Source organism: Dietzia sp. IBK-p2-15D (assembly GCF_057773105.1).
The window spans coordinates 1-57,671 of sequence record NZ_JBYMTK010000001.1 but is presented as its reverse complement, the minus strand read 5'-3'; the positions used below and the strand labels follow the sequence as shown (position 1 = coordinate 57,671).

Here is a 57,671-nt window from a genome sequence, read left to right as displayed (position 1 = left end):
CTGGAAGAGCGGGTTCTCGCCGCGGTCGACGCGCTCCTGGGAGATCTCGATGAGCGGCCGCACGAAGCCGTCGAGCTTGTCCTCGGGGCAGTGGTCGGTGTGCAGCGCGACGAGGATGTCGTACTTCGCCGCCACCACGTGCGCGAACTCGGCGAGCGCGACCGCGCCGGTGACCATGTCCTTGACGTTCAGGCCGGAGCCGAACTCGGAACCGCCGGTGGAGAACTGGATGATGCCATCGGACCCGGCATCGGCGAAGCCCTTGATGGCCGCGTTGATGGTCTCCGAGGACGTGCAGTTGATCGCCGGGTAGGCGAAGCCCTCGTTACGGGCCCGGTCGAGCATGTCCTTGTACTGTTCGGGAGTTGCGATGGGCATGTGGTCTCCTCCAGGGTTCTCGGCTGTGCGACGTGCGCATCTCGGGGCGCCGCACCCCTGTGGAGGTGGGCGCACACCCTCCAGCCTAGGCCAGCGTGACGACGCGCACCCGCGAGCCGTGCGGTACCGGTCAGCCGGGGAGCAGTTCGGCGAGCGCCGCGTCGGCCCGGGCGAGGTCGTCGCGGTCGAAAGTGGAGGTGGACGCCATGATCTCGTCGGCCCCGGTCCGCTCGACGAGCGCGGCGAGTTCGCGTGCGACCTTCTCCGCGTCCCCCTGGACGGCCCCCGCCATCCAGTCCTCCACCCGACGCAGCTGCTGCGGACGGAACCTCCGTTCCAGGATCTCCGCCGGCGACCGCAGCGGGCCGAACTCCCCGGTCTCCCGGGATTCTGCCATCGCCCACGCCTCCGGGAGGAGCAGCTGCCGCGCGGTCCCGACCGAGTCGGCGACCATCACCTCCAGGCTCACCACCACATAGGGTTCCGGCGTGGCCTCGCTCGGCCGGAACATCTCGCGGTAGCGATCCAGGGGCGACGGGTCGGCGAGCAGCCTCGGCCCCCCGACCACGACGGGCAGTCCGGCCCGTGCGGCGACCTCCAGGCCCCGACCGGTCGCGAGCACGAACAACGGGGGCGGGACCTCGAGGACCGGCAGCGCGGTGACGGGCCCCCGACCGTGGAGGAAGTCCTGCACCGCGGTGATGTCGCGGGCGAACGCGTCGGTGTCGTACTCGGCGACGCCGAGCGCCGCACGGACCGGTGCGGTGAACCCGAGCGAACGTCCCACCCCGAGGTCGATACGGCCCGGGTGCATCGCCTCGAGCATGGCGAACTGCTCGGCGACGATCAGCGGTCGATGGTTGGGCAGCATCACGCCCCCGGATCCGAGGCGGATGCGGTCGGTGCGCGCGGCGGCGGCCGCGATCAACAGCGGCGGGCTCCCGCTCGCGATCCCGGGCACGGCGTGGTGCTCGGCCGTCCAGTAGCGGTGGAAGCCCAGGGCGTCGGCCCGCTCCGCGCGGGCCAGGGTGCCCTCGATCGCGGCGGCGTGGGACTCGCCGACGCGGGACCGGGACCTGTCCAGGAGACTGAGGCGGAGGGTGTCCGGCAGGTCGGTGGGGGCCACGACCACACCGTAGCGCCGGGGCCGGCGCCGGAGCCGGGCATGCGCCGATCAGTGCGGCCCGCGCCAGCGCAGCGCGACGACCGCGGCACCGATCACCACGAGCACCCCGATCCCCTGCAGACCCGGGGAGTCGTCGGCCTCACCGAGGACGACCGCCGTCGCCCCCAGCGCGATCATGGCCAGCACTGCGGCCAGGACCAGCAGGAAGTGCACCCGGCGCTTCATTCCTCGACCCATTCGAGCAGGTCACCGGGCTGGCAGTCGAGCACCCGGCACATCGCCTCGAGCGTGCTGAACCGCACGGCCTTGGCCCGACCGTTCTTCAGCACCGAGACATTGGCGGGCGTCAATCCCACCCGCTCCGCGAACTCTCCGACGCTCATCTTGCGCTTGGCGAGTTCGACGTCGATCCGCACGATGATCGGCATCAAACCACCGTGTCCATCTCGGAGCGCAGGGAGGTCGCCTGCCGGAGGAGCGCGCGCATGACGACCATGAGCAGCGCGGCGACCGTGATGATGACGACGACGAGGAAGAGCAGTAGCGGCAGGCCGGGATCAGTCGCGTTGATGCCGACCAGCACGAGCACCACCACGAGCATCGCCCAGGCGGCGACGATCGCCCCCAGGATCACATCGACCCAGACCAGGGACCCGTCCGTGAAGATGCGGTCGGCCCTGACCATCGAGAGCAGCTTCCAGGTGGCCACCACCACGACCTGGATGCACACCACCCAGTAGATCGATACGGCCGTCAACGGCCACCGCAGGTGCGCGTCGCCCGGTGACGTCTCGGCCATGTGCGCGAACTGCCCGGGTAGGGACATGGTCTGCAGCAGGACCAGTATCGCGAACAGCACCACCAGGCACACCCGCAACGGCAGCACCGCTCGTTTCTCGATGTTCATACACCGACTATGAACCTATACCTATCGAAAATCAATAGGTGCGGGAAACGGCGGGCGGGCGTGGTGTGCGCGCGAGTCAGGCGGGCGAGATGGCGATCAGGCCGGGGCGGCGTGTTCGCGGATCCAGGCGTGCATGGCGATCCCGGCGGCCACGCCGGCGTTGATCGATCGGGTCGAGCCGAACTGTGCGATCGAGACGGTCTTCGCGGCCCGCAGTCGCGCGTCCTCGCTCACCCCGGGCCCCTCCTGTCCGAAGAGCAGGACGCAGTCGCGCGGCAGGCTCGCGGTCTCGAGCGGCTCGGCACCGGGGAGGTTGTCGACGGCGACGACCGGCAGCCCCTCGGCGCGGGCCCAGTCCATGAGGGCGCCGACGTCGGCGTGGTGACGCAGGTGTTGGTAGCGGTCGGTGACCATGGCCCCGCGCCTGTTCCAGCGGCGGCGGCCCACGATGTGCACCTCGGCGGCCAGGAAGGCGTTGGCGGTGCGCACGACGGTGCCGATGTTGGCGTCGTGGCCGAAGTTCTCGATGGCCACGTGGAAGGGGTGCCGACGGGTGTCGAGGTCGGCGACGATCGCCTCGCGGCGCCAGTATCGGTAGCGGTCGACCACGTTGCGGCGGTCGCCGGCGTCCAGGAGGTCGGGATCCCACCGGTCGCCGACCGGGCGCGGCTCCCCGGGATGCTCGGTCTCCCATGGGCCGACGCCGACCGCGCCCTCGCCCCACTCGGTCGGGCCCGCCGCCGTCACGAGGTCAGGCGCTGATTGGACAGCTTGACGAGTCGGCTGGGGGCGACCTGCGAGGCCAGGTACATGGCGGTGGCCTGCTTCCCGACCGGCCGGTGGACCTCGCGGCCCAGCGCCCGGCGGATCCTGCCGAACACCCCGGAGGGCTCACGCGCCGTCTGCTCGGCCAGGTCGAGGATCTCGCCGGCGACGTCGCCCTCCGTGAGGCGCACGCCCATCGTGCGCATCCCGGTGGTGTTCACGCCCTCGAGCATTCCGGTGCCCACGTACAGCGGCCACACCGAGCACACCCGGATGCCGTGGCGGGCCCACTCCAGGTCCAGGGCCTCGGTGATCCCCCGGATCGCGAACTTGGTCGCCGAGTACGTCGCCATCTCGGCCTGGCCGTAGATCGCGGAGGCCGAACAGAGGTTCACCACGGTCGGGGTGGCGGACTTCTCCAGGAACGGGAACGCGGCGCGACAACCGTAGAGCACGCCCTTGACGTTGACGTCCACCAGCGCGGAGTCCTTCTCGAAACTCGCGTCCATGAACGGAGTGCCGTAGAGCAGGCCGGCGTTGTTGACCAGCACGTCCAGCGCGCCACCGCTACGGGCGGTGAGCTCGGTGAGAGCGGCCTCCCACGCGGCCGGATCGGTGACGTCGAGCGAGCCGGTGACGATCCGCTCGTCTCCCTCGGCCCACGCACAGGGCTGGAGGTCGTACGCACCCACGAGGTAGCCGGCGTCGGCGAACCGACGCGCGGTGGCCTCGCCGATCCCGCGGGCGGCGCCGGTGACCAGAACCGTTCGGACCGTGCCGGTGGACGGCGTGCCGGGACCAGGTGCGCCCGCGGCGGTCACGACGCGCTCCCGGCGGTACGCGCCGCGGCGGCGGTACCGGTGAGCAGCAGAAGCGCCGCGGTGGCGTAGGTGTCGATCACTCCGACGTCCAGCGCCCGGGCGAGTGCGGTCCCGCCCTCGGTCTTGCGCCGGGCCAGGATCAACGCGTCGCTGAGCAGGAAGACCGGCCCGGCGACCGCCAGGACCGAGGCCGCCGGTCCGTGCGACCGGTCGACGGAGGTGGCCAACGCGGACAGCGTGGCGAGCAGCCCGCCGTACGCGGCGAGCGGGGCGTTGGCGCGATCCTCCGTGAGCAGCACCGCGCCCGCGACGCCGGCGACGACACCGTGCACGGCGGACTGCACCGGCTTGAACCGCAGCCCCGACCGGAGCATGAGTCCGCCCAGGGCCAGGTGCCCCGCCCCGAACGCCGCCGCACCCGCGACGAGCCTCGACTTCGACCGGCTCGCGTGGCCGCCACCGAGCATGAGGATCACGTCGCCGGTGGTGTACGCCGCCCCGGTGGCAGACAGCAGTGCGGTGTCGACCGCGGAGAGCCGACCGTCGCGCAGCGCGATCGCCAGCGCCGCCGGCACGATCACCGGCTTGCACAGCTTCTCCAGCGCGCCGACCCCGGTGGCCTTGGCGATCTCCGTCCCCGCGGCGGCCGCGAGGAACGCGGGCCCCTCCGGGCGGGACGTGTCGCCGAGTGCGCCCACCCGCTCCGTCAGCGCCTGCACCAGGCGATCGCGGAATGCCCTCGTCGTCGTCGTTGTTGTCGTCGTATCCATGCCGGTCACTCCAGTCCCAGGTCGGTCAGACCCAGCAACGCGCGGTACTCCACGCCCTCGGCCCTGATCACGTCGTCGGCACCGGTCGCGCGGTCCACCACGGTGGCCACGCCCACGACCTCGGCGCCCGCCTCGCGCAGGGCGGCCACGGCCGTGAGCGGCGAGTTCCCGGTGGTCGTGGTGTCCTCGACGACCAGGACGCGGCGACCGACGATGTCGGGGCCCTCGATGCGGCGCTGCATCCCGTGCTTCTTGGCCTCCTTGCGCACCACGAACGCGTTGATCGGCCGGCCCGGCGCGTGCATGATCGCCGTGGCCACCGGATCGGCGCCCAGCGTCAACCCACCGACGGCGTCGAAGTCCCAGTCCGCGGTGAGTTCGCGCAGCAGCCGCCCGATCAAGGGCGAGGCCTCGTGGTGCAGCGTGGCGCGGCGCAGGTCGACGTAGTAGTCGGCCTCGCGCCCCGAGGAGAGGGTGACGCGACCGTGGACGACGGCCAGCTCGGCGACCAGCTCGGACAGTCGCGTGCGGGCCTGGGCGTCGACGGTGACGGGATCGGTCATGGGACTCCTCGCGGGGACACGGTGTTCATTGACACGGTGTGTGGTGACACGGTGGGCGGAACGGCTTCCCCCGACTCTAGTCCGCCCCCCGAACGCCCCGACCCGCTGCGGCGTCGGGTCAGTCCCTGATGTCGGGCGGGAGTCGCAGCTTCGCGGTCTGCTCCACGTCCGGGTCGATGCCGGGACGCTCACGGCCGGAGGCATCGTCCGCCTGCTCGCCGGCCTGGTCGCTGGGTTGCCCGTCGGCCTGCTCATCGGACTCCGCGTTCGACTCCGCGTTCGGCTCCGCGTCCGGCTCCGCGTCCGGCTCCGCGTCCGGCTCCGCGCGCCGATGATGACGTCGCCCGCTCGACGGCGTCGCCCCCACCTTGGCCGCGAGGTCCGCGACCGTCAGCCGGCCCGACTCGCCCTCCGGATCCTCCTCGGTGGTCTCGGCCCCGTGCCGGCCGCCCGACGTGCGGTCGAGGTCGGACCCGCCGTCGATGCGGGCAGCGTCGAACCGCTCGACCTCGTCGCGGATCTCGTCCTCGTCGTCCTCCGAGCCCAGGGGCTTGATACCGGCGGCGCCGGTCGTCGCACCCGCGGCCAGCGGAGGGACCGACGCGTCCTCGGGGTAGGCCTGCCCGACACCGCGAGTCGGACGCGACAGCGGGGGCCTGGGCGCCAGGTGGTCGGCGGCGACGTCGCCGCGGGCCGGGACCGGCCCCGACGGCTCCATGATCTCGGCGAACGGGTCGGATTCCTCGGCGGCGGGTTCCACGGTCTGTGCCGACTCTCCGGCGACAGCGGAGGCGGGTTCGTCTGCGGCCCGGTCCCCCGCAGCGCCGTCCTCGGTGTCGTCCGCGGTGTCGTCGGCGGGGTCCCCCCGGTCGGCCACGACGGGCACGTCGGTCAGATCGCGCGCCCCCCTGCGGTCGGGCACCAGGCGGAGGTGGCCGGCCCGCCGTGGCTCGGGCGCCGGAGGCGACGTGCCCTCATCGGGGGGGACGGCGGTGGCCACGCCGGCGACCCGGCCGGTGTCCGTGTCCGTGTCCGTGTCGGTGTCCTCGTCGTCGACGACGGCGAAGTCCTCCGGGTCGGGCAGCGCCGCCGTCGCCGGGGCGCCGTTCGTGCCGGTGCCGACCTCGCCGTCCATCCCGACGGTGGGGTCGGCCTCGGGGCCCGCCGCCGCGCCGGGCGCTCCGGGATCGATCTCGGAGGGCAACGCGCGGGCCCGCCCCCCGATCGGCGGGAACGGAGCCAGCACATCGGCAGCCCCGTGCAGTGCCATCACCACGTCATCCCAGGTGGAGGGGTCGTCGACGCCGTCGACCGTCGCCGCCACCCACTCGCCCTCGGCCCAGATGCGGCGCACCCCGGCGGGTACCTCCCGAACGGCGTCGACCAGCCGATCGCGGTCGATGAGATCGAGACGGCCGTAGTCCGAGGTCCGGGCCTCCAGGACGCCGACCTCGCCGGCGTCGTGGAAGCCGGGCTCGGCCTCGACGTCCGGGCGGCTCAGGTCGAGGACCACATCGGAGGCGGTGCCGCGGCGCAGCGCGAGGACGGTGCGTCCGCCGGTGACGCCCATGATCGCCCGGCGACCACGGAAGATCCCGTGGGACACGGTGCCCAGTGCGCTGAGTCCACCAGAGAAGTCCCCGTGCATGAACTCCGGCGCCGGAGTGGGGGTCGGGGCGAACTCCCGGTCCTCCAGCCAGCGCACGACCGGCGAATCCGCCAGCGGATCGGCGGGCGACTCCTCGACCGGCTCGAGCGCGGACGTATGCTGCCGACGCGCCGGCAGCAGTGCCCGGACCCGGTCCAGCAGCCGCGGCGACGACTCCGCCGTGGGCTCGGCCGGATCGAGCGGGGCGGGCTCGGCGAGACCGTCGTCTGCGACCGGGCCCCTCGTGGCGACGGCGTCCGCGCTCGCGTGCGTGTCCGCGTCCGTGTCCGCGTCGGAGCGGTCACCGAAATCGGCCACCGCGTCCGGCCCTGCCTCGGCGTCGGCGTCCGAACCGTCGGCGCCATACGCCGCCGCGGTTGTCTCCACGACATCGCGCGGCGCGTCCCCCGTCGCCGGCTGCGCGCCCACCTCCGGCTCCGGGCCGCCCTCGGCCACCTCGCGCTCGATGTCGGACGCCTCGGACCGCTGGAACGGCGCGAGACGGGGCTCGCCCGCACGCTCGGCCGAGCCGGGATCCTGTCCCACCTCATCCGCCGGCGCGTCGAGGAGCGGGACCTCGTCGTCGTCGTCCTCCTCGTCCGGGGACTCCCCCACCGGCGGCGAGCCGACAGCCGTCCGCCTCTCGCGACGGGCGCCGCCACCCGCGCCGCCTCCCCGCTGCTTGGCGTCCAGGCGCAGCAGGACGAGCGCCGCGGCGAGCAGCACGAGGGCTACGAGGAACCAGATCCAGACCATGCCCCCAAGGGTAGTCAGGGGCGGCGGTGTGCCCGGCCAGGCGCAGCGGCGCGTGGGGGCGCGGCCGGATGAGAGACGGGCGTGGGCGAGGCGCCGAGGGCGGTCAGCGGGGCTGCTCGCCGATCGAGACCGGCCGCTTCCGGTCCGCCGACCACGCTGACCACGAGCCCGGGAACAACCGACCCGCCTCGATCCCGGCGACCTCCATCGCCGCCAACGCGTGGCAGGCGTGGATGCCCGAACCGCAGTACACGACCGCGTCGGACCCACTGGTCACGCCCACCTCGGCGAACATGCGGCGGATCTGGTCGGCCGGCAGGAAGCGGCCGCGCTCGTCGAGGAAGTCCCCGGTGGGCATGTTCACCGCGCCCGGGATGTGTCCGGCGCGCGAGTCCATCGGCTCGGTGCGGCCCTCGTAGCGCTCCGGGGTGCGGGCGTCGATGAGCACGCCCCGCTCGGGCCACGTCGCGGTGTCCTCGATGCCGACGGTGAGCATGTGGTCCAGATCGAAGGTGAAGTCGCCGCGCGAGACCGGGTTCCCGGGCCCCACGGCGAGGTCCTCACCCTCCGCGATCCACGCCTTGAGCCCACCGTCGAGCAGGTAGACGTCCTTCTTGCCGGCCCAGCGCATGAGCCACCAGGCGCGGGCGGCCGACGTGTTGCCGCAGTCGTCGTAGATCACCACGCGACTGTCGTCGTCGATCCCGACCCGGCGCATCGCGTCCTCGAAGTCCTCGGGCGACGGGAGCGGATGACGCCCCTCGCGGACATTGCGTTGCCCCGCGAGGTCGCCGGGCAGGTCCAGGTACTGCGCGCCGGGGATGTGGCCGGACCAGTAGTGCTCCCGACCGTTCGCGTCCCCGAGCTGCCAGCGCACATCGAGGATCACCGGGGGCGGCAGCGTGACGACGTCCTCGATCAGCTCACGAGCCGTGACGAGGAGGGGGCTGACCTGGGTATCGGTGGCGGGGGCGGGTTCTCTGGTCACGTGCCCAGGATAGTCCTTTCGACGACGAGGTGACCCCTCCCGACCGCGCTGCGGTGACAAGGTTCACGCGACCGCGGGGATGCCGTCCGCGCGAGACGGGCCCGGAGGCGGACCCGCCGCCACCTGGGACCGCGGTTCAGGCTGCCGCAGGCCCGTCGCTGCGCGGGGCGAACACCTCCAGCGGCCCCGGCGACAGCTGCCACATCATGTCTGCGGCCTCCTGACCCGTGTCGGCGAGACGCTCCAGCTCGCGCTGGCCGGCCGCGCGACCTCGCTCGCGGAGGAGCTCCGAGGCCTCGTCGAGCACCCTGGCCACATAGGTCCCGTACGCCATCCGGTCCACGAGTGCCCGGGGGGCCGGATCGTCGATCACCGATCCGCGCTGCATGGCGCTCGCGGAGAGCAGCTGCAGCGGGATCATCTCGAGCGGGGTCAGGGGCCGCGGGTCGGGGATCACTCCGACGCCGTCACCCATGTCCAGGAACTCTTCCGCGTGGTCCGGATGGGGGTCTAGATCCCGCTCGAGGAGGAACTCCACGGCGTCGCCGACCATCGTCGTCTCGTCGCCGGGCAGCGATTGGTCGGAGAGGGCGTCGTCCGTCGGGCCGGCGTCGGCATCGGCCGGGCCGGCGTCGGCATCGGCCGGGCCGGCGGCGGCATCGGCCGGGCCGGCGGCGATGTCCCCCTCCGCCCCGGCGATCGACCGGGCGAGAGCCCCGGCGGTTCGGGCCGCCCAGCCGAGCTGCTGGCGGGCCTGCTCGAGCAGGACCCAGGCGGTGGTGGGGTCACCCAGCTCGCGGCGCTGGCGCAGGGACAGCTCGACCAGGGTGCTCATGGTGCAGAGCTGGTCCACCATCCTGCCCAGGTGGCGGGCCCGCTCAGAGGCCTCCTGACCGCGGCCGGAACCGTCCGGGGCGATGTCCGAGAGCCAGGTGGCCAGGTCCACGGTGAGGTACTCCACCACTTCGAGGGCGTAGTCCATGCCCCGATCCTGCTCCTCGCACAGATGGGACACCGTGACCAGGACCGGGGTGCCTCCCGTCAGGTCACCGTCCGTCGGTCCCCCCAGGATGGGAGGCGCGGGGCTCCGCGGGGTGGGCGGCAGGCCCTCGGGGGCGGGGTCGGACGGGATGGGGTCGGACGGGATGGGGTCGGACGGGATGGGGTCGGACGGGATGGGGTCGCGTGGGTCGGTCATCTCAGGCCGCCTTTCGGGGGTCGCGGTAAGTGGTGACGGAGTCGAGGAGGTCGGGAGCCAGGTGGTGCACCCAGAGGCCGGGTTGCCACAGCGTGGAGGCTTGCCACTCCCAGCGTGCGACCTCCACGTGTGTCCGTCGTCTCCTGCGGATATCGGCTACGCACCCGGCGTGGTCCGCGTCGGCGCTGAGGAGGATCGCGGCATCGGTGAGACCGTCATCCGTCCACTGCGTCAGCAACTGTTGGACCGCCGCGTCCCCGTACTCCTCGCGATGTCGGCGGATCGGGACCACGGTGTTGTGGGTCGTCCGGTCTCCCGCGGTGGCAACTTCGGCCGCGGCCCGGCCGACCGGGACCATCCCCGGGTCGATCAGGGTGACCCGGGAGTCACGGGCCCACTGTCGCGTGGCGGCGTCCTGGGCGGCACGGGCCGCCGGGTTGGCGGCCCTCTCATGCCTCCCCAGGATGATCCCGATCCGCACCACCCTGCCCGCCCGTCGGCGCCGGGCGACGACGCCGTCCGCGAGGCGGGGCATGTCGAGCGTGAAAGTCGAGAGTGGGCGTCGCGAGTAGCCGAATCCGTCTGCGGCTCCGAGTAGGACGTTCCATCCGTCCACGATCACCGAGACGGATTCGGTGCGGGCATGGGGGAAGGGCACGATGTTCGAATGGTGGTAGTTGTTCACGAGGGCTCCTGTGGTCTCCGGATGGGCGGGCCGGGCGCCCGCCGACCACAAGAGGACCACACCCTTCAACGCAGGTCAAGCGCCATTTTGCCCGGTAAAGACCCAGGAAAATCCCGGATTGGAACAGAGTCGATTTCCCAGGGATCTCCCCACTTTCCCGGACTGGAAAGGCCCTGGAATGTTCGAATAAATGGCGCGGGGCGAAAGTCTGGACGAATCGATAAATCGGCACATTTTCTACCAGCGGCGATGTGCCTGGCCCGCCTCCGCCACCACGGCCCGCGGCAGATACTCAGACCTCGGCCACCCGCCCCGGAAGCCCGTCCCCGGACCACGATCACCGTCCTCGACCGAGCGTGAGCGCCGCCCCCGGGGCACCCCGGCCGCCGCCGCCCACCCCTGGGATCGGTGATGTGATATGCGTCACATAAGCGCGGCGACACCGTGCGGACGCCCTGACACGACGAGAGACGGGCCCGACCACCAATCCCCGGTGGTCGGGCCCGTCCGCGGCGAGCGCGTTAGCCGCGTCAGTTGAGGCTGAGCGACTCGCCGTCCTCCGCCAGCGAGACCGTGACGGTGTCGCCGTCGCGGATGTCGCCGCCCAGCAGGGCGCGGGCGAGCTTGTCGCCGATCGCCTGCTGCACCAGCCTGCGCAGCGGGCGGGCGCCGTAGGCCGGGTCGTAGCCCCGGCGGGCGAGCCAGCCCTTGGCGGCGTCGTCGACCTCCAGGACCAGTCGCCGGCCCTTGAGGCGCCGTGCGAGCTCGTCGATCTGGATGTCGACGATCGACTCGAGCTGCTCCTCGCTGAGCGGGTCGAACATCACCACGTCGTCGAGTCGATTGATGAACTCCGGCTTGAACGCGCGCTTGACCGCGTCCATCATCTGCTCCCGCGATCCGCCCGCGCCCAGGTTGGAGGTGAGCACGAGGATCGTGTTGCGGAAGTCGACCGTGCGCCCCTGCCCGTCGGTGAGGCGACCGTCGTCGAGCACCTGCAGGAGGATGTCGAAGACGTCCGGGTGGGCCTTCTCGACCTCGTCGAGCAGGACGATCGTGTACGGCCGGCGCCGCACCGCCTCGGTGAGCTGCCCGCCGGACTCGTAACCGACGTAGCCCGGAGGGGCACCGACGAGCCGCGAGACACTGTGCTTCTCGGAGTACTCGCTCATGTCGATGCGGACCATGGCCCGCTCGTCGTCGAACAGGAACTCCGCGAGCGCCTTGGCCAGCTCGGTCTTGCCCACGCCCGTCGGGCCGAGGAACAGGAACGACCCGGTCGGCCGGTTGGGATCGGCGACCCCGGCGCGCGCCCGGCGGACGGCGTCGGACACGGCCCGGACGGCCTCGCCCTGGCCGACGACCCGGCGGCCGATCTCGTCCTCCATGCGGAGCAGCTTCTCGGTCTCGCCCTCGAGCATCTTGCCCACGGGGATACCGGTCCAGGCGGAGACGACCTCGGCGATGTCCTCCGGACCGACCTCCTCCTTGAGCATCGCGCCGGCCGCAGCCTCGCTCTCCTCGGCGTCGGCGAGCTGCTTCTCCAGCTCCGGCAGCCTGCCGTAGCGGATCTCGGCCACCCGGGCGTAGTCGCCGTCGCGCTCGGCCTTCTCGGACTCGGTGCGCAGAGCGTCCAACTCCTCCTTGATGAGCTGCACGCCCTGGATGGCGGTCTTCTCGTTCTGCCAGCGGGCGGTGAGCTCGGCGAGCTTCTCCTTGGCGTCGGCCAACTCGGCCTGGAGGGCCACCAGCCGATCCTTGGACGCTGCGTCGGTCTCCTTCTGCAGCGCCACCTCCTCGATCTCGAGTCGGCGGACGATCCGCTCGGCGGCGTCGATCTCCTCGGGCCGCGAGTCGATCTCCATCTTGAGGCGGCTGGCGGCCTCGTCGACGAGGTCGATCGCCTTGTCAGGCAGGAACCGCTGCGTGATGTAGCGATCCGACAGCGCGGCGGCGGAGACCAGGGCGGAGTCGGTGATGCGCACACCGTGGTGCACCTCGTACCGCTCCTTGAGGCCGCGGAGGATCCCCACGGTATCCTCGACGCTCGGCTCGCCCACGTACACCTGCTGGAAGCGGCGCTCCAGGGCCGCATCCTTCTCGATGTACTTGCGGTACTCGTCGAGGGTCGTGGCGCCGACCAGCCGCAGCTCACCGCGGGCGAGCATCGGCTTGATCATGTTGCCGGCGTCCATCGAACCCTCGCCGGTCGCTCCCGCGCCGACGATCGTGTGGATCTCGTCGATGAACGTGATGATCTGCCCCTCGGCGGCCGTGATCTCGTCGAGCACCGCCTTGAGGCGCTCCTCGAACTCGCCGCGGTACTTCGCGCCGGCGACCATCGAGCCCAGGTCGAGCGAGAGCAGAGTCTTGCCCTTGAGGGACTCGGGGACGTCACCCGCGATGATGCGGCGGGCCAGCCCCTCGACGATCGCGGTCTTGCCGACGCCGGGCTCCCCGATGAGCACCGGGTTGTTCTTCGTGCGTCGCGAGAGGACCTGGACGACGCGCCGGATCTCGGAATCACGCCCGATCACCGGGTCGATCTTGCCCTCGCGGGCACGGGCGGTGAGGTCCGTGGCGTACTTCTCGAGAGCCTGGTACTGGTCCTCGGGGTTCTCCGTGGTCACGCGCGTGTTCCCGCGGACCGCCGTGAACGCCGCCTTGAGGGCGTCCTCGGTGGCACCGAGCTCGGAGAGGAGCTTGGCCGCGTCGCCACCGGTGTGACCGGCCGCGATCCCGACGAGGACGTGCTCGGTCGAGACGTAGTCGTCGCCCATCTCCGCCGCGAGGGTCTGGGAGTAGTTGATGACGGCGAGGGCGTCCCGGTTGAAGTTGGGGGCGGCGAGCCCCGAGCCGGACGCCTTGGGGTAGCCGCCGACGAGGCCCTTCGCCTGGGTCAGGGCGAGCTGCGGGTCCACCCCGCAGGCCTGGAGGAGGGGACCCGCGATCCCGTCCTGTTGTTCGAGCAGGGCCACGAGCAGGTGTCCCGGACGCACATCCGGGCTACCCGCCGCGGAGGCGGCTTGGACTGCGGCCGACAGAGCCGCCTGGGTCTTGGTCGTGGGGTTGAACTGGCTCATCGACCGGTCCTTTCTTCGACGTATGGTTGAGCGTACTGGAATCAATGCCGGATCCGTTCCGGCCTGACGTCTCGTACAACCCCCACCTCCTTGAGTCTATTCCGCTCAAGTCGGGCGGCCTAATGTGAACGCCGTCATGATATGAGTACACTCTTAGACCTCCGGCGGCTCCGCCTCGTCCGTCGCCCCTCGACCCCCCCCAGGTAGATCTCGTGACCGACGTGCCCTCCCCCTCCCCTGTCCCGCCGATTGCGGAAAGCAGCCGGTAGAGCCGTGGAGTACTACAGTCCCCTGGCCCGCGCGACCAGGATCGCCATCTACGTCCTGGCGGTCACCGTCCCGGTGGTGATCGCCCTCGCGGTGGTCGGCACGACCCCGTACCTACTGGACAAGGTCCCAGAACGGCACCGCGACACGGTCGCGGCGATCGGAGAGGGCGCGGTCCGGCTCTCCGGTGGCAACGGCGGGATCTTCCGCGCCGGCGACGCCCGCGCCGTGGACACCACGATCCCCGGTGCCCCGGTGCCGCTGCGCGGGGAATGGTCGCCGCGACGCCCGGAGGATTTCCCGCCGCCGGCCGGGCTCGTCGAGGGCGTCGACTACGCCGTCGAGACCACCGACGACGGGTACCTGGCCCACTGGCCGTGTGAGCACGAGATCCCGGTGCGGTCCTTCGATGCCCCACCGGGGAGCGAGACCGATCTGGCCTGGGCGGTGGATACGCTCGCCTTCTCCAGCGGGCTACCGCTGCGCTACACCGGACCGGGCGCTCCCGACCAGAAGGACGTGGAGGGTGCCCTGTCGGTGACGTACGGCGACCATCCGATGTTCCACACCCACGGCGCGGCGGGGGTCGGCGGCGGCGCGGTCTGGCCCCGGGGCCTCATCCTGCAGGGGACCGTCGTGATCCAACCCGGCCAGGTCAGTCCCGTCCCCGGAGACCCCTGGTCCCGAAGTCTGACCCTGCACGAACTGATGCACGCCGTCGGGATCGACCACGCCGGACCCCACCGTCCTGAGATCATGACGGAGGAGCGGATCGGCGAGATCCAGACGATCCTCGGCTACGGCGACCGGTTCGCGCTGCACATGGTCGGGTGCCACTGAGCCCGGGCATCGCCCGAATGAGGAATGCCGCCGACCCGGCGGGCCTACGCTCGCCTCATCTGACGACACCATCCCCGGAGGTTCCCATGTCCACCCGTACCCGCCCCGCGGCACTGGCCGCCGCCACTGCTCTCGCCCTCGCCGCGCTGACCGGCTGCGGTGCGATGGACCCGAACAAGGGAGGAGACACCACCTGTGGCGACTACATGGAGATGGCGCCCGAGGACCAGCGCGAGGTGATCACCACCTTCCTCGATGAGAAGGGGCAGTCCGATCCCGCCGGCATGGAGGTCACGCTCAACCAGGAGGCGGCCAAGCTGTACTGCAGCACCGTGGGGCAGACCAGCGATCCGATCCGCAACGCCGAGACCGGGTGACCCCTGAGCATCTCACCCCGTACCCCCACCCGACCGGAGTCGCCACCCAGCCCGCTGCGCGACCGCTACGAATAAGTGGTGAGAATGACGGTGGGAGAACCGGAGGTGCAGCGATGAGGAACGGCGTCGTCGTCGACATCGGTGGCAGCGGTACGCGGATCGGCGCCGTGGTCGACGGCCACGTGGTGGGCGTCCACGGGGCCGAGGTCGCCACGGCCGAGGACCTCGCCGCAGCGGTCCTCGCCGTCGATGACTCCCCCGCCGGTGTGGGCCTATCCCTCCACGGCCACGTCGACGCGGACCGGGGACGAGTGGTGTCCTCGCGCGCCGCCGCCTGGGCGGAGGGCGACCTGCGTACCGAACTCGTGTCACTGATCGACGCGCCCGTCTCCGTCATCGGCGACGGTGACGCCCATGCCCTGGCACTGACGCGACTGCCCGACGTGGAGTTCGGCGGGATCGCCATCTCGCTCGGCTCCTCCCTGGCGTTCGGTGCGCTCAACCACCACGGTGCGCTCATCCACCCGTGCGGCCACACCGGATGGGACCTCGGGCACTGGCGCATCGTCGGCGACGGCACCAACACCGAGGCCTGGTGGGGGCTCGGCGGTCACGGGCTGTACGACCTCGAACGCGAGCACGGTGACGGCGCCGCCGAGATCTACGCCTACCGGCTCGGCTCGTTCCTCGTGGACGCGGTCCAGCTCTTCCGCCCGCAGACAGTCCTGCTCACGGGGGGCATCGTGGTCGGGCTGGGCAAGGCCCTGCACGGCCCGGTCGCCGAACAACTCCAGTCCCTGCCGATCTCGGTACCCACCCCGCGGGTGGTCTTCTCGCCGTCGCGGGACACCGCGCTGTTCGGGGCGGCCGTGGCCGCTGGGTTGGCCTTCCCCGAGCGACGCTGAGGCGACGCTCGGGGCCTGGCCCCGACACCCGGCCCGCACGTTCTAGTCGAGCAGCCCCCGCAGGTCGTCGGCGGTGAGCGCGGCCGAGAAGTGCTCACCGCTGTCCAGGACGGACGCGAACAGCTCGGCCTTGCGCCGCTGCAGCTCGACCACCCGTTCCTCGATCGTGTCCCGGGCGACCATCCGGTACACCAGCACCGGTCGGGTCTGGCCGATGCGGTGCGCGCGGTCGACGGCCTGGGCCTCGGTCGCCGGGTTCCACCACGGGTCCAGCAGGAAGACGTAGTCGGCGCCCACGAGGTTCAGCCCGACGCCGCCGGCCTTGAGGCTGAGGCAGAACACCTGCGCGCCGCCCTCGGTGAACTCACCCACGGCCCCCGCCCGGTCGGTGGTCCGGCCGTCGAGGTGCGCCACCGTGATCCCCTCTGCGCGCAGGCGGTCCACGACCGTGTCGAGGTACGTGGTGAACTGGCTGAACACCAGCGCGCGGTGCCCCTCGGCCACCACCTCCCGCAGTGCGGCGATGAGCTCGTCGGTCTTGGCCGAGGAGACCCCGGCGTGGGCCGGGTCGATCAGCGAGGCGTCCAGGCAGAGGCGCCGGAGCACGGTCAGCCCGGCGAGGATGCTGATGCGGTTGGCCTCGAAGTCGTCGAGCAGTGCCAGCAGGGACGCCCGTTGCCGGGCCAGTTCCCGCTCGTAGAGCCTGCGGTGCGTGGCCGAGAGCTCGATCTCCATCACCGCGTCCGTGCGCGGGGGCAGCTCGCCGGCCACGAGCTCCTTGCGCCGCCGGAGCAGGAAGGGCCGCAGTCGCCGACGCAGCCGTTCCAGCGCGGCCGTGTCCCCGTTCTTCTCGATGGGCGTGCGGTACTGGGCACGGAAGTCCTTGGCGTCGGGCAGGACACCGCGGCACGACAGTGCTGCCACCGCCCACAGCTCGGTGAGGTTGTTCTCCATCGGCGTGCCGGTGACCGCCAGTAGGAAGTCGGCCCGCACCCCGGCCAGCGCGGCGAAGAGCTTGGAGGTGGGATTCTTGGCCTGCTGCGCCTCGTCGAGGATCACCCCGGCCCACTCCACGCCCGCGTAGGACTCGGCGTCCAGCCGCAGGACCGTCGCCGAGGTCACCACGATGTCGTGCGCGCGGGCGTCCTCGGCGACCGTGGAGGCGGACTTGGCCTCGGTCGCCGACCGCCGCGCCACGCGCAGCGAGGGCACGAATTTGCGGGCCTCCGCCTCCCAGTTGGGGACCACCGACGACGGTGCCACCACCAGGAACGGGCCGGGCGCCCCGGCGCCGGCCCCGGCGCCCGGCGCGTCGCCCCCCGGCCCGGCCTCCCCGGTGTCGGCCGTCTCGTGGGCGTGGGCGATCAGGGCGAGCGCCTGCACGGTCTTGCCGAGGCCCATGTCGTCGGCGAGGATGCCGCCGATCCGGTGGCGCCACAGCATGGCCAGCCAGTCCAACCCGTGCTGCTGGTAGGGCCGCAGGTCGGCGTCGAGCATGGCGGGGACGGGCACGGGTGTGGGCGTGTCGGAGGCCAGTTCGAGTAGCGCCTTGGCGCGGCCCGAGGGCGGGGCCAGGTCGTCGGCCAACTCGGCCAGGTCGGCGAGCAGACCCGCCTGCCCGAGGCCGATCCGGACGCCCGTGGAGTTCGGCTCCCTGCCCACACGGTCGGCGGAGGCCGCGATCGCCTCGTCGAGCAGCACGCGCAGCTCCCCGAAGCGCTCGAGGTCCACGGGGACCAGCAGTCCGTCGGCGGTGATGAACTCCTCCTGGCCGGTGACCACGGCCCGGAACACCTCCGCGAACGGGACGGGACGGCCCTCCACGGTCACCGAGACCGTCAGTCCCAGCCAGTCGATGCCGGACCTGTCGTCCTCAGTGGCCACGTGGATCCGCGGCCCCTCGGTGGCCCGCCGGATCTGCGGCACGCCCTCGAGGACCGTCACGCGGACGCCGTCGAGGGCGCCGAGCTGCTCGATCCCGTCGGTGAGCAGCAGGCCGGCGTCGCGGCCGGCGATCCGGACCGGGCCGTCCGCGATCGTCCAGGCCCAGCCCGCTTCCGCGACGGCCGCCGCCAGCACCACCGCATCGAGGTCCGACGGGTCACCGCCGCGTGAGGCGACCACATCCGCCGTCAGGGGGCGGCGGCGCTCGGCCTCGGTGCCGTCGGACATGCGCATCACGTCGATGCGGTACCACTGCAGGACCAACTCCAGGCCCTGCCCGGCAGCGGGCCCCACAGCAGACCCCGCACCCGAGCCGCCGCGTGCACCGGCTCCCGCCCCCGCCCCCATCCCCGCGAGGGGGCGGATCGTCAGTTCGAGCTCGACGCGGTCCCACTCGGGCAGTTCGAGCCGCCCGACGCGGTCGACCACCGGGAACCGGTCGGCCAGGTCGGGCAGGAAGTCGGCGCAGAACTCCGCGACCGCCTCGTCCGGGACGCTGAGCGCCCGCCAGTCGCGCAGTCGCCGGGCCACGCCGGGGTCGAGCCGCCCGACCGGGGAGAGCTCCAGCACCCGGCCCCTGACCAGCGCGACCATGTCCCCGTGCTCCCCCACGAGGGCGCCGGGCAGGGGGCGGTCGAATTCCTCGTCGTCGTCGGATAGTGGCCGGGTACCGTCCGGTTCCGGTTCCACCTCGGCGGCGGCGACCAGCACCACCTCGGAACCGTCGGGACTCCACGCGGTCAATCCCACTCGGCGGGGTGGCCCGGGCACGACCTCGCGCAGGCCGTCGCCGGGGACGATCTCGATCTCCGCCTCAGCCGCGGTCGCGATGAGCGGCCACAGCGCGGGGACCTCGGCGTCGCACAGGTCCAGCCACACGCGTGCCTGCCGGTGGCTGCGGGCGAGGGCGTCCACGGCGCGCAGCCACCCGGCCTGGGCCATCGACAGCGCGCCGTCCCAGCCGTAGCGGAGGCGGTCCCACTCCACCCCGGCCGACTTCCACCGTCCGCCACTGCCGGGGACGACGATCCGGGCCTTGAGGCGGTTGCCCAATCCGGGACGCAGGCCGCCCGAGCCGTCGTCCGGCGCCAGTTCGTCCGGGACCACCGAGAATTGCAGTCCCACCACCGGGGCCTCGGGCTGCCACCGCGGGGTGTCGAGCGCGCGCAGGGAGTCCTCGGCCTGCCGCCGCCAGTCGGGGATCGAGTCGTCATCGCTCGCCTGCGCGCTGACGAACAGCATGAGGGCGGCGGCGTGTTTGCAGTTCAGCCCGACGGGGCACGAGCACATGCTGCGCAGCGGGCGGCTGGACCCGTCCGCGGCCGGCACGGTGAGGTGGACGGCCGTGGAGTACCAGCGCCCGCTCCCCGCGGCGCCGCTGCCCTTGATGTTCGCGGTGAGCCGACGGGTGGCGGCGTCGTACGCCACGTCGCGGATCCGCGTCGCGTTGGCGTAGCCGCGGGCGCGCCCCAGCGCCGCCGAGCCCACGAAGGACTCGACGTCGGACTCGGGAACCCGGACGGTCGATGTCAGCACGCCGCCAGGCTAGAGGACGACGACGACGAGGTGCCCGGACACTGGAGTCGGTGAGCCCACTCCTGTGGAGGCGGAACGGGCTGTGGAGAACCGGGTGCCGAGAACCGGATGGAGGTTCGAAACCGACTCTTGACCGGCCTCGCCCACCGGCCTATCGTGATACCACATGGTTTCATATCGGGCACTCGAGGTGGACCCCGGCGGTCCGGACTACAGCGACGACGAGGTGGACCGGATCTTCCGGGCCCTGGCCGACGCGACCAGGCGGGACATCCTCCGGCGCACCCTGGCCGGCGAATCCACCGTCTCCGAGCTCGCGGACCGCTACGACATGTCGTTCGCGGCCGTCCGCAAGCACGTCAACGTACTGGAGGAGGCAGGACTGATCACCGACCACCGGATCGGCCGAGAACGCAGGATCCGGGGAGACCTCCGGGCGATCCGGGGAGCCCAGCGCCTCCTCGACGCCTTCGAGGACATCTGGCGGGCACGCGTCGGCAGACTCGACGCCCTCCTCGCCGAGGACTGACCCGTCACCGCAGGACACACACGAGGAAAGAGGCAGGCCATGCCTGTGACATCAGTGGACAGAGACCTCGACCGGCTGACCCTGACCATCACCGCGGAGTTCCCGGTGCCGGTCCGTCGACTGTGGGACGCGTACGTCGACCCGCGCCAGCTCGAGAAGTTCTGGGGACCGCCCACGTGGCCGGCCACCTTCACCCGGCACGACGTGTTCCCCGGCGGCCGCTCGGACTACTACATGACCGGACCGGACGGCAGCCGCGCGTGCGGGTACTGGGAGTATCTGTCGGTGGACGAGTGCCGGTCGTTCGAGGTGCTCGACGGCTTCAGCCACGACGACGGCCGGCCCAACACCGACCTGCCCACCATGCGAGCGGTGTTCACGTTCGGCGAGACGGACACCGGCTCCCGCCTCGAGACCACCACCTACTTCACCAGCCTGGCCGAGCTCGAGCAACTCATCGAGATGGGCATGGAGGAAGGGACCCGCGAGGCGATGGGCCAGATCGAGGCCGTGGTCACCGACGACTCCACCTTCGCCGCCGACACCGGCACGCAGTCGCAACTCCTCGACGAGCGGACCGTGCGCGTCACCCGGATCCTGCACGGCACGCCCCGGCAGGTCTGGGACGCCCACCACGAGCCGGAGCTGCTGAACCGGTGGTTCCACGGACCCGACGGCTGGGCGCTGGTCGACTGCCGGGTCGCCCCGGCGCCCGGCGAGACCACCCGCTTCGAGTGGGCCCCCGACGACGGGGTCGAGGGCGAGGCGTTCGCCCTCACCGGGCAGCTCCTGGAGACCGACCCACCCCACCGGGAGGTCTTCACCGAGACGATGGAGGGCGTCGACGCACCGCCGACGCGCAACGAGCAGACCCTCACGGCCGTCGAGGACGGGACCCTCATGACGCTCGTCATCACCTACGACAGCGCCGACCTGCGCGAGACGATCCTCGGCACCGGCATGGTCGACGGGATGGAGGCCGGCTACCGCCGGCTGGAGGCGGAGGTGCTGACCAGCCCCTGACCACGGCTGCGCAGATCACGGCCGTGCCGCCCGCCGCCCGACCGGCTACGGCCTACCCGCGGTCCTCGAGTGCGGAGGTCCGCGGGTCGGGGTCGGTGGTGGCGGTCTTGTCCGCGAACACCCGCTCGACGGCCAGCACGATCAGCACCACGACGATGCCGGCGGCCACGGCGGCCAGGACCGTCGGCCAGTCGGCGCCGGGGGCCAGGACCTCGGCCTCCTCGGTCTGCCACGGCCACAGCGCTCGGAGCGATCCCAGCATGAGTCCGGCCATCGCCACGAGCGTGGGCTTGCGGAAGTCCTCGAGCAGGCGGTCGAGGACCTTGACGAACAGGGAGATCCCGACGAGCGCGCCGAGGGCGAACACGCCGAGGTAGGCGAAGTTCCGGTCGTCGACGGCGCCGAGGGTCGGGGCGTAGAGCCCCATCGCCAGCAACAGGTAGGACCCCGAGACGCCGGGCAGGACCAGGGCACAGATCGCCACCGCCGCCGCGACGAACACCAACAGGTAGGAGGGGTCGCTGATCGAGCCGCTCGGCAGGCCGGACAGGACGAACGCGAACGCGGCACCGAGGACGAAGATCAGGCCCAGCACCCAGGTGCGCCCGCCCGGGGTGGCGCGCGCCATCCCCAGCGGCACGGCGATGCTGGCGGCGACCATGCCGAGGAACAGCCCGCGGGCGATCTCGGGGCTGCCCTCGACGAAGCCCTTGAGCACACCGGCCATGGTGAAGACCATGACGAGCATGCCCAGCGCCAGCGGCAGCAGCAGCCACCAGTCGACGTGGCGGAACGCCGCGCGGGTGCGGGCCCGACGCTCCGGCCCGAGGGCGGCCGAGCGCAGGCCGTCCACGACGTGCGCCCCGGAGTCCAACAGGCGCGGATAGACGCCGGTCACCAGTGCCACCGTTCCGCCGGAGACGCCGGGCACGAGCTCGGCCATCCCGATGAGCGCGCCGCGGACGACGTTGCCTGCCATCCCCAGCGGTCCGGGCCGGACCGGCACCGGCGTGCCGGGGTCGAGATCGGCGTCGTCGACCGGGTCGTGGACGGACCGGACCGGGTCGTGGACGGACCCGGCCGGGCCGTGGGGGTCGTGAGCGGGCCTCGACGAATCGGCAGTCATCGTTACAGCTTCCCCGAACCACGCCCCTCGATCCAAGCGACGCACCCGGGGCGCGGGGGGATGACTAGGCTCGACAGTCCAGCGGCGCGTCATCCGGCGACGTGCCCCCGGGCCGGCGTGGGAGGTCGGGACATGCCGATGCACTACCCCCCGCTGCCCGACGGCACCTACCGGTACGGCGACCCGCCGCAGCCGCTGCCCTCCCCCGTCCCCGGGCCGGATCCGAGCTCTGGTGCCCCTGATCCGGGATCCGCGTACCCGCCCCCGGCCCCGGCCCCCGATGGCCGCCCCGGCGACGGCCCACCGCCCGCCTGGGCCCCCGCGGAGGGCCGCCCTCCCGGCACCGCGGCGGCCGCGGCGATCATCGGGGTGGCGGCCCTCGTCGTCGTGGTCCTGGGCGTGGTCTTCCTCGGCCCCGGATCCGACCCCGGCCGCGGTACCGACCCGTCGCGCGGCCCCTTCCCGCAGGTCCTCCCCCCGGCCGAGCGGGCACCGGGGTCCGGATCGTTCACGGTCGACGGCACGTTCACCGTCGTCTCGACCCCCGCGGAACCGGTCTCCGGCGACCGCACCGGCTGCGACCTGCCCATCACCCTGTCCGACATCGGCGAGGGCACCACCATCACGCTCATCGACAGCGGCGCCGCGCAGATCGGCACCGCCATGCTCGTCTACTCCGGCGGCGACCTGTCCTCGTGCACCTTCACCTTCGAGTTCCCCGACGTCCCCGCCGGCGGCTCGTTCTACATGGTCGAGCTGCCCGGCCGCGGCCAGCTGACCTACACCGAGGGCGAACTGCGCGCGGGTGTCGACATCACCCTCGGTCGGTGAGCCGGGCCGGTCGGTGAGCAGCCCCGGTCGGTGAGCAGCGTCGGGCGGGGAGGGCGCCCAGCGCGAAGGCGGGCCGGGGTCGAAGGCGGGCCGGGGTCGCGCGCACTCCCGGCGGGGGTGCCGGGCGCGCGGATAGGGTGGGGGCAGCGACGACGACGAGACGGGAGGCGTGCAACGGTGAGCAACGGCCCCGGACCGGACCATGGTGACGAACCGTTCCGCGCCTCCGAGGTGGAGCGCCTCGTGGAGGACATCGACCTCGACCCGTTCCTCGGTACGCCTGTCGACCCGTTGGCTGAGCCGCTCGAGCAGCCTGTGCCCGTCGAGGCGCAGACCCCGCCGCTGCTGGTCCTGAGGGACCTCTTGGTCGACGAGCGGTTCCCGGAGCTGTTCGCCCGGGCGCTGCGCGCGGCCGACCCCGACTTCCGTGAACTGTTCCCCCGCGACGCCACGCCGGTACTCCGGGACTTCGCGCGGGCGATGCGGTGGGCGTTCGAGACCACCGAGTACGCGCGCGGCGACCGCGCCAAGGTCGATGAGGTCGTCGAGTTCGCCCGCCACCTGGGCGCCGATCACCGCAAACTCGAACTGACGCCCGGGCATCACCGGCGCTTCGGGGAAGCGCTGGCCCACACCCTGCGGCACCTCGCCGGCCGCGCCTGGGACGACCGGCTGGAGACCACCCTGGGCACCGCCTACCGGGTGCTCTCGACCGCCCTGCAACAGGGCGCGGCCGTCGACGAGGGCCCCGCACGCGTAGGCGCGACCGTGGTGGAGATCCTGCGACCCACCCGCGATGTGGTGGTGGTACGGCTCATCAGCGACGTGATGGTCGACTACCACCCGGGGCAGTACCTCAGTGTGCTCACGCCCTACTCGCCCGGCGTGTGGCGGCGGCTCAGCCCGTCGATCCCGTCGAACCCGGCCGGGCAGATCGAGTTCCACGTCCGCGACGTGCCCGGCGGCGTGCTCAGCAGCTCACTGGTCCGCAGCGTCGGCGTCGGTGACCGCTGGGTGCTCGCCCGCCCGCTGGGGATGCTCGAGGTCGACCGGTCCGAGCCGACCCGGGACGTGCTCATGATCGCCGGCGGCACCGGGATCGCGCCCCTGCGGTGCCTGCTGCTGGACATGATGCGCCACGCCGACAACCCGCGCGTCCACCTGTTCTACGGGGCCCGCTTCCCCGGCGACCTCTACGATCTGCCGACGTTGGTCGACCTCGCCGCCACCGCCCCGTGGTTGACGATCCAGCCCGTCGCCGAGGAGGACGAGGATCCCTGGTGGGCCGGCCCCCGGCAGGACCTGCCCCGCACCCTGCACCGTCGGCAGACCGGGACCCTGGTCCGGGCGGTCACGCAGTGGGGGTCGTGGGCCGACCGGCAGGTCATCGTCTCGGGCTCACCCGAGATGCTGCGCGCGACGGTCCGCGGTCTCGTCGCGGCGGGCACCCCGCGGGAGAACATCAGCTTCGACCGCCCCTGACAATCCCGCCGCGCGGCGCGGCCACCCACGTCGCCATCGTCGCCTGACCGGCGCGGCCACCAACGTCGCCATCGTCGCCATCGTCGCCATCGAGAAGACAGTTCCGCACACGACGGCCGAGAGCGGGTGTGCGGAACTGTCTTCTCGATGCGGGAACGCGCCGCGGCGGCCGGATCAGCGCGCCGCCGCGACGGTGTCCGCGTCCTCGCCGGCGCCGGGCGCGCCCTCGTCGGGGTCGTCGGTCGTGTCACCGCCGTAGCCGGCTGCGGTACCGCCGTCCGCGCCGCCCCCACCCTCGTCGTCGTCGCCGTCGCCGCCGTCGCCGACGCCGCCGTCGTCGTCGCCGGCCTGGGGCTCACCCGCCGGCGGGACGGGGGTCTCGGTGCTGGTCTGCGGAGTGGAGGTGGTCGCCCCCGTCGTGGTGGTGGGACTGGTCTGCGAGGTGGTGGTGCTGGTGGGCGCCTCGCACGGCTGGAACACGCGGCGGAACCGGTCGGGGACGCCCAGCTGCTCGAGTTGCTCGCGGCACACGTCCGAGGTGGGCTCGGCCAGGAACTCCCAGTCGTCGTCGCGCCACGAGAGCAGCTCGATCTCCCCGTCGTCGCGGGTGACCAGCAGGAACCGCTCGTCGCATTCCCGCACGGTGGTGCCGCTGCCCAGCTCGTCGGCCACGAAACCCGGGCTACAGCGTTCGGCCGGACTCGGCGGGCCGGTCGTCGTGGGCTGCGTCGTCGGCGGCGTGGTCCGGGTGGTCTGCGAGGTGGTGGTCTGCGTCGTCGTGGTGGGGGTGGCGACCGGGTCCTCGTCGCCGCCGGTCGCGGAGACCAGCCACACCACCAGCGCCGCCACCAATGCGACCGCGAGCAGGATGGCGGCGATCATCCACGGCGTGGACCCGCCGTCACCGCCACCGTCGTCCCAGGCACCACCGTCGTCCGGGGGCGGGACATCCCCCGGGGGCGGGACGTCCCCGGCGGGGTGGCCGGGGTCGGGGACGCCCGCGGCGGTCGGATAGTCGGACGTACCGGGACCAACCCCGGACGCCCCGGAACCGGCGGCCGCGCCGAACGCCCCCGCACCACCGGCCGCGCCGGCAGCCCCACCCGCGGCCGCGGCTCCGCCGTCCGCCGGGTACTGCGACCACGCCGTGCTGCCCTCCCCCGCGCCGACCGGCGGGAGGTGCTCGGTCGGCGGATCGGCGGGCGGCAGTTGCTGCGTCGGCGGGTCGGCACCCGGCTCGACCGCCAGATTCGGCTCGGTGACGGCGTCGTCGCCCGGGTGATCCGGATCAGCGGGTCGGCCGCCCCGGTCCGGGCCGTCCGGCCCGGTCACCGCGGAACCTGCCCGCCGGAGGGCTCCGTGACCCGTCCGTTGGCGAGCACCGGGATCACCTTCCGGATACCGGTGACCTCGTCGTCGTCGACATCCACCACCAGTAGCTCCGATCCGGCGCCGGCCTCGGCGCGCACGGTCCCGTCCGGTCCGACGAGCAGCGAGTGACCGACGCCGGTGGGGGCGCCGGGCTTGACCTCCACGCCCTCGGCCTCGGGATCGGCCTGCCCGACGGCGAACAGGAACGTGGTCGAGTCGAGCGCGCGGGCGCGGGCGAGCAGCCGCCACTGGTCGACCTTCCCCTCGCCCGCCCCCCACGAGGCGCTGCACAGGGTGATCCGGGCGCCGGCGGTGGCGAGCGCCGTGTACTGGCCCGGGAAGCGGATGTCGTAGCAGACGCTCAGACCCACCCCCACGCCGTCGACCGTCACCACGTGCGTGGCGTCGCCCGGCTCGACGGTGTCGGACTCGGCGAACCCGAACGCGTCGAACAGGTGGATCTTGTCGTAGCCCAGGTGGAGGTCCCCGCCCTGCCCTTTTCCGGCCTGTCCTGCACCGGCGGAGCCGCCGTCGGCGTCCCCGGCCGGCCCGGTGACCAGGAGGGTGTTGCGCACGCGGCCGCCCTGCCCGGGCGTGAACATGCCGACGACGACGAGGACACCGTGCTCCCGGGCGCTCTCGGCCACCGCGGTCGCCCACGGGCCGTCGAGGGGTTCGGCGATCTCGTCCAGCCGGCCCGCGCCGAACGCCCGCATGGTGGCCTCGGGAAACACCACGACCCGCGCACCCTGTGCTGCGGCCTCGGCCACCGACTCGCGGACCAGTCGCAGGTTGTCCTGCGGGTCGCGTCCGGTCAGGATCTGGGCGGCGGCGATGCGCACGGGTGGTCCTCCTCGTCGGCGGCGGGCTGTCGGTCTCAGCCGGGTCGGGCTTGCCCCGACGCTACCCGCCCCATCGGACAGGCACTCGGCGGTGAGGAACGCCCCGGTGTCGAACATGCGAAAGCCCCCACTCCCTGAGGTGTGGGGGCTTTCGGGCTTCTGCGTCGGAAGGCTTACTTCCCGGCGTCGGGTGCCCGATCGCTGGCCGAAGTGAGGGCCTCGAGCAGTGGCTCGAGGTTGTCGGCCAGGCTTCCGGCCCCGGTACCAACGGAACCGCTGATAGAACCACCGAAGTTCTCGACGCTGCCCTGGAACAGGCCCAGGAAGCTACCGATCGAACCGATTACACCGTCCATGTTGATCTCCTTGAGTGTGCGTGAGTGTTAGGTGTGGCTACGCTTCTGATTGCGCGCCTCAGATCAGGCAGCGGCCTCTTCGACCGGCAGCCCCAGCGAGCCGGAGATCGAGCCGAAGATGTTGAGGGACAGCTGATCGAAGCCTGCGAGCGTGGTGACCAGCGGAAGCAGGGCTCCGATGTCGAGAGAATTCATAACCACTCCTTGGGGGTTTGTTGGAGGTCCGACGAGCTTCTTGGCCCTCCCGTGTGCACGGTCGAGAGTGAGCATAAACAAATGTGCCGTTAAACACAATGGATGTTGACGTATCTCCACCCCCGCTACACCGGCCCGGACGCGGTGGCGAGCACGAAAAGCTCGTCCGCGATCAGATCGGCATAGTGTGCAGGATCCGCCATGACCTCCGGGTCCACCGTGACCGACAGGATCAACCGGTCGCCGAGCGTAGCGAATAGGTGGCGTAGTAGATCACCGTCCACCACCGGCAGCACACCGAAGCTCGCGCGCATCGGGGCCCCGTCGAAGGTCGGATCCCCCGCCGGGGCCGGAAGATTGCTGATCATCGTGTTGCGGAGCCTGGTGTGGGGAGCGATTCCGCCCGTTCGCGTGCGACGGCGCACTACGCCCCGAAGCGCCAGAAGCCACGATGGCGATGCGTCGATCCTCGTGAAGGCCCGGCGGACCCGATCATCGATCCAGCGAGCTTTCTCGTCGGCCGCGGACATCGATATCGCGGCCAGTCGCTCCACCGGATCCGGTAGATCGGTGTGCAGGTCGATCGTGCCGAGCAGCAGCTGGTTGGCCGCGCCCCCGCCGGTCCGGTCCGCCCGACTCGCTCCTGTGCGGCCATCCGGGAGACGCAGTGAGATCGGCACCATCGCGGCGAGCGAACCCTCCGGCGACTCGTCCAGCTCCGCGAGCTGCCGGCGCAGTGCTCCCGAGACCGCCGCCAGCAGAACGTCGTTCACGGTGGCCCCCGGTACCGCGCGGCGTGCGGCCCGGATGTCCGCGTGATCGAAGGTGCGAAGTTCGAGGTGCAGAGACCCCGAGGAGGGCGCGTTGAACCGGGTGGTGGGCCGGGCCGCCTCCCCGGCCGGCAGCAGCCCCTCCCGGGTCCGGCGGGCGACATCTTCGGCGTCCGCCCGGGTGGATCGAACTCTGTGGATGAAGCGGGCCAGGCGCCACGGGGCGCCGACGACCCCCCGAACGGTCGTCTCCAACGGATGTGCTGGGCGAATCCTCGCTGGCGGATCGGGCAGCGAGGACTCGGAGAACAACGCTGCTTCCAGCGTGCGTACCGCCATACCGTCCGCGGCGCAGTGGTGAACCTTCACCACGACCGCGACAGCCTCGTCCAGACCGTCGACGTCCCTCAGCCCCACCAGGGCATGGATCTGCCAGGGCGGACCGCCCAGGTCGACCCGGGTGGCCGCGAATTCGGAGAGCATCGCGCGCAACTCGGGCTCCCCGCCGTCGATCGCATGCAGGTGAACGTGCCTGTCCAGGTCGAGGTCGGGCGCGGGAACCCACACGGGCAGGCCGATCTCAAGGGGGACGTGCCGGATTCGTCTGGTGAGGAAGTCCGCTGCGCCGAGACGCTCGCCGACCCATCGCCTGAGCGATTGCGCCGACGAGGCGGCGACGGGCGCTTCCCCCGAGGCATCGAAGAGGTAGCACGCAATGATCATCTCGGGGTGGCCCGGGCCCTCGTCGTAGATATAGGCCGCATCGCGCGCCGACATCGGCTCGAACCATCCGGTGACGCCTCGCCGCATACGTGCTCCCCATTGCTCGTGGTGCCGGCCCGGGGGTGGTCCCGGCGCCCGCGGGCACTGGTGCCCTCCTTAGCTCACCGTAATGGGGATCGTTGATTGCGCCCGTCGGTTTGGGCTCCACAGCAGCTCGCCCCGCGCGTCGCCTCAGGCTCCGGCGTCCCCGCCCCGGGCGGTGACCCGCCGCGCGATCCCGGCACCGCGCTCCCACAGCCACCACACGCACACCCCCACCGCGAGCGAGGCGACCCACGAGAGCCACGGGTGGCCCGCGTCCCGGATCGGCGGGTACACGAGGAAGTGGGTGAGGTAGATGAAGAGCGAGGCCGCCGCGAGGGGGGTCACCACCCGGACCACCGGCCGGGGCAGCCGGACCGAGGGGATCCAGATCAGGGCGAGGATCCCGGCCACGATCACCACCTCCCGCCCGGGGTCGCCGAACCAGCCCGGCACGCACATGAGCGCGACCGCGGAGCAGGCGAGCCGCGCCCACATCGCGGCGAGCGCTGCGCGTTGCCCGCCCGGTCCGCCCGGCCCGCCCGGTCCGGACCCCCCGGGTTCGGCCCGCGCCACGGCCCAGCCGAGCGCGAACAGCCACAGCACCGCCGGCGCCGAGTACCACACGAGGGGCCCGCCGCCGAGGTCGATGACGGCGTACCGCACGAGCAATCCGAGCCCGACCAGCGTGGCCGGCAGCGCGAACGGCCACCGCCGGTCGAGCCTGCTGACCGCGGGGACCGCCATGAGCGCGGCCACGCCGAGCAACAGGTAGACCGTCGCCTCGACGAACCACATCTGCCACGGATTCCACCACCGGTCGTCCGACCAGGAGCGGGGACCGAGGAAGTGGGTGGCCAGCAGCGGCGAGTACCAGTGGTAGCGGCTGGTCAGCGGGGTGACGAGCAGCAGCCACACCACAGCGGGGACCGCGATCCTCCCGACCGTCGTGAGCACGCCCCGGGCCCGCTCGCGGGCGCTGGTGGAGTGCAGCCGGAAGCGGGCCAGGGAGTACCCGGTCAGGGCCACCAGGACGTGGGCGCCGCCGTAGACAGCGAACGCCCGGGTGTGCCCGCCCACGATCGTGAGGATGAACAGGGCGCGCAGCACCACCGAGGTGTCGACGCGGGCCCACGCCCGCCAGGGGGTCCATCGGGAGGCCGCCGGGGGACGCGGTCCGGCCGCGCGGGTGTCGAGCTCCCCCAGTGGGCGCAGGTGCCAGTCGCGGGGTAGGCCGGGCACCCGCTCCTCGAGCCGGGTCGAGAGCACCACGTAGGTCAGGGAGTCCCCGCCGAGGTCGACGAACGTGGCGTCGGGCGGGCAGGAGTCCAGGCCGAGCGCATGGGCCACGAGTGTGCTGGGCGGGTCGGCGTCCGCCCCGGCGCCCGTCCGCGCGCGGTCGGCGACGAGTGCACGGAGTGCGGCCTGGTCGACCTTGCCGGCGGGAGTGCGGGGAGGGTCGACGACGACGACCTGCTCGACCGCCGAGGTGGGCAGTCCCGAGGCCGTCGCGGCGGCGGTGGCGAGGGCCTGCGAGCGCTCGCGGGTGACCACGACCAACCGGTCGGGCTCCCCGACGCACCAGGCGTCGAACCCGCCGTCCGCCAGGGTCGATTCCACCCGACCCAGGTCGATCCGGTGCCCGAAGATCTTGGTCTCGCGCCCCATCCGCCCGACGATCTCCACGAGGCCGTCGTCGGCGATGCGGGCGAGGTCCCCGGTCCGCAGCTCGTCGAGCTCGGGCCCGCGGGCGAGGTCGGCCGAGGTGCGGGCGTACCCCATCATCACGTTCGGGCCGCGGTACACCAGCTCACCGGGGGCGTGCGGATCGGTTCCCCGCGGACGGTCGACGCGGAAGGAGCCGCCGGGGATCGCGATCCCGATGGCCCCCGCACGGGTCCGCGCGAGGTGAGGGGGGAGGTACGCCATACGCGCGGTCGCCTCGGTCTGGCCGTACATCACGACCAGTTCTGCCCCGCGTGCTTCCAGGTGCGCGGCCAGGCGACGCACCGCCTCCGGCGCGAGGCGCCCGCCCGCCTGGGTGAGGTAGCGCAGGCGGGTGAGGCGGTCCAGCCGGTCGAGACCGACGCGCTCGAGGAGTTCGACCGTGTGCGGGACGGCGGCGAACGTCGTCACCTGCCCGGCCTCCGCCCGGTCCCAGAACGCCGGTGCGGAGACGGAGTCGGAGTTGAGCACCACGGACGCGCCGGCCAGCAGGTGACTGTGCAGGACGGACAGGCCGTAGCAGTAGTGCGGCGGCAGGGTGGTGATCGCCCGGTCCCCCGGCACGATGCCCAGGTAGTCCACGATCGACCGCGCGTTGGCCAGCACCGCCCGCCGGGACTGCCGGACGAGCTTGGGTGCGCCCGTGGACCCGGAGGTGCTCAGGAGCAGTGCGAGGTCGGGATGCAGGTCGTGCCGCGGCGGCGACGTGAGCACCCCGGCCGGGAGGGGTCGGCCGTCCCCCGCGACAACGTCGGGGTGCCACGCCGCGAGGAGGTTGTCGGTGGCCGCGCCGTCCGGCGGCAGGAGGAGCACGACGTGGCCGGCGGAGTGGGCGGCGAGATAGTCCACGAGGAACTCGATGGTGTTCGTTGCCACCAGGCCGATCAGGCGACGACCGGTCGTCACGGGCGGGTATTCGGCGGCGCGCTCGGCGCTCATCCGGGCGAGCGCGGAGTAGGTGTACTCCGCCTCGCCGGTCACGACGGCGACCGCGGTGCCGCGCCCGGCGGACTCGCCGAACAGACCGGGCGGAGCCTGCCCCTGATGCGTGCGTGCGACGGTCACGCGCCGAACTATATTAGGTGAGGCTTCGCTATGAAAGTCGGGCGGATCCGGTCATCAGCCGTCGCGGCGGCCCGTCTCCCGCTGGTGACGGGGCCGCCACACGACCACCGACGTCGAGCGGGGCACGTGGACGAGTTCACCGCCCGCCCGGGCGGAGGACCCGGAACGGCGACGGAGTTCGGCGACCTCCTCGACCAGTTCGGACACGCGGCTGCGCAGGGCGTCGACCTGATTGGTCAGCTCGATGATCCGCTTGATGCCGGCGAGGTTGACGCCCTCCTCCTGGCTGAGGCGCTGGACCTCGCGGAGCAGTGCCACGTCCCGCAGCGAGTAGCGTCGCCCACCGCCGCTGGTGCGCTCGGGGGTGACGATCCCGAGGCGGTCGTAGGTTCGCAGGGTTTGGGCGTGCAGCCCGGACAGTTCGGCGGCCACTGAGATCACCAGGACGCTGTCGTCGGGCCCCAGCTCCCCGACGTCACGCCGGGGGCTCATGCCGACCCGGCCCAGCCCGACCGCGGATCGAAGCCGGCGGCGCGCAACGCGTCGTCATAGGCGGCGAGCTCGGCTTCGGCCATCCCGGCGGGGGGCGTGGCCACCCGGAGAGTGACCTTGAGGTCACCGGTTCCGGACTTGCGTGCGATACCCCGGCCGCGCACCCGAAGGATCTGTCCGTCGCGGGAGCCAGCGGGGATCTTGACGGTCACCCGCCCGGTGAGCGTGGGTACCGACACCTGGGCGCCGCGGACCAACTCCGGGTAGGACACCGGCAGGTCGACGAGCAGGTCGGCCCCGTCGCGGTCGAACACCTGGTCCTTCTGGACGGTGACCGTCACGTACAGGTCGCCCGACGGTGCCCCGCGGAAGCCCGCCTCACCCTGCCCGGAGAGCCGGATGCGCTGGCCGTCGGAGACGCCGGCCGGGACCTTGACGTTGATGGTGCGGGTGCGGTCCGTGACGCCGCTCCCCGCGCACTCGGTGCACGGGTCGTCGATCTTGGACCCGGTGCCGCCGCAGTCGGTGCAGGGCTCGGCGAAGCCGAAGGCCCCCTGGGTGCGCTGGGTGACGCCGGCACCGTGGCAGGTGCCGCACACCTTGGGGCTGGTCCCCGGCTTCGCGCCACTGCCGTGGCAGATCAGACACGGCGAGGCGGAGGAGAGTTTGATCTGGACCGTCTCGCCGAGGGCGGCCTCACGGAAGGACAGGGTCAGGGCGGTCTCGACGTCCTGGCCGCCCCGCGGGCGCTGTGCCCGGCCGCGGCCGGCCCCGCCGCCACCCGGGCGGGCCTGGTTGAACAGGCCGCCGAACAGGTCGGAGAATCCCCCGGCACCGCCGGCGGGCCCGCCGCCACCGAAGAGGTCGTTGATGTCGAAGTCACCGCCGGAGGCGGTGTACCGGCCCCCGCCACCCGGGGCGAAGCCGCTGAACCCGCCGGAGGTGACCTGGTCGCGGAAGGCGTCGTACTCCTTGCGCCGGGCGGGATCGCCGATGACGTCGTTGGCCTCGCTGATCCGCTTGAACTTGTCCTCCGCGGCCGCGTTGCCCGGGTTGGAGTCCGGGTGGTTCTCCCGCGCGAGCTTGCGGTAGGCCTTGCGGATCTCGTCCTGGGTGGCGGACTTGGAGACGCCCAGTTCGGCGTAGTAGTCCTTCTCGACCCATTCGCGCTGACTCACCAGACGCCTCCCTTCTTCTTGTTGCAGTTCGTCTTCTTATTGCAGTGTTCGGGTCTACGAATTCTCTCAGTTCCCCGGCACGTCCGGGGTGGTGAGCCGGGTGGCTCAGCGGACGATCACCATCGCCGTCCGCAGGGTCCGCTCACCGTGGCGGTAGCCCTTGCGCAGGATCGTGCCCAGCACGGGATCGGATCCCTCGGACTCGTCCTGCACGGCCTCGTGGAGGGCCGGGTCGAACGCGTCACCCTCCTCGCCGAAGGCCTCGACGCCCTGGGCGGTGAGCAGCGCGCGGACCTTGTCGGCGAAGACCTTGAGCGGCCCCTCGGCGAGGTCGCCGTGCGCCTCGGCCCGGTCGAGGTCGTCGACGATCCCCAGCAGCTCGGTGAGGACCGAGCCCTTGGCGGTGTCGATGATCGACTGGCGGTCACGTTCGACGCGGCGGCGGTAGTTGGCGAACTCCGCCGACACCCGCTGCAGGTCCGCGGTCCGCTCGTCGAGCTGCGCCTGCAGCGCGGCGGCCGGATCGTCCGCGGGAACGTCCCCGGTCGGGGTGCCCCCCGCGTCAGCGGCATCGGCTGCGGTGCCGTCGGCGTCGCTGTCGGTCGACGGCGGGGCGTCGTCGACGATCTCGGCCTCGACCGCCTCGGCGGCCTGCTCGGCCTCGTCGTCGGCGCCGGCCCACGCCGCCTTCTCGGAGGCGTCGGTCTGCTCGGGGCGGGTCACTTGGACTCACCCTTCGTCTCGTCCTCGTCGACCACCTCGGCGTCGACCACGTCGTCGTCGGCCGCGCCCGCACCCGACGCGTCGCCGGCCTCGGCACCCTCGGCCGCGGAGGCCTCGTAGATGGCCTGGCCGACGGCCTGCGCCTCGGTGTTGACCTTCTCGACCGCGGACTTGATGGCGTCGACGTCCGAGCCCTCGAGGGCGGTCTTGGCCTCGGCGATCGCGGCCTGGAGCGACTCCTTCTTGTCGGCCGGGATCTTGTCCTCGTTCTCCGAGACGAACTTCTCCGTCTGGTAGATCGTGGACTCGGCCTGGTTGCGGGCGTCCGCCTCCTCGCGACGCTTGTGGTCCTCGGCGGCGTGCTCCTCGGCGTCCTTGATCATCTGGTCGATCTCCTCCTTGGACAGGCCGGAGCCGTCCTGGATGATGATCGTGTTCTCCTTGCCGGTGCCCTTGTCCTTGGCGGTGACGTGGACGATGCCGTTGGCGTCGATGTCGAAGGTGACCTCGATCTGCGGCACGCCACGCGGCGCGGGGGCGATACCGGCGAGCTCGAACGACCCGAGCAGCTTGTTCTGCGCCGCCATCTCGCGCTCACCCTGGAAGACCTGGATCTGCACGGACGGCTGGTTGTCGTCGGCGGTCGTGAAGGTCTCCGAGCGCTTGGTCGGGATCGTGGTGTTGCGCTCGATGAGCTTGGTCATCACGCCACCCTTGGTCTCGATGCCCAGCGACAGCGGGGTCACGTCGAGCAGCAGGACGTCCTTGACCTCACCGCGGAGCACGCCGGCCTGCAGCGCGGCACCCACAGCCACGACCTCGTCCGGGTTGACGCCCTTGTTGGGCTCCTTGCCGCCGGTGAGCTCCTTGACCAGGTCGGTCACGGCGGGCATACGGGTCGAACCGCCGACCAGCACGACGTGGTCGATGGAGCCGACCGAGATGCCGGCGTCCTTGATCACGGCCTGGAACGGGTTGCGGCAGCGATCGAGCAGGTCCTGCGTGATCTTCTGGAACTCGGCACGCGAGAGCGTCTCGTCCAGGAAGAGCGGGTTCTTGTCCGCGTCGACCGTGATGTACGGGAGGTTGATCGAGGTGGACTGCCCGCTGGACAGCTCGATCTTGGCCTTCTCCGCCGCCTCGCGCAGGCGCTGCAGGGCCATCTTGTCCTTGGTCAGGTCGATGCCGTTCTGGGCCTTGAACTTGTCGACGAGCCAGTTGACGATCCGCTGGTCCCAGTCGTCGCCACCGAGGTGGTTGTCACCGGAGGTCGCGCGGACCTCCACGACGCCGTCGCCGATGTCGAGGAGGGAGACGTCGAAGGTGCCGCCACCGAGGTCGAAGACCAGGATGGTCTGCTCCTTGTCGCCCTTGTCGAGGCCGTAGGCCAAGGCGGCCGCGGTGGGCTCGTTGACGATGCGCAGGACGTTGAGGCCCGCGATCTGACCGGCGTCCTTGGTGGCCTGACGCTGGGCGTCGTTGAAGTAGGCCGGAACGGTGATGACGGCGTCGGTGACGTCCTCACCGAGGTAGGACTCGGCGTCGCGCTTGAGCTTCTGCAGCGTGCGGGCGCTGATCTCCTGCGGCGTGTAGGTCTTGTCGTCGATCGAGTCCGACTTCCAGTCCGTGCCGATGTGGCGCTTGACCGAGCGGATGGTGCGGTCGACGTTGGTGACCGCCTGGTTCTTCGCCGGCTGGCCGACGAGGACCTCGCCGTTCTTGGCGAACGCGACGACCGACGGGGTCGTGCGCGCGCCCTCGGCGTTGGCGATGACCGTGGCGTCGCCGCCCTCGAGGACCGCGACGGCCGAGTTGGTGGTGCCGAGGTCGATGCCTACTGCACGTCCCATGATGTTCTCCTTCTACTGACGTGTACGGGTTCTCTCTAAGCGGACCCGGCTCAAGGCTCGGATCGATGGCTCCACCCTGCCCGCTGGTGGTCTGCCGCGTCAACCTGAGTTGAGCCTGTCCCGCTGAGGTTTGTCGCCCCGTATAACCCCCACCCTGCCGGATCCATTCCGGCGGTGGCGCAACTCACACTATTCATTGAGCCCAGCGGGCTCAACAACGAGAAGAGCGCCCCGGCCACCGCCTCTCGGCGGTGCGGCTCGGAGCGCTCTTCGCGTGGAAAGAAGAAGAAGGTGCGGGAAGGAGAAGAAGGTACGACGACGACGAGGTGCGCCGTCACCCGGATCAGATCAGATGACACCCTGCGCGAGCATGGCGTCGGCGACCTTGCGGAACGCGGCGATGTTCGCCCCGGCCACCAGGTCACCCGGGGCGCCGTATTCCTCAGCGGTCGCCGCCGCGGTGGCGTGGATGGAGGTCATGATGCGGTCGAGCTCGGAGTCCACCCGCTCGAAGTCCCACAGCAGCCGACCGGCGTTCTGCCGCATCTCGAGACCGCTGGTGGCCACGCCGCCGGCGTTGGCGGCCTTGGCGGGCCCGAAGAGGATGCCGGCCTGGTGGATGACCTCCACCGCCTGCTCCGTGCACGGCATGTTGGCGCCCTCGGCGATCACGCGGCACCCGTTCTTGGCGAGCGTGCGCGCCTCCTCGGCGTCGAGCTCGTTCTGGGTGGCACAGGGCAGCGCGATGTCGCACTCCACGTCCCACACGGAGCCGGTCTCCCGGTAGGTGCAGTTGCCCCGCTCCCGCGCGTAGGCCGACAGCCGTTCGCGGCGGACCTCCTTGACGTCCAGGAGCAGGTCCAGGTCGAGACCGTCCTCGTCGTGGACGTAACCCTGGCTGTCCGAGCAGGCCACGACGGTCGCGCCGAGCTGGGCCGCCTTCTTGGCCGCGTAGATCGCGACGTTGCCGGAGCCGGAGACGACCACCCGGGAGCCCTCGAGGCTGTACTCGGTGTCGCGGAGCATCTCGCGGACGAAGTAGACGAGCCCGTAGCCGGTCGCCTCGGTGCGCGCCCACGAGCCGCCGTACCCGACGCCCTTGCCCGTGATGACGCCCGCCTCGTTGCGGCCGGTCACCTTCCGGTACTGGCCGTACAGGTACCCGATCTCGCGCCCGCCCACGCCGATGTCACCGGCCGGGACGTCGAGGTCGGCACCGATGTGGTGCGCGAGCTCGGACATGAAGGACTGGCAGAAGCGCATCACCTCCGCGTCGCTGCGGCCGTGCGGGTCGAAGTCCGAGCCTCCCTTGCCGCCGCCCAGGCCGAGACCGGTGAGGGCGTTCTTGAAGACCTGCTCGAACCCGAGGAACTTCAACGTGTCCTCGTCCACGGACTTGTGGAAACGCAATCCGCCCTTGTACGGGCCGAGATCGGAGCTGAACTGCACACGGAAGCCCCGGTTGACCTGGACCGCACCGGCGTCGTCGACCCACGGCACCCGGAAGGACACCACGCGCTCGGGCTCGATTATCCGCTTGAGGATCCCGCCCTCGACATACTCCGGGTGCTGCTTGACCACGGGTGCGAGTGACTCCAGCACCTCGTGCACGGCCTGCCGGAAGAGGTGCTGTCCGGGATTGCGTCGCACCACGGTGTCAAGGGCGTCGTGCAGTGCGGCGTCAGCGTCGGACATGGGACCTCCGGGTAATGAGTCTTTGGTGATGACGCGTACGTCGTTGCCGAAGAGGCAGCCTAGCGGCAGGGCCCCCGATTCTCCGACTCAGCTGCGTCACATGAATCGACGACCGAATCCCACTAATCACACGTGTCACACTGGACTCACTAATCACATCTCCGTAATCTGAGCCGCGACACACCGAGCCACTGCCGGTCGACGCGCCGTCGCCCAGCCGTGCATTCCGGAAGGCCATCATGCGTATCACCTCGAAGTTCGCCGCCGTCGCCGCCGCCGCGGCGCTGGTGGTCACCGCGACCCCTGCCGGCGCGGCCCCCTCCCCCACACCCGGGAGCCCGGCTCCGTCCGCCTCCCGCCCCGCCGTCGCCCAGCCCCTGCCGGCGTTGGCCGACGCGCTCGGCCCGGAGCTGACCTCACTCGTCGAGGCACTGCGACGTGATCTCGGACTCACTCCCGAGCAGTTCCTCGCCCAGGCCGGCATCGGAGAACGTCTGGCCGAGGCCCGTCCCCGGTGGGAGCAGCAGTTCCGTCAGTCGTTCGGCGGCGTCTGGCTGGACGAGGAGGGCACCGGCCTGGTCGGTGTGTTGGCCGGCGCCGCCGGAGACGAACTGCGCGACGAGGCCACCCGGTCCGGGTTCACGGTCAAGGACGTGGCGCTGACCACGAGCGAACTCGAGGCTCGCGAGCGCCAGGTCATCAAGATCATCGAGGGCACCCCCGAGGACATGCAGGACCTCGTCACCGACGTCCGCGTCGATCCGACCCGCAACGCGGTCGTCGTCACGACCCGCGGGGGCGAGGCCGCGCAGCTCGGGAACCTCGACGCCCGCCTGCGGGACCTCGCCGAGATCGACATGATCGAGGCCCCCGACCCGGCGTTCGACACGGCCCCGTTCGGCAGCGAGGGGGGAACCGGGTCCGACGGCGGCCCGACCGTCGACGGCATCGAACCGGCCACCACCCGCGCGGACGACCCGGACGGGACCGGCGCGGCGCCCGGGAGCGGCGGCGACTCCGGCTCGCTCGGCAGCCTGGCCCTGCTCAATGACGCCGGCCTCGTCCCCGAGGGCCCCATGCGCACGGTCATCGACCTCCTCGCCGGCCTGACCCCCGGCACCGGGTCGATCATCGACGGGATGATGGCCCAGACCATGGTCGACCCCGGCACCCCCGTGCCCGAGGACCAGCCGCGCGCCATCGAATCGGTCCCCGCTCCGGCGGGGCCCGTCACGGGCGGTACCGCGTACCAGGTGGGCGTCCCGGGAGGAATCCTCGAGTGCTCGACCGGGTTCAACGGTGAACTGGACGGCAAGCCCGTCGTCATCACCGCCGCGCACTGCGCCGGCGCCGACGGCACCCGCGCCGCCCTCGCCGACGGCGAGGAGTTCGGCACCATGACCCGCAGCGAGCGGGAGGGCATCGACACCGCCCTCATCGCGGTCGACGACGACGTGGCGGACCGGTTCCGTTCCAATCTGGTGGGAGACGGGCCGGACAGCACCCAGGAGATCATCGGCACCGCGGACCCGGTCGTCGGACAGAAGGCCTGCAAGACCGGATTCCGGACCGGCTTCTCCTGCGGGACGATCTCGCAGGTCGGCGCCACGATCGACGTGGCGGGCACGCGCACCATCTCGAACGCCTTCACCGTGGACCTGTGCGCCCTGCCCGGCGACAGCGGCGGCGTCGTCTTCTCCGGCGACAGGGCCCTGGGCATCTCGAGCGCGTCCAACGTCGCGGACTCCGTCACCTGCGCCGACGCCGACGCCGTGGCCCGGACGGCCGGGTTCACCCCGCGCCTGTCCGCCGTCCCGATCGCCGACGTCCTCGCCGCACACCCCGGGCTGACGCTCCGGACCAACTGACCCTCCCCTTCCACGCGGGCCCCGCCTGCGAGTGGAGCCTGCTCCGGTAAGGGCAGCCTCAACTCGGCAGACGGGGCCCGCGTGGCTTACCTTTGACCTCGACACAGTCGACGGGCGCGCCCACAGGTTCCTATGAGTGCTCGTGCGTCGAGAAGTGCGACGAAAGGCCGCGAACCATGTCAGGCGTGACCATCACACTCGGGACGATCGGCGTCCTGCTCAGTCTGTTCTGTTGGGCATCCTTCATAGGCGGCGTCACGCGCATGGTGCGCAGCCTGTTCCTGGGACAGAAGGACGGATTCGACCGGCTGCGGCCGATCCTGCCCCGTTTGAAGAACGTCATCGTCGAGGTGGGCGCCCACACCCGGATGGCCCGCAAACGGTCGGTGGGCTTCTTCCACTGGTTCGTCATGGTGGGCTTTTTGCTCGGCTCGATCGTCTGGTTCGAGGCCTACATCCAGACGTTCAACCCCCGCGGTGGCTGGCCCTGGCTGTCCGACCAGGCCTGGTACCACGCCGTCGACGAGTTTCTGGGCCTGGGCACCGTCATCGGCATCACCGTGCTGATCATCATCCGTCAGATCAACCAGCGTCGCGGCCTCAACCGCTTCGTCGGCTCGGACCGCAAGGCCGCCTACTTCGTCGAGACCGTCGTGCTCCTCGAGGGCCTGGGCATGATCTTCGTCAAGGCCGGCAAGCTCTCACTGCAGGCCGCCGACGGGTACGACTTCCACTGGTCCACCGACTGGGTCACCGGCCCGCTGTCGACGATCCTGCCGGCCAACGAGCTCATGGTCTCGGTCTTCGCGCTGATCAAGCTGCTCACCGGCATGATCTGGCTGTACGTCGTGGGCCGCAACATCACGTGGGGCGTCGCCTGGCACCGCTTCTCCGCGTTCTTCAACATCTACTTCAAGCGCGAGGCCGACGGCCGCACCGCGCTCGGCCCGCTCAAGCCGATGACCATGGACGGCGTCCCGCTGACCATGGAGAAGGTCGAGGAGCTCACCGAGGCCGACGAGGACTTCGAGCCCAAGCTCGGCGCGGGCGCCATCGAGGACTTCTCGTGGAAGGGCTGGCTGGACTTCTCCACCTGCACCGAGTGCGGCCGCTGCCAGGAGCAGTGCCCCGCCTGGAACACCGGCAAGCCGCTGAGCCCCAAGCTCATGATCATGTCCCTGCGCGACCACGGTGCCGCGAAGGCGCCGTACCTGCTCGCCGGTGGGCAGACCACGATGGGCGAGGAGACCGGACTGGTCGACGCCGAGGGCAACCCCGACGAGGCCAAGCTCGCCAAGATCCCGGAGGCGGCCCGCCTCGAGGCCCAGCGCCCCCTCGTCGGTCACACCACCGCGGACCTCTCCGACGACCCGATGGCCGCCGGCATCATCGACCCCGAGGCCCTGTGGTCCTGCACCACGTGTGGCGCCTGCGTCGAGCAGTGCCCGGTGGACATCGAGCACGTCGACCACTTCATCGACATGCGCCGCTACCAGGTCCTCATCGAGTCCGAGTTCCCGACCGAGCTCGCGGGCCTGTTCAAGAACCTCGAGAACAAGGGCAACCCCTGGGGCCAGAACAACTCCGGTCGCGACGAGTGGATGAACTCCCTCGACTTCGAGATCCCCGTGATCGGCAAGGACATCGAGGACTTCGCCGACACCGAGTACCTGTTCTGGGTGGGCTGTGCCGGCGCCTTCGAGGACCGCGCCAAGAAGACCACCCAGGCCGTGGCCTCGCTGCTGCACACCGCCGGTGTGAAGTTCGCGGTGCTGGGCCAGGGCGAGACCTGTACCGGCGACTCGGCCCGCCGCGCGGGCAACGAGTTTCTGTTCCAGATGCTCGCCCAGCAGAACATCGAGGTCATGAACGACGCGTTCGACGGCGTGCCCGCCGCGCAGCGCAAGGTCGTCGTGACGTGTGCCCACTGCCTCAACGCGCTGAAGAACGAGTACGGCGACTTCGGCGGCGACTACCAGGTGGTCCACCACACGCAGCTGCTCAACCGTCTGGTGCGCGAGAAGCGCCTCGTGCCGGTGGCCCCGATCGACGGTGGCGTCACCTACCACGACCCGTGTTACCTCGGCCGCCACAACCAGGTCTACGAGGCCCCGCGTGAGCTCATGGACGGCTCGGGCGTGACCCTCACGGAGATGCCCCGTCACGGGCAGCGGTCCATGTGCTGTGGCGCCGGTGGCGCGCGCATGTGGATGGAGGAGACGGTCGGCAAGCGGATCAACATCGACCGTGTCGACGAGGCCCTGTCGACCAAGGCCACGAAGATCGCCACGGGCTGCCCGTTCTGTCGCGTGATGCTCTCGGACGGGGCCACCGCCCAGACCGACGGCACCGAGCAGGAGGGCCAGGTCGAGGTCGTGGACGTCGCCCAGCTGCTCCTGGAGTCCGTCTCCCGTGACGGCGGCCTGCCCGAGCCTCGCGAGGCCGCGTGGCTGGAGCAGCCCACGCGTGAGAAGACGAAGGCGGAGAAGGAGGCCGAGCAGGCCGAGCGCGACGCCGCCGAGGCGGAGTCCGCCACGGCCGCCGCCCCCGCTGCCCCGGCCGAGGCCGCGCCGGACAACGCCGTCGTCGACGAGGGCGAGGGCGCGGAGGTCGCCGCCGCCGGCACCGGTGGCGCGGCCAGCGCGGCCGAGGCCGGCCCGTCGGCCGCCGATTCGACGGGCGCACCCAAGTCGGGTGGCCTCAAGCTCGGTGGCGGCGGCAAGGCCCCAGGCGGCCCCAAGGCCCCCGGCGCTCCGAAGGCCCCCGGCGCCGCCGGGAGCGGCGAGTCCGCCACCGAGGCCCAGTCCGCGGTGAAGGACGCCGAGCGCACGGAGGAGACCCGCGAGGCCGCGCAGGGTTCCGCTCCGGCCACCACCGGCGCTCCCAAGCCGAGCGCCGGTGCGCCGAAGTCCGGCGGGCTCACCCTGGGTGGCGGGGCCAAGGCGCCCGGCGGGGCCAAGGCTCCGGGCGGCGCGAAGGCCCCGGGCACGGCCAAGGCAGCGGCGTCCGAGCCGTCCGCGGGCGAGTCCGCCGCCGCGCAGACCGAGACCGCCGATGCCGGGTCCGCCACGGACACCGCACCGGCCGCGCCCGCGAAACCGGCCGTCGGCCTGGGCCTCAAGGGTGGAGCGAAGGCGCCCGGCGCGCCCAAGGCACCCGGTGCTCCGAAGGCCCCGGCCGCCGCCCCGGCGACCGAGGCCCCGGACAAGGCCGAGCCCGCCGACTCCGCCGCCCAGGCTGAGACGGCCGAGGCTGAGTCGCCTGCGACCGAGTCAACTGCGACGGAGTCAACTGCGGCAGAGTCGACGTCGACCGACGCCCCGGCGAAGCCCGCGTCGGGCGGGGCGATCCCCCGCTCGAAGAAGTCCGGAGGTTACGGCCTCTCTCTGGGCTGACGCCCACCGGGCGCCACCGCGGCCCGTGATCAGGTCTCCTGATCACGGGCCGCGGTCGTTTCATTTCCGTGTTGTCCAGCGTCAGCAGGGGTGGTGAGCTTCTTGAACCTGGTAGACGGGTGTCGGGATACCCTCCATCCGGGCCTTGAGCTGCAGCGCGAGGTACCTCGAGTAGTGGCGGGACTGATGCAGGTTGCCCCCGTGGATCCACAGTTGCTCGACGTTGGTCGGCTTCCACATGTTGCGCAGCTCGCCCTCCCACGGGCCGGGGTCGCGTGTCGTGTCCGACCCGTAGCCCCACACCTTCCCCACCCGGTCGGCGACCTCCTGGGACACCAGGTCCACGAGCCACTGGTTCATCGACCCGTACCCGGTGGCGTACACGATGATGTCCGCCGGAAGCACCCGGCTGCCGTCGAGCTCGACGCCGTCGGGCAGGATGCGTGACACCTGGCCGCTCTCGAGCGCGACCTCGCCGTCGATCAACAGCTGACTCGCACCGACGTCGATGTAGTAACCCGACCCGCGCCTGAGGTACTTGAGGAACAAACCGGAACCGTCCTCCCCGAAGTCGAGGTCGAATCCCACCTCGCGCAACTGCTGGTAGAACTCCGCGTCCTTCTCCGCCATCTGCTCGTAGACCGGGATCTGCGCCCCCGGGAGCAGCCGGTAGGGCCACGAGGCGAAGAGCATGTCCGCCTTCTCCGTGGTCACACCGGCATCGAGAGCCTCTTCCGAGTAGAGAGGACCCAGTGCGAGGGACATCAGGGATTCACTGCGGGAGATGTGCGTGGACGAGCGCTGCACCATGGTGACCTCCGCACCGTGATCCCACAGAGCGGCGCAGATGTCGTGAGCCGAGTTGTTCGATCCGATCACCACGGCCCGCTTGCCCGCGACGTCGCCCTCGCCCGTGAACTCGGACGAGTGCCACTGCTGGCCGGTGAAGTCCTCCGAGCCCTCGAACCGCGGGACGTTCGGGTATCCCGACACCCCGAGCGCAAACACGAGTTGGGTCGGGCGCAGCGTGACCTTCTCGCCACGGCGGTCGACCTCGACCCGCCACGTCCCGGAGTCCTCGTCGAAGTCCGCCCTGAGGCACTCCGTCCCTGACCAGTAGTCGAGATCCATGATCGCGGTGTAGTGCTCGAGCCAGTCACCGACCTTGTCCTTCGCGGGGAACACCGGCCAGTCTTCGGGGAAAGGGATGTACGGCAGGTGGTCGTACCAGACCGGGTCGTGCAGGTGGAGCGACTTGTAGCGCTTGCGCCATGAGTCACCCGCCCGTTCGTTCTTCTCGATGACGATCGTGGGCACCCCGAGGCGCTTGAGACGAGCGGCGAGCCCGATACCACCCTGGCCTCCGCCGATGATGACGGCGTAGGGCTGCTCGGTGTACCCGAGGGTCTCCTGGCGCTCGGTCTTCTGTTCGAGCCAGGTCTTCCGGCCCCGGGTGACGACGTGCTCCACCCCCTGGTCGCGACTGTGCCGCTTCTTCTCTTCGTGGCCCTTGAGTTCCTGCAAGGTCGTCAAGAGCGTCCATGCCCGCCCGTCCCGTAGGCGCAGATGGCCCCACCCGCGGCCCGCGCCCGTCTCGAAACGCACCCACGCCTCCACCACCCCGTCGCTGTCGGTGGCGGGCTCGTCGAGGGCCCACCCGGACGGTTCGACGGCGGCGAGCTGGTCGCTCAGCATGTCGCGGATCTGGTCGCGACCCTCGAGTGTCCTGAGGTTCCACGTGAAGGCGACGAAGTCGCGCCAGTACCCGTCGGTGTCGAACAGCTCGGCCGCCCGACCCGGGTCCCCCGACTGCAGGGCATCGTCGAAGGCCGTCAACCACCGTTCGACTACCAGGTCCGGCTGCCCACGGTCGATGCCCGGGCCCCCCGGGCTCCGGTCGGCCGGTGCTTGCTGAGTCTCTGTCATGTCCACTCCTCCACTTCCTGTAGCTTCTGGGATGACGTAGATCACACTTTCTTCCTAAGGGGGTGGCAATGTCGTTGCACGCGACGTTGCGGTTCTCCGACCCGGGGGCGTTCGCAGCGCAGTCGATCAGGGCGCACGAGTCCGCCTTGGCCGGCGGGCCTCCCTCCGACCTGGATTCGCGCCTCCTGCGCGCATGGAGGCGCAGCGGCGAGGCCGGCGTCTCCCCCGACCAGGAACTCCCGGCGAGCGTGCTGTCCGGCGATGAACTCGCGCGCGCCCGGGCGGGCACCCCGCTACGACACATCGCGGAGGACGTCGTCTCCTCACTGGCGGACACCTCCGTGGCCGGGCGGCACGTGGTCGTGATCTCCGACGTCCGTGGTCGGGTGCTCTGGCGTTCGGGCAGTGCGCAGGTGCTTCGGCGGGCGGACTCGATCGCGTTCGCTGAGGGTGCCGACTGGTCCGAGCGGGGCATCGGCGCCAACGGGATCTCGATGGCGCTCGACGCAGGGACGCTCTCGCACGCCACGGCCGGGGAGCATTTCGTGCGCGCGCACCACGGGTGGACATGTACGGCGAGTCCCATCAGGGACCCCCACGGACGGGTCCTCGGTGTCCTCGACGTCTCGCATCCCCTCCGGTTCTCGTGCGCCGAGACCGTCTCGCTGGTCCGGTGCGGTGTCCGCCTCGCCGAGACGCTGTTGACCGCCCGGGGCACCGCGACCCCCGCCGTCGCCCCCGGGCCGGATGCCCCCGGCCCGCACGACCCACATCCCGAACCCGATGGGACGCGCTCCCCCGTGACGTCGATCCGTCTTCTCGGGTGGAAGCCGGCGGTGGTCCGTGCCGACGGGACCTCCGTCGCCCTGACCCCGAGGCGGGCAGAACTCCTCGCGCTCCTGGCCTCGCGGGAGGCGTGGTCAGCGCGCGCCCTGTCCGAGGCCCTCTATGACGACGGGTCCGCCACGACCACGGTGAGGGGCGAGGTCCGGAGACTTCGCCAGGCCACCGGTCTGAGCATCGGATCGCAGCCCTACTGTCTGGCGGCGCACGAGCGGCAGTGTGTGGACTACTTGTCCGTCGAGCATCCTGATGACCTCCTGCCGGACTCGGAAATCCCGGCGATCGTCGACCTGCGGTACGGGATCTGACCCCGCACCCCTCCCGGCCGGTCCGTGACACCGGACACGCGGACCGAGGTGGCACAATCGCAAGGTATGACGCCTGAGACCACGGGACGAACGCTCCACCAGCTGCGCACTCTCGACCAGTCCTCCAAGCTCAAGGACGTCCTCTACGAGATCCGCGGGCCGGTACTGGCCAGGGCCAACCAGCTCGAGGCCGAAGGTCACCGCATCCTCAAGCTGAACATCGGCAACCCCGCGCCGTTCGGGTTCGAGGCGCCGGACGTGATCATGCGCGACATGATCGCCGCGCTCCCCCACGCGCAGGGCTACTCGGAGTCCAAGGGCATCCTGTCGGCCCGCCGGGCGATTTTCACGCGCTACGAGCTGGTCCCGGACTTCCCCCGTCTCAGCGTGGACGACATCTACCTCGGCAACGGCGTGTCCGAGCTCATCACCATGTCGATGCAGGCGCTGCTGGACGACGGCGACGAGGTCCTCATCCCCGCACCCGACTACCCGCTGTGGACCGCCATGACCTCACTCGCCGGGGGCAGGCCCGTCCACTACCTCGCCGACGAGCAGGACGACTGGAACCCGTCGCTCGAGGACATCGCCTCCAAGATCACCCCGCGAACCAAGGCCATCGTGGTGATCAACCCCAACAACCCGACCGGCGCGGTCTACTCGCGTGAGGTCCTGCAGGGGATCGTCGATCTCGCCCGCGAGCACAGTCTGCTCATCCTGGCGGACGAGATATACGACCGGATCGTCTACGACGAGGCCGAGCACACCTCCATCGCCACCCTCGCCCACGACCTGCTCGTGCTGACCTTCAACGGACTGTCCAAGACCTACCGTGTGGCGGGCTACCGGGCGGGCTGGCTGGCGATCACGGGCCCCAAGGCGCACGCGGCCGGCTTCCTCGAGGGGTTGGAGCTCCTCGCGTCCACCCGCCTGTGCCCCAACGTGCCCGCGCAGCACGCCATCCAGGTGGCGCTCGGTGGCTATCAGTCGATCAACGAGCTCATCGAGCCCGGCGGCCGGCTGCACGAGCAGCGGGGCATCGCGTGGGAGAAGCTCAACACGATCCCGGGCGTGAGCTGCGTCAAGCCCATGGGCGCGCTGTACGCCTTCCCCAAGCTGGACCCGAACGTCCACGAGATCCACGACGACCGGCTGTTCGCCCTCGACCTGCTCGAGCAGGAGCGGATCCTCGTCACCCAGGGCACGGGCTTCAACTGGCCGGACCCCGATCACTTCCGGGTGGTCACCCTGCCCGCCTCCCGCGATCTGGGCGTGGCGATCGAGCGGATCGGCAACTTCCTGGCCTCGTACCGGCAGTAGCCCGGGGGCCACGTCGGCCGGTGTCAGGTCGGCCGGGGTCAGGTCGACGGGTGCCCGGAGCGCATCGACGGGACGACCCCCGGCCCGGCGGGGGCCGTCCCCGTGCGGCGGGTGGCGCCCTCCACCGGCACCCCGCGTCCGAGTGCGCGGTAGGTCCAGCCGGCGGCGCGCCAGCGGTCGGCGGGCATGCAGTTGCGACCGTCCAGCAGGACCCGGCCGCGCGCCACCCCGGTGACCGCGGCCGGGTCCAGCTCGACGAACTCGGGCCACTCGGTGGCCACCAGCACCACGTCGGCGCCCTCACAGGCGGCCAGCGCCGACCCGGCGTACGTCAGCGTGGGAAACAGGGCGCGGGCATTGTCCAGGGCCTGTGGGTCGTACACGACGGTGCTCGCGCCCTTGAGCGAGAGCATGCCCGCCACGTTCAGCGCCGGCGAGTCCCGCACGTCATCGGAGTTCGGCTTGAACGCCGCCCCCAGCACGGCGACGGTCTTGCCGATGACCGTCCCGCCGCACGCCTCGACGGCCAGGTCCACCATCCGCTCGCGTCGGCGCATGTTGATCGAGTCGACCTCCCGCAGGAACGTCATCGCCTCGTCCGCGCCCAGCTCACCGGCGCGGGCCATGAAGGCGCGAATGTCCTTGGGCAGACACCCACCACCGAAGCCCAGGCCGGCATTGAGGAAGCGCCGCCCGATCCGCTTGTCCATGCCGATCGCATCGGCCAACACCGTCACATCGGCGCCGGCGGCCTCACACACCTCCGACACCGCGTTGATGAAGCTGATCTTGGTCGCCAGGAACGCATTCGCGCTGACCTTGACCAACTCTGCCGTAGCCAGGTCGGTGACGATCACCGGGCACGGATCTGCCTCCAGGATCGGCGCGTACGCCTCGGACACCAACTCCCGCGCGAGCCCCAGTGCCGACTCACCGCCGGCCAGGCCGATCACGATCCGATCCGGCGTCAGGGTGTCCGCCACGGCGAAGCCCTCGCGGAGGAACTCCGGGTTCCACAGCACCTCGACGCGCACCCCGTCCGGGGCGCGGGAGTCGGCGATCTGTTGCAGCCGTGCGGCCGTGCCCACCGGCACCGTCGACTTGCCCACCACCGCCGCATCCGCGGACAGCAGGGGCGTCAGCCGCGCCACGACGTCCTCCACGTGCGAGGTGTCGGCAGCGAACTCACCCTTGCGCTGCGGGGTCCCGACCCCTATGAAGTGCAGGTCGGCGAAGGCGGCCGCCTCGGCGTAGTCGGTGGTGAACCGCAACCGCCCCGACTCCACGTGCCGCAGCAGGATCTCCGGCAGCCCCGGCTCGTAGAACGGCACCTCGCCCAGGCGCAGCCGCTCAATCTTGGCCTCGTCGACATCCACCCCCAGCACCTCGTGGCCCAGCTCGGCCATGCAGGCGGCGTGGGTGGCACCGAGGTACCCGGTCCCGAACACGGTCATACGCATGGCGCTGTTCTACCCCGTCGACGCGGCGCGGCGGGAACGGGCTGGTGAACGGCGGGCGAGCAGTGCGCGCCGGATGGCCGCCGTCCGGCGGGTCACCGGAAGTTCAGGTACGCCTTGGAGGCGGTGGGGCCGCGCTGGCCCTGGTACTTCGAGCCCACGGAGGCACTGCCGTACGGGGTCTCGGCGGGACTGGAGAGCCGGAACAGGCACAGCTGGCCGATCTTCATCCCGGGCCACAGCGTGATGGGCAGATTCGCCACGTTCGACAGCTCGAGGGTGATGTGGCCGTCGAACCCGGGGTCGATGAAGCCGGCAGTAGAGTGCGTGAGCAGCCCGAGTCGACCGAGCGACGACTTGCCCTCGAGCCGGCCGGCCAGGTCGTCGGGCAGCCGGAGTCGCTCGAGGGTGGCTCCCAGGACGAACTCGCCGGGGTGCAGGACGAACGGGTCCCCCTCGGCGGGCTCGACCAGTTCGGTCAGCTCGTCCTGCTGCTGCGCGGGGTCGATGTGGGTGTAGCGCGAATTGTTGAAGACCCGGAACATCCGGTCGAGCCGGACGTCGATGCTCGACGGCTGGATCAGCGCGGGGTCGAGGGGGTCGATCCCCAGCCGCCCGTCGGCGAGCTCGGTACGGAGGTCACGGTCGGAGAGCAGCACGGTCCTGAGGGTACCGCGCGCCTCCCGCGAGCAACCGGAGCTGGGTCCCCAGCTCGGTGACGTCCGTGCAGGCCTCGGCGAACGGCAGCCGTTCGCGCCGGGCGCGACCCTCGCGGTCCGTCAGCTCGATGTCGACGCCGGCGCGGTCGATGCCGATCAGGAGGGGGCGCTCGGCGGGCAGGCACCGGCAGACACGCAGGGCCAGCCGCGGCACCACCTGGCAGCGCGGATCGTTGAGGTGGTCGAGCCAGTGCCCTTCGAGGTCGGTGAAGGGGTCGGGCCCGGAGGTGGCGAGGTCGTCCAGGGCGATGTCGGTGACGCCGGAGTCGTCGGTGAGCAGGATCCGCTCCGTCCGGAGCCGGACGAGTGCCGACTCGGATCCGACCCCGAGCAGGGCGGAGTCGGGCAGGTCTCGCGCGATGTGGGTGGCGGCGTGGCGTTGGGCGCGCGTGTCGATCTGTTCGACCAGTCCGTCGACGACGACGAGGCGGCGACACCGGCCCCGGGCTGCCCCGCCGAGGATCTCGTCGAGTACCTCGAGACGGGCGTGCACTCCCCCGGACGGGATCGCGGCGGCGTCGGCGGTCGGGATGACGAGGCTGAGGTCGGCCGTTCCGGAAGACCGGTGCGCGAGCGCGACCGCGGGAGTGGCGTTCACGCGGGAGCCGACGGTGGGAGCGGGGAGACTCAGCGTGGCCCTCGCGCAGCGCCGCAGTGCCGAGCTCGCCCGTTCGGCCGGCTCGGGAACGGGTCCCACCAGTGATCGCATGCCTTCGTCCTCTCGTCATCGCGGTCCCGGCCTTTTCCGTTCCGGCGCCTCAGGGGTAGTGGCGCCGGAACGGAAAACACCGGAGCGGGGACGTGACTACCCGCAGCGATTAACTTAGGTAAGGCTTACCTGTAAAGGCAAGGCTTTCAGCGAATTCTTGTGAAGTGATTCACCGCGTCAGCGCGGAGAGTTGGGCGAGAACGTCGTCGGAATCGGCGCAGACCTGCGCGAACGGAAGTCTGACGAGGTCGCGGTACCCGCCACCGGTCGATCCGATGTGGAGGTCGACCCCGTACCGGTCGATCGCGACGATCCGCGGATCCGTGCCCGCGATCTGCCGCCCGGCACGCAACGCGAGACGGGAGGCGAGCCCGGTGTCGGCGGCGAGGCGGTGCAGCCAGACCTGCTCGTCGACGCCGATCGGGTCGACCGCCGCGGCGGCGAGGGACGCCCGGGGAACCACGTGGACGCCGTCCGCGGTGAGGTAGGTGATCTCCAGTGGCTGCAACTCGCTCAGGCGGAGCGACCCGCCCTCCGAGTTCGGGCCCGTCCCGCTGCCGTCGGCGGTGACCAACCTGCGCCGACGCGCAGGGGACGAGGCCGTCACGATCCCGGAGAGGGTGACAACTCCCCGGGCGACAGCGCAGCCGTCGTCGTCGCCCCCGGCAGCGCGCCCCCCACCGCCGACCCCTCCGCGTCCCGCACCACACGACGCGGGTCGGCCGTCGAGAGCGAACGACGGGCGCGGCGCGGAACCCCGGCACCGACCGGTACACACCGTGTCGACGATCTCGACGGTGGCGGTGGCCCCGGCGGCCGCGACCCGGTCGACGTCACCGGCCTCACGCGACATGCCCCCCACGTCGACCACCAGGACGATCACCCCGTCGCCCCGGACGCGCGCCGAGCGCAGCGGCCGCCTGAGCATGCCGGCCTCGATGGTGCCGGCCGCACCGCGGGCGAGCACCGTCCGCACCCGCTCGGCGATCGGCCGCTCCATGGCTTCGTGCACGTCCACCACGCACCTCCTGCAGGGCTGAGCCCGCGGACCGGCCATCCGGTCGCACAAATCGGACTGTCCTCCAGTTCAGCGCATGGCACACCCCTTTCGTTCCCGAACCGACCCTCGAAACCACGTGAGACCTGCCACATCCCGGCGCCCCCCCGGCCCGGCGACCCCCCTGGAGGGCCTGGCGGATATGCACCGACCCCCGCTGACGTGGTGAAATAGGCGCATGGACGAGATCAGGGACGAGCCCTCGAGGTACTTCTGGCGCTGGACCCAGTGGTCGTGGGTGTGTGTCGGCGTCGCCGTACTCATCGTGCTGATGGGGATCACCGGCGGCGGATCGGTCACGCCGTGGATCATCGGCGCGATCGCGGTGGCGGTGATCGGGGGCGTGGCGTTCGGATTCGTCCCCCGCGCGTCGCTCAACCAGCCCAAGCGGCCGATGACCACGGGCGCGAAGCGCAAGTCCGCCCGGAAGTGACCCCACCGCGCCTGCGGCCACCGGGGCTCGTGCTAATCTGAAGCCGCCTCCAGCAGGCACTGCCGATGTAGTTCAATGGTAGAACTTCTGCTTCCCAAGCAGACAGCGCGGGTTCGATTCCCGTCATCGGCTCCGCAAGACGAGAGGCCTTCCCAGATCGGGAGGGCCTCTCGTCATTCAGGAGATCACTCGGTCTTGCCGTTGTCCCCGCCGCGGCGGCGCAGGAGTTGGAATCCGGGGATGCCGGCGACCGCCTCGAGGCACTGTTGCGCCACCTCGAGGATCTGGTGGACCTCGGGCGCGACGGTGTCCAGGGAGGCCAGGACCGGCATGACATCGTTCTCGAGGGTGTCTCCCAGCGCCGGCAGATGGTCGATGAACTGGATGACCGCCTTGATCTCGTCCGGGTCGACCGACTCGAGGACGTCGTCGGCGATCGGCTCGAGCAGCCGGATCGTCTTGTCCGCCCACGTCAGGACCTCGGTCATCCGGGTCGCGACGACCCGGGCGGTTTCCGCATCCAGGTCGGCGTCCACGAGCAGTGCCTCGACGACCGGCCTGACCTGAGCGAAGGTGGAGTCCGCGAAGTCGACGAGCGGGACGACCCGTTCGATGAGCCCGCCGGCGTCGAGGACCAGATCGTCGGCGGTGTCCACCGTCGTCCGGACTCGAGCCACCACGCTCTCGGCGGAATCGATGGTGCCGTCCACGCGCCGCACCACGCCCTCGGCGGAATCGACGGTGCCGTCCACGCGCCGCACCACGCCCTCTGCGGAATCGATGGTGCCGTCCACGCGCCGCACCACGCCCTCGGCGGAATCGACGGTGCCGTCCACGCGCCGCACCACGCCCTCGGCCGAGTCGACGGTCGAGCCCACCCGGCCCACGATCCCCTCGGCGGCGGAGACCGTGTCGGCGACCTCGTCGACGACCCTGTTGGCCCTCGCCACCGTGGTGCGGACACCGTCGACCGTGTCGACGGCGGTGGCAACGATCCCGTCGATCTGGCGCACGGTGCGGCTGACCTCGTCGAGCAGGTCCTGGATCCGGACGACCACGTCCTCCACGTCCGCGAGCAGCACGAGGACGCGGGCGGGCAGCATCAGCAGTTCCCTGGCCATTCTCAACTCCCACTCCACGACACGGAACGCCGTTCCCACCACGGAGGAAGCGGAGGGAACGCGGAGCTGGATGTCTGCCATGCGCTGATTGTGCCTGAACCACCCACACCGGGCAGCCGGACTGCGCACCATGGAGACAGCGACGGTTCCGACCGGTCGGGCCGCGATCTCGAAGGAGCGAGCGATGGACGCACGATGGGTCGCCGATTTCGCCGAGCTACGGCTCGCGGACGCACCGGAGTACGGCGGGAAGTCCGCGAATCTCGGGGAGATGACGGGCGCGGGGTTCCCGGTGCCGCCGGGCTTCTCGGTGGGCCAGTCCGCCTACCTCGCCGCGATGGAGACCGCCGGTGTCCGATCCCTTCTCCACGACGGGCGGGTCCCGGAGGAGGGAATGAGCGAGGCGGAACTGATGTCTCGCGCGGCGGAGTTGAGCAGCACCGTCGCCGGGGTGGAGATGCCGTCCCGACTGCGCGAGGAGGTCGTGGCGCACTACCGGTCGCTGGGGCCGGACGTCCCGGTGGCGGTCCGCAGCTCCGCGCCCGCGGAGGACGCCGGTGACACCTCCTTCGCGGGGATCCACGAGTCCTACACGGACGTCGTCGGCGAGGAGGCCGTGCTCGAGGCGATTCAGGACTGCTGGTGTTCGTTGTGGACGCCGCGCGCCATGACCTACCGGGCCGTGTCGGGGTACGACGACGAACCGTCGATCGCGGTCGTGGTGCAGAAGATGGTCCGTTCCGACACGTCGGGGGTGGCCTTCACCGCCGACCCTCGCACCTCCCAGGTCGACAGGGTGGTGATCGAGGCGGCGTTCGGGCTCGGCGAGGTGGTGGTGGGCGGCAAGGTCGAGCCGGACACCTACGTCGTCTCCAAGTCCGACCTCCGCCTCCTCACCGTGCACGTCGGCCGGAAGGTCGCACGGATCATCGCGGGCCGGACGGCGGACGGGCTCGTCCCCGTCCCGGAGGCCGAGCAGTTGGACCGGGTGCTCGATGACGACCAGGTGCGGCGGGTCGCCCGCCTCGCAGTGATGTCCGAGCAGCACTACGGCGTACCACAGGACACCGAGTTCGCGTTCGAGGACGGTGAGCTGTACATCGTGCAGACCCGCCCGATCACCACGCTGGACGCCGACGCCGGGCGTACGGGCGGTCCCGGGGCTGGGGAGGCAGGCGGGGCTGCCGGGGCCACGGGGGATGAGGTGGAGCCGATCGTCTCCGGCCTCGGCGCCGGGCCCGGCACCGCGATCGGGACCGCACGCGTCCTGACAGAGCTGTCGGACGGAGTGAACCTGGCGGCCGGCGAGATATTGGTCGCCACGATGACCGACCCCGACTGGCTGCCGATCCTCCAGCGCGCCGCCGCGATCGTCACCGACGAGGGGGGCGTGACCTGTCACGCCGCCATCGTGGGGCGCGAACTGGGGCGTCCCGTGATCGTGGGCACGCGGTCGGCGACCGCCGACATCGCCGACGGGCAGACCATCACCGTCGACGGCACCGCCGGCGTCGTCTACCCGGGAGAGGTCCGCGCGGCCACGGCACCGCAGGCTCCCGCCGATGCCGGTGCGGCTCCCGAGGTGCGCACACGCGAGGTCACCGCCACAGCCGTCTACGTCAACCTCGCGACGCCCGACGCAGCGGCGCGGGTCGCGGCGATGGACGTCGACGGCGTCGGCCTGCTGCGGGCGGAGTTCCTCATCACCAGCGCTCTGCAGGGGTTGCACCCGCGCCGGCTCATCGCGGAGGGCAGGACGGAAGAGTACGTGGAGCGGATGGCCTCGGGGATCAGCACCATCGCCGCCGCCTTCGATCCGAGGCCCGTGGTGTACCGCGCCACCGACCTGCGGTCCAACGAGTTCCGGGGGCTGCTCGGAGGGGAGGTGGAGGCCGAGGAGCGCAATCCGATGATCGGCTACCGGGGCTGCTTCCGCTACACCCGGGAACCTGACCTGTTCCGGTTGGAACTGGACGCGCTCGAGCGGGTGCGGCGGCGGCACCGGAACCTGCACCTGATGATCCCGTTCGTCCGGACCGGGTGGGAACTGCGTGCTTGTCTGGACATCATCGACGCCCACCCGATCGGTCGCGACACGGGGCTCAAGCGCTGGATCATGGCCGAGGTGCCCTCGGTGGTGCACTGGATCCCCGAGTACGCCGCCATGGGAATTGACGGCGTATCGATCGGTTCCAACGATCTCACCCAGTTGACGTTGGGGGTCGACCGCGACTCGGAGGTGTGTGCGGACCTGTTCGACTCGATGGACCCGGCGGTGCTCGCGTTCATCGACCAGATCATCGACCGCTGCCACGAGTCCGGCCTCACCGTGTCCCTGTGCGGACAGGCGGCGTCGACCGATCCCCGGATGGCCGAGCACCTCGTCCGGAAGGGGGTCACGTCGGTCTCCGTCACGCCGGACTACGCGGAGATGACCCGGCGCACCGTCGCGCGGGCCGAGCGGACGATCCTGCTCGACGCCGCCCGGGCCGCCGCCCGTCCCGGGCGTGACTGACCGCGCGGCGCGCCCTTGCAGGTCCGCGCCGAAATCAGAGCCTTCCCTCACCTTGGACTGTTTGCTGACAACGCACTAGCATCAGTTTTGTTACCGGCGAGTAGGTTCCGGTGTGCCCGCGGCACCCCGCACCGACCCTTCCGGGCACCACCATTGCCACGGCACCGCACTGTCGATCGGAGAAGACCGTCATGGGTCACTACAAGAGCAACGTCCGCGACCTCGAGTTCAACATGTTCGAGGTCCTGCGTATGAACGAGGCACTCGACGCCGGCGAGTTCGGCGACATGGACACCGAGACCGCCAAGGGAATCCTCTCCGAGGTCGCGACCCTGACCGAGGGCCCGGTCGCGGAGTCCTTCGCCTCCGCCGACCGCAACCCGCCGGTGTTCGACCCCGAGACCCACTCGGTCTCCATCCCGGAGGACTTCAAGAAGTCCTTCAAGGCCTGGTACGACGCCGGCTACTGGTCGATGGGACTGCCGGAGGAGCTCGGCGGGATGCCGGCCCCCCGCGCGATGGTGTGGGCCACCGGCGAGATGATGCTCGGGGCCAACCCGGCGGCGTTCATGTACGGCGCCGGCCCCTCCTTCGCCGCCGTCCTCTACGAGAACGGCACCGAGGAGCAGAAGCAGTGGGCCGCCACCTGCGTCGAGCGCGGCTGGGGAGCGACCATGGTCCTCACCGAGCCCGACGCCGGCTCCGATGTCGGTTCCGGCCGCACGAAGGCGATCAAGCAGGACGACGGCTCCTGGCACATCGAGGGCGTCAAGCGCTTCATCACCTCGGCCGACTCCGACGACATGTTCGAGAACATCTTCCACCTGGTCCTGGCGCGCCCCGAGGGCGCCGGCCCCGGCACCAAGGGCCTGTCGCTGTTCTTCGTGCCGAAGTTCCACTTCGACTTCGAGAAGAACGAGATGGGCGAGCGCAACGGGGTGTTCGTCACCGGCGTCGAGCACAAGATGGGCCTCAAGGTCTCCACGACCTGCGAACTGACCTTCGGCGGTCACGGCGTGCCCGCCAAGGGCTGGATGGTCGGCGGCGACGAGCTCAACCAGGGCATCCGTCAGATGTTCGATGTCATCGAGCACGCGCGCATGATGGTCGGCACCAAGGCCATCTCCACCCTGTCGACCGGCTACCTCAACGCGCTCGAATTCGCCAAGGAGCGTGTCCAGGGCGGCGACATGACCGAGATGGCCGACAAGACCGCCCCGCGCGTCACCATCACCCACCACCCGGACGTGCGGCGTGCGCTGATCCGCCAGAAGGCGTTCGCCGAGGGTCTGCGCGCGGTGTACATGTACACGGCGGCCCACCAGGACGTCGAGACCGCCGCGCGCGTCTCCGGCGCCGACGGCGAGCTGGCCCATCGGGTCAACGACCTGCTGCTGCCGATCGTCAAGGGCGTCGGTTCCGAGCGCGCCTACGAGCTGCTCACCGAGTCGCTTCAGACGTTCGGCGGGTCGGGCTTCCTGCAGGACTACCCGATCGAGCAGTACATCCGCGACGCCAAGATCGACTCCCTCTACGAGGGCACCACCGCGATCCAGGCACAGGACTTCTTCTTCCGCAAGATCGCCCGTGACCGCGGCACCGCCGTGGGCCACGTGTCGGCGCAGATCAAGCAGTTCCTGGACAGCGACGCGTGCGGCGGCCGACTGGCGGCCGAGCGGGAGCTGCTCGCGACCGCTCTCGCGGACGTCGAGGCCATGATCGGCACGTGCTTCGATCACCTCATGGGTTCGCAGGACGACCCCAAGCGCCTGTATACGGTCGGGTTCGCCTCGGTGCGCGTCCTCATGGCGTTCGGTGACCTCATGATGGGCTGGCGTCTCCTGGTCGGCGCAGAGGTCGCCCTCGGCGCGCTGGACGGGGCGTCCGACGACGACAAGGACTTCTACAACGGCAAGATCGCCGCCGCCCGGTGGTTCGCCAAGAACGAGCTGCCCCTGATCAGCGCCACCCGCGCGATCGTCGCAGACCTCGACAACGAGCTGATGGCGCTGGACGAGTCCGCGTTCTGATCCCCACCTGACGGGCCCTTCTGGGTCCCCACCGTCGATCCGCCGCCCCTGCCCGGGCGGCGGATCGACTCGTTTCGCCGGACGCGGGCGGCCCACCCCCACGAATCGGCTACCCGGATTCCCGATCCGCTATGCCGATGGGAATAGCGCGGTGATTGTCAACCTGTTGTGAGTCATTCAGGCGGCGATGAGGGTTGCCGCGATCGGTGGGATCGTCAGTCGTGAGCCGTCGTTTGCCAGGTTGATCGTGACGGTGGTGTTCGGGGTGGGGATCTGGGGTCGTTTGCGGTAGCGGCCCGCGTGCTGGCGGTAGTGCTCATCGAGCCTGGTCTGCCGGGCGCGGGCCGTGTCGACCC

General features: G+C 71.3%; 47 protein-coding genes and 1 tRNA gene (1 of these 48 running past the window's edge). 15 read left to right on the top strand and 33 right to left on the bottom strand.

Going from position 1 to position 57,671, the window contains the following annotated elements; all coding sequences use genetic code 11:
* From fbaA to clpB, 14 genes are all read right to left on the bottom strand, one after another.
* Positions 1-378 carry the start of a class II fructose-bisphosphate aldolase gene (gene fbaA, locus AC3DEV_RS00240; protein WP_159148996.1) on the bottom strand. The gene continues 666 nt to the left of window position 1, outside the view, so the window shows 378 of its 1,044 coding nt (coding positions 1-378); it begins with the start codon at positions 376-378; its stop codon lies off the left edge, out of view.
* Between the two features lie 130 nt (positions 379-508).
* The gene (locus AC3DEV_RS00235) at positions 509-1,504 is read right to left on the bottom strand and encodes an MsnO8 family LLM class oxidoreductase (RefSeq protein ID WP_488370921.1); all 996 of its coding nucleotides are present in this window, start codon (positions 1,502-1,504) and stop codon (positions 509-511) included.
* Positions 1,505-1,552: 48 nt separating this feature from the next.
* The gene (locus AC3DEV_RS00230; RefSeq protein WP_488370920.1) at positions 1,553-1,741 is read right to left on the bottom strand and encodes a hypothetical protein; all 189 of its coding nucleotides are present in this window, start codon (positions 1,739-1,741) and stop codon (positions 1,553-1,555) included.
* Positions 1,726-1,932: a helix-turn-helix domain-containing protein gene (locus AC3DEV_RS00225; protein ID WP_069390469.1), complete on the bottom strand. Its 207-nt coding sequence runs from the start codon at positions 1,930-1,932 to the stop codon at positions 1,726-1,728. The genes AC3DEV_RS00230 and AC3DEV_RS00225 overlap by 16 nt, the downstream gene beginning before the upstream one ends.
* The gene (locus AC3DEV_RS00220) at positions 1,932-2,411 is read right to left on the bottom strand and encodes a DUF2975 domain-containing protein (RefSeq protein WP_120286419.1); all 480 of its coding nucleotides are present in this window, start codon (positions 2,409-2,411) and stop codon (positions 1,932-1,934) included. Before AC3DEV_RS00220 ends, AC3DEV_RS00225 begins: the two co-directional genes overlap by 1 nt.
* A 96-nt stretch (positions 2,412-2,507) precedes the next feature.
* On the bottom strand, positions 2,508-3,158 hold the full coding sequence (locus AC3DEV_RS00215) for a TrmH family RNA methyltransferase (RefSeq protein ID WP_488370919.1): 651 nt from the start codon (positions 3,156-3,158) through the stop codon (positions 2,508-2,510).
* Positions 3,155-3,997 (bottom strand): SDR family oxidoreductase, encoded by an 843-nt coding sequence (locus tag AC3DEV_RS00210; protein ID WP_488370918.1) that lies wholly within the window; start codon positions 3,995-3,997, stop codon positions 3,155-3,157. The genes AC3DEV_RS00215 and AC3DEV_RS00210 overlap by 4 nt, the downstream gene beginning before the upstream one ends.
* On the bottom strand, positions 3,994-4,767 hold the full coding sequence (locus AC3DEV_RS00205; RefSeq protein WP_488370917.1) for a lysoplasmalogenase family protein: 774 nt from the start codon (positions 4,765-4,767) through the stop codon (positions 3,994-3,996). Before AC3DEV_RS00205 ends, AC3DEV_RS00210 begins: the two co-directional genes overlap by 4 nt.
* A 5-nt stretch (positions 4,768-4,772) precedes the next feature.
* Entirely contained in the window at positions 4,773-5,330 is a 558-nt protein-coding gene (gene pyrE / locus AC3DEV_RS00200) for an orotate phosphoribosyltransferase (RefSeq protein WP_154829749.1), read from the bottom strand.
* 118 nt (positions 5,331-5,448) lie between these two features.
* Positions 5,449-7,734, bottom strand: a complete 2,286-nt coding sequence (locus AC3DEV_RS00195) for a hypothetical protein (protein ID WP_488370916.1) — start codon at positions 7,732-7,734, stop codon at positions 5,449-5,451.
* A 103-nt stretch (positions 7,735-7,837) separates the two neighbouring features.
* The gene (locus AC3DEV_RS00190) at positions 7,838-8,722 is read right to left on the bottom strand and encodes a sulfurtransferase (RefSeq protein WP_488370915.1); all 885 of its coding nucleotides are present in this window, start codon (positions 8,720-8,722) and stop codon (positions 7,838-7,840) included.
* Between the two features lie 136 nt (positions 8,723-8,858).
* On the bottom strand, positions 8,859-9,920 hold the full coding sequence (locus AC3DEV_RS00185) for a hypothetical protein (protein WP_488370914.1): 1,062 nt from the start codon (positions 9,918-9,920) through the stop codon (positions 8,859-8,861).
* Between the two features lies 1 nt (position 9,921).
* Positions 9,922-10,605, bottom strand: a complete 684-nt coding sequence (locus AC3DEV_RS00180; RefSeq protein WP_488370913.1) for a hypothetical protein — start codon at positions 10,603-10,605, stop codon at positions 9,922-9,924.
* A 530-nt stretch (positions 10,606-11,135) separates the two neighbouring features.
* Positions 11,136-13,688, bottom strand: coding sequence for an ATP-dependent chaperone ClpB (gene clpB / locus AC3DEV_RS00175; RefSeq protein ID WP_488370912.1), 2,553 nt, complete (start codon positions 13,686-13,688; stop codon positions 11,136-11,138).
* A 273-nt stretch (positions 13,689-13,961) separates the two neighbouring features.
* Here clpB and AC3DEV_RS00170 point away from each other — a divergent pair, with 273 nt between their 5' ends.
* The 3 genes from AC3DEV_RS00170 (at position 13,962) to AC3DEV_RS00160 (ending at position 16,077) form a co-directional block, all read left to right on the top strand.
* A complete protein-coding gene (locus AC3DEV_RS00170) occupies positions 13,962-14,795 on the top strand; it encodes a hypothetical protein (protein ID WP_488370911.1) in 834 nt (277 codons plus the stop codon).
* A gap of 86 nt (positions 14,796-14,881) precedes the next feature.
* A complete protein-coding gene (locus tag AC3DEV_RS00165) occupies positions 14,882-15,172 on the top strand; it encodes a hypothetical protein (RefSeq protein WP_206472932.1) in 291 nt (96 codons plus the stop codon).
* Between the two features lie 113 nt (positions 15,173-15,285).
* Positions 15,286-16,077: an ROK family protein gene (locus AC3DEV_RS00160; protein WP_488370910.1), complete on the top strand. Its 792-nt coding sequence runs from the start codon at positions 15,286-15,288 to the stop codon at positions 16,075-16,077.
* A gap of 42 nt (positions 16,078-16,119) precedes the next feature.
* Here AC3DEV_RS00160 and AC3DEV_RS00155 read toward each other — a convergent pair whose 3' ends face one another.
* Complete coding sequence (locus tag AC3DEV_RS00155; RefSeq protein ID WP_488370909.1) at positions 16,120-19,557, bottom strand: SNF2-related protein; 3,438 nt, start codon at positions 19,555-19,557, stop codon at positions 16,120-16,122.
* Between the two features lie 166 nt (positions 19,558-19,723).
* Between AC3DEV_RS00155 and AC3DEV_RS00150 the strand changes: the two genes are divergently transcribed.
* Together AC3DEV_RS00150 and AC3DEV_RS00145 are read left to right on the top strand one after the other, a co-directional pair.
* Complete coding sequence (locus AC3DEV_RS00150) at positions 19,724-20,086, top strand: ArsR/SmtB family transcription factor (protein ID WP_163376296.1); 363 nt, start codon at positions 19,724-19,726, stop codon at positions 20,084-20,086.
* 39 nt (positions 20,087-20,125) lie between these two features.
* The gene (locus AC3DEV_RS00145; protein WP_472984248.1) at positions 20,126-21,109 is read left to right on the top strand and encodes an SRPBCC family protein; all 984 of its coding nucleotides are present in this window, start codon (positions 20,126-20,128) and stop codon (positions 21,107-21,109) included.
* Positions 21,110-21,161: 52 nt separating this feature from the next.
* Here the strand turns inward: AC3DEV_RS00145 and AC3DEV_RS00140 are convergent, their stop codons facing one another.
* Complete coding sequence (locus AC3DEV_RS00140; RefSeq protein ID WP_488370908.1) at positions 21,162-22,235, bottom strand: DUF368 domain-containing protein; 1,074 nt, start codon at positions 22,233-22,235, stop codon at positions 21,162-21,164.
* Positions 22,236-22,367: 132 nt separating this feature from the next.
* Here AC3DEV_RS00140 and AC3DEV_RS00135 point away from each other — a divergent pair, with 132 nt between their 5' ends.
* A complete protein-coding gene (locus tag AC3DEV_RS00135; RefSeq protein ID WP_488370907.1) occupies positions 22,368-23,066 on the top strand; it encodes a hypothetical protein in 699 nt (232 codons plus the stop codon).
* A gap of 177 nt (positions 23,067-23,243) precedes the next feature.
* Positions 23,244-24,548: an FAD-binding oxidoreductase gene (locus tag AC3DEV_RS00130; RefSeq protein ID WP_488370906.1), complete on the top strand. Its 1,305-nt coding sequence runs from the start codon at positions 23,244-23,246 to the stop codon at positions 24,546-24,548.
* Positions 24,549-24,722: 174 nt separating this feature from the next.
* Here AC3DEV_RS00130 and AC3DEV_RS00125 read toward each other — a convergent pair whose 3' ends face one another.
* From AC3DEV_RS00125 to gdhA, 11 genes are all read right to left on the bottom strand, one after another.
* Positions 24,723-25,880 carry a hypothetical protein gene (locus AC3DEV_RS00125; protein ID WP_488370905.1) on the bottom strand — a complete coding sequence of 386 codons (1,158 nt, stop codon included), beginning with the start codon at positions 25,878-25,880 and terminating at the stop codon, positions 24,723-24,725.
* Positions 25,877-26,761 carry a nitrilase-related carbon-nitrogen hydrolase gene (locus tag AC3DEV_RS00120; protein ID WP_488370904.1) on the bottom strand — a complete coding sequence of 295 codons (885 nt, stop codon included), beginning with the start codon at positions 26,759-26,761 and terminating at the stop codon, positions 25,877-25,879. The genes AC3DEV_RS00125 and AC3DEV_RS00120 overlap by 4 nt, the downstream gene beginning before the upstream one ends.
* Positions 26,762-26,934: 173 nt before the next feature.
* On the bottom strand, positions 26,935-27,117 hold the full coding sequence (locus tag AC3DEV_RS00115) for a hypothetical protein (RefSeq protein ID WP_488370903.1): 183 nt from the start codon (positions 27,115-27,117) through the stop codon (positions 26,935-26,937).
* A 63-nt stretch (positions 27,118-27,180) separates the two neighbouring features.
* Positions 27,181-27,312, bottom strand: coding sequence for a hypothetical protein (locus AC3DEV_RS00110; RefSeq protein ID WP_488370902.1), 132 nt, complete (start codon positions 27,310-27,312; stop codon positions 27,181-27,183).
* A 125-nt stretch (positions 27,313-27,437) separates the two neighbouring features.
* Positions 27,438-28,892 carry a wax ester/triacylglycerol synthase domain-containing protein gene (locus AC3DEV_RS00105; protein ID WP_488370901.1) on the bottom strand — a complete coding sequence of 485 codons (1,455 nt, stop codon included), beginning with the start codon at positions 28,890-28,892 and terminating at the stop codon, positions 27,438-27,440.
* 144 nt (positions 28,893-29,036) lie between these two features.
* Positions 29,037-31,676, bottom strand: a complete 2,640-nt coding sequence (locus AC3DEV_RS00100; protein ID WP_488370900.1) for an AMP-binding protein — start codon at positions 31,674-31,676, stop codon at positions 29,037-29,039.
* Positions 31,677-31,730: 54 nt separating this feature from the next.
* Positions 31,731-32,168, bottom strand: a complete 438-nt coding sequence (locus tag AC3DEV_RS00095) for a heat shock protein transcriptional repressor HspR (RefSeq protein WP_132062420.1) — start codon at positions 32,166-32,168, stop codon at positions 31,731-31,733.
* Positions 32,165-33,346, bottom strand: a complete 1,182-nt coding sequence (gene dnaJ, locus AC3DEV_RS00090; protein WP_120286435.1) for a molecular chaperone DnaJ — start codon at positions 33,344-33,346, stop codon at positions 32,165-32,167. The genes AC3DEV_RS00095 and dnaJ overlap by 4 nt, the downstream gene beginning before the upstream one ends.
* 105 nt (positions 33,347-33,451) lie before the next feature.
* On the bottom strand, positions 33,452-34,069 hold the full coding sequence (gene grpE / locus AC3DEV_RS00085; protein WP_488370899.1) for a nucleotide exchange factor GrpE: 618 nt from the start codon (positions 34,067-34,069) through the stop codon (positions 33,452-33,454).
* Entirely contained in the window at positions 34,066-35,919 is a 1,854-nt protein-coding gene (gene dnaK / locus AC3DEV_RS00080; RefSeq protein WP_396468761.1) for a molecular chaperone DnaK, read from the bottom strand. The genes grpE and dnaK overlap by 4 nt, the downstream gene beginning before the upstream one ends.
* Positions 35,920-36,267: 348 nt before the next feature.
* On the bottom strand, positions 36,268-37,614 hold the full coding sequence (gdhA, locus tag AC3DEV_RS00075; protein WP_067719476.1) for an NADP-specific glutamate dehydrogenase: 1,347 nt from the start codon (positions 37,612-37,614) through the stop codon (positions 36,268-36,270).
* A 239-nt stretch (positions 37,615-37,853) separates the two neighbouring features.
* Here gdhA and AC3DEV_RS00070 point away from each other — a divergent pair, with 239 nt between their 5' ends.
* A complete protein-coding gene (locus tag AC3DEV_RS00070) occupies positions 37,854-39,482 on the top strand; it encodes a S1 family peptidase (RefSeq protein WP_488370898.1) in 1,629 nt (542 codons plus the stop codon).
* A gap of 176 nt (positions 39,483-39,658) precedes the next feature.
* Positions 39,659-42,877, top strand: coding sequence for a (Fe-S)-binding protein (locus tag AC3DEV_RS00065; RefSeq protein WP_488370897.1), 3,219 nt, complete (start codon positions 39,659-39,661; stop codon positions 42,875-42,877).
* 81 nt (positions 42,878-42,958) lie between these two features.
* On the opposite strand, the gene AC3DEV_RS00060 is transcribed toward AC3DEV_RS00065, so the two are convergent.
* On the bottom strand, positions 42,959-44,803 hold the full coding sequence (locus AC3DEV_RS00060) for an NAD(P)/FAD-dependent oxidoreductase (RefSeq protein WP_488370896.1): 1,845 nt from the start codon (positions 44,801-44,803) through the stop codon (positions 42,959-42,961).
* 68 nt (positions 44,804-44,871) lie between these two features.
* Here AC3DEV_RS00060 and AC3DEV_RS00055 point away from each other — a divergent pair, with 68 nt between their 5' ends.
* Positions 44,872-45,954: a helix-turn-helix domain-containing protein gene (locus AC3DEV_RS00055; protein ID WP_488370895.1), complete on the top strand. Its 1,083-nt coding sequence runs from the start codon at positions 44,872-44,874 to the stop codon at positions 45,952-45,954.
* A 66-nt stretch (positions 45,955-46,020) separates the two neighbouring features.
* A complete protein-coding gene (locus AC3DEV_RS00050) occupies positions 46,021-47,274 on the top strand; it encodes a pyridoxal phosphate-dependent aminotransferase (RefSeq protein WP_096906698.1) in 1,254 nt (417 codons plus the stop codon).
* Positions 47,275-47,312: 38 nt separating this feature from the next.
* On the opposite strand, the gene AC3DEV_RS00045 is transcribed toward AC3DEV_RS00050, so the two are convergent.
* The 4 genes from AC3DEV_RS00045 to AC3DEV_RS00030 form a co-directional block, all read right to left on the bottom strand.
* Positions 47,313-48,734 (bottom strand): UDP-glucose dehydrogenase family protein, encoded by a 1,422-nt coding sequence (locus AC3DEV_RS00045; protein WP_488370894.1) that lies wholly within the window; start codon positions 48,732-48,734, stop codon positions 47,313-47,315.
* Positions 48,735-48,826: 92 nt separating this feature from the next.
* Entirely contained in the window at positions 48,827-49,390 is a 564-nt protein-coding gene (gene dcd, locus AC3DEV_RS00040; RefSeq protein ID WP_067719486.1) for a dCTP deaminase, read from the bottom strand.
* Entirely contained in the window at positions 49,371-50,159 is a 789-nt protein-coding gene (locus AC3DEV_RS00035; protein ID WP_488370893.1) for a hypothetical protein, read from the bottom strand. The genes dcd and AC3DEV_RS00035 overlap by 20 nt, the downstream gene beginning before the upstream one ends.
* Before the next feature lie 169 nt (positions 50,160-50,328).
* A complete protein-coding gene (locus AC3DEV_RS00030; protein WP_488370892.1) occupies positions 50,329-51,177 on the bottom strand; it encodes a hypothetical protein in 849 nt (282 codons plus the stop codon).
* A gap of 217 nt (positions 51,178-51,394) precedes the next feature.
* Here AC3DEV_RS00030 and AC3DEV_RS00025 point away from each other — a divergent pair, with 217 nt between their 5' ends.
* Both AC3DEV_RS00025 and AC3DEV_RS00020 read left to right on the top strand, forming a co-directional pair.
* The gene (locus AC3DEV_RS00025; protein ID WP_067719492.1) at positions 51,395-51,649 is read left to right on the top strand and encodes a hypothetical protein; all 255 of its coding nucleotides are present in this window, start codon (positions 51,395-51,397) and stop codon (positions 51,647-51,649) included.
* A 61-nt stretch (positions 51,650-51,710) separates the two neighbouring features.
* Positions 51,711-51,781 (top strand) — tRNA-Gly (locus tag AC3DEV_RS00020).
* Positions 51,782-51,834: 53 nt separating this feature from the next.
* Here AC3DEV_RS00020 and AC3DEV_RS00015 read toward each other — a convergent pair.
* Positions 51,835-52,851, bottom strand: a complete 1,017-nt coding sequence (locus tag AC3DEV_RS00015; RefSeq protein ID WP_488370891.1) for a methyl-accepting chemotaxis protein — start codon at positions 52,849-52,851, stop codon at positions 51,835-51,837.
* 103 nt (positions 52,852-52,954) lie between these two features.
* Here AC3DEV_RS00015 and ppsA point away from each other — a divergent pair, with 103 nt between their 5' ends.
* On the top strand, positions 52,955-55,285 hold the full coding sequence (ppsA, locus tag AC3DEV_RS00010) for a phosphoenolpyruvate synthase (protein ID WP_488370890.1): 2,331 nt from the start codon (positions 52,955-52,957) through the stop codon (positions 55,283-55,285).
* 191 nt (positions 55,286-55,476) lie between these two features.
* The gene (locus AC3DEV_RS00005; protein WP_488370889.1) at positions 55,477-57,315 is read left to right on the top strand and encodes an acyl-CoA dehydrogenase; all 1,839 of its coding nucleotides are present in this window, start codon (positions 55,477-55,479) and stop codon (positions 57,313-57,315) included.
* Positions 57,316-57,671 lie beyond the last annotated feature (356 nt).

Bases quoted from the DNA above. Each gene is read 5' to 3' on its own strand.
- AC3DEV_RS00230 (WP_488370920.1), bottom strand. From the start codon at position 1,741: ATGGGTCGAGGAATGAAGCGCCGGGTGCACTTCCTGCTGGTCCTGGCC.
- AC3DEV_RS00225 (WP_069390469.1), bottom strand. From the start codon at position 1,932: ATGCCGATCATCGTGCGGATCGACGTCGAACTCGCCAAGCGCAAGATG.
- AC3DEV_RS00220 (WP_120286419.1), bottom strand. From the start codon at position 2,411: ATGAACATCGAGAAACGAGCGGTGCTGCCGTTGCGGGTGTGCCTGGTG.
- AC3DEV_RS00205 (WP_488370917.1), bottom strand. From the start codon at position 4,767: ATGGATACGACGACAACAACGACGACGACGAGGGCATTCCGCGATCGC.
- pyrE (WP_154829749.1), bottom strand. From the start codon at position 5,330: ATGACCGATCCCGTCACCGTCGACGCCCAGGCCCGCACGCGACTGTCC.
- AC3DEV_RS00195 (WP_488370916.1), bottom strand. From the start codon at position 7,734: ATGGTCTGGATCTGGTTCCTCGTAGCCCTCGTGCTGCTCGCCGCGGCG.
- AC3DEV_RS00185 (WP_488370914.1), bottom strand. From the start codon at position 9,920: ATGACCGACCCACGCGACCCCATCCCGTCCGACCCCATCCCGTCCGAC.
- clpB (WP_488370912.1), bottom strand. From the start codon at position 13,688: ATGAGCCAGTTCAACCCCACGACCAAGACCCAGGCGGCTCTGTCGGCC.
- AC3DEV_RS00165 (WP_206472932.1), top strand. From the start codon at position 14,882: ATGTCCACCCGTACCCGCCCCGCGGCACTGGCCGCCGCCACTGCTCTC.
- AC3DEV_RS00160 (WP_488370910.1), top strand. From the start codon at position 15,286: ATGAGGAACGGCGTCGTCGTCGACATCGGTGGCAGCGGTACGCGGATC.
- AC3DEV_RS00150 (WP_163376296.1), top strand. From the start codon at position 19,724: ATGGTTTCATATCGGGCACTCGAGGTGGACCCCGGCGGTCCGGACTAC.
- AC3DEV_RS00145 (WP_472984248.1), top strand. From the start codon at position 20,126: ATGCCTGTGACATCAGTGGACAGAGACCTCGACCGGCTGACCCTGACC.
- AC3DEV_RS00140 (WP_488370908.1), bottom strand. From the start codon at position 22,235: ATGACTGCCGATTCGTCGAGGCCCGCTCACGACCCCCACGGCCCGGCC.
- AC3DEV_RS00135 (WP_488370907.1), top strand. From the start codon at position 22,368: ATGCCGATGCACTACCCCCCGCTGCCCGACGGCACCTACCGGTACGGC.
- AC3DEV_RS00115 (WP_488370903.1), bottom strand. From the start codon at position 27,117: ATGGACGGTGTAATCGGTTCGATCGGTAGCTTCCTGGGCCTGTTCCAG.
- AC3DEV_RS00110 (WP_488370902.1), bottom strand. From the start codon at position 27,312: ATGAATTCTCTCGACATCGGAGCCCTGCTTCCGCTGGTCACCACGCTC.
- AC3DEV_RS00105 (WP_488370901.1), bottom strand. From the start codon at position 28,892: ATGCGGCGAGGCGTCACCGGATGGTTCGAGCCGATGTCGGCGCGCGAT.
- AC3DEV_RS00095 (WP_132062420.1), bottom strand. From the start codon at position 32,168: ATGAGCCCCCGGCGTGACGTCGGGGAGCTGGGGCCCGACGACAGCGTC.
- dnaK (WP_396468761.1), bottom strand. From the start codon at position 35,919: ATGGGACGTGCAGTAGGCATCGACCTCGGCACCACCAACTCGGCCGTC.
- gdhA (WP_067719476.1), bottom strand. From the start codon at position 37,614: ATGTCCGACGCTGACGCCGCACTGCACGACGCCCTTGACACCGTGGTG.
- AC3DEV_RS00070 (WP_488370898.1), top strand. From the start codon at position 37,854: ATGCGTATCACCTCGAAGTTCGCCGCCGTCGCCGCCGCCGCGGCGCTG.
- AC3DEV_RS00065 (WP_488370897.1), top strand. From the start codon at position 39,659: ATGTCAGGCGTGACCATCACACTCGGGACGATCGGCGTCCTGCTCAGT.
- AC3DEV_RS00060 (WP_488370896.1), bottom strand. From the start codon at position 44,803: ATGACAGAGACTCAGCAAGCACCGGCCGACCGGAGCCCGGGGGGCCCG.
- AC3DEV_RS00055 (WP_488370895.1), top strand. From the start codon at position 44,872: ATGTCGTTGCACGCGACGTTGCGGTTCTCCGACCCGGGGGCGTTCGCA.
- AC3DEV_RS00050 (WP_096906698.1), top strand. From the start codon at position 46,021: ATGACGCCTGAGACCACGGGACGAACGCTCCACCAGCTGCGCACTCTC.
- AC3DEV_RS00045 (WP_488370894.1), bottom strand. From the start codon at position 48,734: ATGCGTATGACCGTGTTCGGGACCGGGTACCTCGGTGCCACCCACGCC.
- AC3DEV_RS00035 (WP_488370893.1), bottom strand. From the start codon at position 50,159: ATGCGATCACTGGTGGGACCCGTTCCCGAGCCGGCCGAACGGGCGAGC.
- AC3DEV_RS00025 (WP_067719492.1), top strand. From the start codon at position 51,395: ATGGACGAGATCAGGGACGAGCCCTCGAGGTACTTCTGGCGCTGGACC.
- AC3DEV_RS00015 (WP_488370891.1), bottom strand. From the start codon at position 52,851: ATGGCAGACATCCAGCTCCGCGTTCCCTCCGCTTCCTCCGTGGTGGGA.
- ppsA (WP_488370890.1), top strand. From the start codon at position 52,955: ATGGACGCACGATGGGTCGCCGATTTCGCCGAGCTACGGCTCGCGGAC.
- AC3DEV_RS00005 (WP_488370889.1), top strand. From the start codon at position 55,477: ATGGGTCACTACAAGAGCAACGTCCGCGACCTCGAGTTCAACATGTTC.